This window comes from Nocardia sp. JCM 38205 (genome assembly GCF_058222935.1).
In genome coordinates this window covers 567,109-620,807 of record NZ_JBYHFL010000004.1, presented here as the reverse complement: position 1 = coordinate 620,807, position 53,699 = coordinate 567,109, and the positions used below count along the sequence as shown (strand labels likewise).

The 53,699-nt window shown below is 68.5% G+C and carries 61 protein-coding genes and 1 tRNA gene (2 of these 62 only partly in view); 23 read left to right on the top strand and 39 right to left on the bottom strand.

Annotated elements, in window-relative coordinates; all coding sequences use genetic code 11:
* Positions 1-779: the 3' portion of a Ppx/GppA phosphatase family protein gene (locus tag AC4HOU_RS18485; RefSeq protein ID WP_490724821.1), read on the top strand. The gene continues 169 nt to the left of window position 1, outside the view; only the last 779 of its 948 coding nucleotides appear in the window; its start codon lies off the left edge, out of view; the stop codon is at positions 777-779.
* A 6-nt stretch (positions 780-785) separates the two neighbouring features.
* Here AC4HOU_RS18485 and AC4HOU_RS18480 read toward each other — a convergent pair whose 3' ends face one another.
* Complete coding sequence (locus tag AC4HOU_RS18480; protein WP_195020013.1) at positions 786-1,139, bottom strand: hypothetical protein; 354 nt, start codon at positions 1,137-1,139, stop codon at positions 786-788.
* A gap of 100 nt (positions 1,140-1,239) precedes the next feature.
* Positions 1,240-1,689, bottom strand: a complete 450-nt coding sequence (locus AC4HOU_RS18475) for an SRPBCC family protein (RefSeq protein WP_163811430.1) — start codon at positions 1,687-1,689, stop codon at positions 1,240-1,242.
* Between the two features lie 207 nt (positions 1,690-1,896).
* On the opposite strand from AC4HOU_RS18475, the gene AC4HOU_RS18470 reads away from it, so the two are divergent.
* From AC4HOU_RS18470 to AC4HOU_RS18450, 5 genes are all read left to right on the top strand, one after another.
* Positions 1,897-3,363, top strand: coding sequence for a peptide MFS transporter (locus AC4HOU_RS18470; protein WP_163811432.1), 1,467 nt, complete (start codon positions 1,897-1,899; stop codon positions 3,361-3,363).
* 37 nt (positions 3,364-3,400) lie between these two features.
* The gene (locus AC4HOU_RS18465; RefSeq protein WP_490724820.1) at positions 3,401-4,879 is read left to right on the top strand and encodes an amino acid permease; all 1,479 of its coding nucleotides are present in this window, start codon (positions 3,401-3,403) and stop codon (positions 4,877-4,879) included.
* A gap of 4 nt (positions 4,880-4,883) precedes the next feature.
* Positions 4,884-5,429, top strand: a complete 546-nt coding sequence (locus AC4HOU_RS18460; RefSeq protein WP_138456220.1) for a hypothetical protein — start codon at positions 4,884-4,886, stop codon at positions 5,427-5,429.
* Positions 5,430-5,489: 60 nt separating this feature from the next.
* Positions 5,490-5,566 (top strand) — tRNA-Leu (locus AC4HOU_RS18455).
* A 141-nt stretch (positions 5,567-5,707) separates the two neighbouring features.
* Positions 5,708-5,974, top strand: coding sequence for a YdeI/OmpD-associated family protein (locus AC4HOU_RS18450; protein WP_163811436.1), 267 nt, complete (start codon positions 5,708-5,710; stop codon positions 5,972-5,974).
* Positions 5,975-6,036: 62 nt separating this feature from the next.
* On the opposite strand, the gene AC4HOU_RS18445 is transcribed toward AC4HOU_RS18450, so the two are convergent.
* On the bottom strand, positions 6,037-6,864 hold the full coding sequence (locus AC4HOU_RS18445; protein ID WP_163811437.1) for an SDR family NAD(P)-dependent oxidoreductase: 828 nt from the start codon (positions 6,862-6,864) through the stop codon (positions 6,037-6,039).
* 3 nt (positions 6,865-6,867) lie between these two features.
* Positions 6,868-8,088, bottom strand: coding sequence for an acyl-CoA dehydrogenase family protein (locus AC4HOU_RS18440; RefSeq protein ID WP_163811439.1), 1,221 nt, complete (start codon positions 8,086-8,088; stop codon positions 6,868-6,870).
* Between the two features lie 129 nt (positions 8,089-8,217).
* Between AC4HOU_RS18440 and AC4HOU_RS18435 the strand changes: the two genes are divergently transcribed.
* Positions 8,218-8,409: a hypothetical protein gene (locus AC4HOU_RS18435; protein ID WP_138450856.1), complete on the top strand. Its 192-nt coding sequence runs from the start codon at positions 8,218-8,220 to the stop codon at positions 8,407-8,409.
* Here the strand turns inward: AC4HOU_RS18435 and AC4HOU_RS18430 are convergent.
* The 4 genes from AC4HOU_RS18430 to AC4HOU_RS18415 form a co-directional block, all read right to left on the bottom strand.
* Positions 8,378-9,586 carry a DUF418 domain-containing protein gene (locus tag AC4HOU_RS18430; RefSeq protein WP_490724819.1) on the bottom strand — a complete coding sequence of 403 codons (1,209 nt, stop codon included), beginning with the start codon at positions 9,584-9,586 and terminating at the stop codon, positions 8,378-8,380. The two genes, AC4HOU_RS18435 and AC4HOU_RS18430, sit on opposite strands and share 32 nt — an antisense overlap.
* Positions 9,587-9,671: 85 nt before the next feature.
* On the bottom strand, positions 9,672-9,875 hold the full coding sequence (locus tag AC4HOU_RS18425; protein ID WP_163811442.1) for a hypothetical protein: 204 nt from the start codon (positions 9,873-9,875) through the stop codon (positions 9,672-9,674).
* A 34-nt stretch (positions 9,876-9,909) separates the two neighbouring features.
* A complete protein-coding gene (locus tag AC4HOU_RS18420) occupies positions 9,910-10,065 on the bottom strand; it encodes a hypothetical protein (protein ID WP_085996257.1) in 156 nt (51 codons plus the stop codon).
* A 186-nt stretch (positions 10,066-10,251) separates the two neighbouring features.
* Entirely contained in the window at positions 10,252-10,689 is a 438-nt protein-coding gene (locus AC4HOU_RS18415; protein ID WP_490724818.1) for a MarR family winged helix-turn-helix transcriptional regulator, read from the bottom strand.
* A 51-nt stretch (positions 10,690-10,740) separates the two neighbouring features.
* On the opposite strand from AC4HOU_RS18415, the gene AC4HOU_RS18410 reads away from it, so the two are divergent.
* The gene (locus AC4HOU_RS18410; RefSeq protein ID WP_490724817.1) at positions 10,741-11,358 is read left to right on the top strand and encodes a TIGR03086 family metal-binding protein; all 618 of its coding nucleotides are present in this window, start codon (positions 10,741-10,743) and stop codon (positions 11,356-11,358) included.
* 187 nt (positions 11,359-11,545) lie between these two features.
* Positions 11,546-11,989, top strand: a complete 444-nt coding sequence (locus AC4HOU_RS18405; protein ID WP_163811448.1) for a hypothetical protein — start codon at positions 11,546-11,548, stop codon at positions 11,987-11,989.
* Positions 11,990-12,077: 88 nt separating this feature from the next.
* On the opposite strand, the gene AC4HOU_RS18400 is transcribed toward AC4HOU_RS18405, so the two are convergent.
* From AC4HOU_RS18400 to AC4HOU_RS18385, 4 genes are all read right to left on the bottom strand, one after another.
* Positions 12,078-12,686 carry a DUF305 domain-containing protein gene (locus tag AC4HOU_RS18400; RefSeq protein WP_195020010.1) on the bottom strand — a complete coding sequence of 203 codons (609 nt, stop codon included), beginning with the start codon at positions 12,684-12,686 and terminating at the stop codon, positions 12,078-12,080.
* 82 nt (positions 12,687-12,768) lie between these two features.
* Positions 12,769-13,635 (bottom strand): hypothetical protein, encoded by an 867-nt coding sequence (locus tag AC4HOU_RS18395; RefSeq protein ID WP_490724816.1) that lies wholly within the window; start codon positions 13,633-13,635, stop codon positions 12,769-12,771.
* A 44-nt stretch (positions 13,636-13,679) separates the two neighbouring features.
* Positions 13,680-14,195 (bottom strand): Rv2240c family protein, encoded by a 516-nt coding sequence (locus AC4HOU_RS18390; protein ID WP_163811454.1) that lies wholly within the window; start codon positions 14,193-14,195, stop codon positions 13,680-13,682.
* A 149-nt stretch (positions 14,196-14,344) separates the two neighbouring features.
* Positions 14,345-15,754 (bottom strand): aminotransferase-like domain-containing protein, encoded by a 1,410-nt coding sequence (locus AC4HOU_RS18385; RefSeq protein WP_490724815.1) that lies wholly within the window; start codon positions 15,752-15,754, stop codon positions 14,345-14,347.
* Here AC4HOU_RS18385 and AC4HOU_RS18380 point away from each other — a divergent pair.
* Positions 15,753-16,679 (top strand): DMT family transporter, encoded by a 927-nt coding sequence (locus AC4HOU_RS18380; RefSeq protein WP_490724814.1) that lies wholly within the window; start codon positions 15,753-15,755, stop codon positions 16,677-16,679. The genes AC4HOU_RS18385 and AC4HOU_RS18380 overlap by 2 nt on opposite strands.
* Here the strand turns inward: AC4HOU_RS18380 and AC4HOU_RS18375 are convergent.
* Positions 16,676-17,278 (bottom strand): AMIN-like domain-containing (lipo)protein, encoded by a 603-nt coding sequence (locus tag AC4HOU_RS18375; RefSeq protein WP_490724813.1) that lies wholly within the window; start codon positions 17,276-17,278, stop codon positions 16,676-16,678. The genes AC4HOU_RS18380 and AC4HOU_RS18375 overlap by 4 nt on opposite strands.
* 123 nt (positions 17,279-17,401) lie before the next feature.
* Here AC4HOU_RS18375 and AC4HOU_RS18370 point away from each other — a divergent pair, with 123 nt between their 5' ends.
* Entirely contained in the window at positions 17,402-18,553 is a 1,152-nt protein-coding gene (locus tag AC4HOU_RS18370) for a class I SAM-dependent methyltransferase (protein ID WP_163811462.1), read from the top strand.
* Positions 18,554-18,708: 155 nt separating this feature from the next.
* Complete coding sequence (locus AC4HOU_RS18365; protein WP_104359988.1) at positions 18,709-19,566, top strand: Bax inhibitor-1/YccA family protein; 858 nt, start codon at positions 18,709-18,711, stop codon at positions 19,564-19,566.
* 273 nt (positions 19,567-19,839) lie between these two features.
* Here AC4HOU_RS18365 and AC4HOU_RS18360 read toward each other — a convergent pair whose 3' ends face one another.
* The 3 genes from AC4HOU_RS18360 to AC4HOU_RS18350 form a co-directional block, all read right to left on the bottom strand.
* Positions 19,840-21,060, bottom strand: coding sequence for an acetyl-CoA C-acetyltransferase (locus AC4HOU_RS18360; protein ID WP_163811464.1), 1,221 nt, complete (start codon positions 21,058-21,060; stop codon positions 19,840-19,842).
* Between the two features lie 83 nt (positions 21,061-21,143).
* Entirely contained in the window at positions 21,144-21,986 is an 843-nt protein-coding gene (locus tag AC4HOU_RS18355) for an SGNH/GDSL hydrolase family protein (RefSeq protein WP_163811466.1), read from the bottom strand.
* Between the two features lie 195 nt (positions 21,987-22,181).
* Entirely contained in the window at positions 22,182-22,646 is a 465-nt protein-coding gene (locus AC4HOU_RS18350) for a hypothetical protein (RefSeq protein ID WP_163811468.1), read from the bottom strand.
* A 122-nt stretch (positions 22,647-22,768) separates the two neighbouring features.
* Between AC4HOU_RS18350 and AC4HOU_RS18345 the strand changes: the two genes are divergently transcribed.
* Positions 22,769-24,160: a cystathionine beta-synthase gene (locus AC4HOU_RS18345; RefSeq protein ID WP_163811470.1), complete on the top strand. Its 1,392-nt coding sequence runs from the start codon at positions 22,769-22,771 to the stop codon at positions 24,158-24,160.
* A 152-nt stretch (positions 24,161-24,312) separates the two neighbouring features.
* A complete protein-coding gene (locus AC4HOU_RS18340; protein ID WP_228815148.1) occupies positions 24,313-25,263 on the top strand; it encodes a mechanosensitive ion channel family protein in 951 nt (316 codons plus the stop codon).
* A gap of 70 nt (positions 25,264-25,333) precedes the next feature.
* Here AC4HOU_RS18340 and AC4HOU_RS18335 read toward each other — a convergent pair whose 3' ends face one another.
* From AC4HOU_RS18335 to AC4HOU_RS18305, 7 genes are all read right to left on the bottom strand, one after another.
* The gene (locus tag AC4HOU_RS18335) at positions 25,334-25,723 is read right to left on the bottom strand and encodes a DUF6401 family natural product biosynthesis protein (RefSeq protein WP_195020003.1); all 390 of its coding nucleotides are present in this window, start codon (positions 25,721-25,723) and stop codon (positions 25,334-25,336) included.
* A gap of 306 nt (positions 25,724-26,029) precedes the next feature.
* Positions 26,030-26,749, bottom strand: coding sequence for an LppU/SCO3897 family protein (locus AC4HOU_RS18330; RefSeq protein WP_228815147.1), 720 nt, complete (start codon positions 26,747-26,749; stop codon positions 26,030-26,032).
* A gap of 8 nt (positions 26,750-26,757) precedes the next feature.
* Positions 26,758-27,378 (bottom strand): DUF8020 domain-containing protein, encoded by a 621-nt coding sequence (locus AC4HOU_RS18325; protein WP_163811479.1) that lies wholly within the window; start codon positions 27,376-27,378, stop codon positions 26,758-26,760.
* A 401-nt stretch (positions 27,379-27,779) separates the two neighbouring features.
* Positions 27,780-28,319 (bottom strand): hypothetical protein, encoded by a 540-nt coding sequence (locus AC4HOU_RS18320; protein ID WP_163811482.1) that lies wholly within the window; start codon positions 28,317-28,319, stop codon positions 27,780-27,782.
* Between the two features lie 200 nt (positions 28,320-28,519).
* Complete coding sequence (locus tag AC4HOU_RS18315; RefSeq protein ID WP_195020848.1) at positions 28,520-28,732, bottom strand: DUF397 domain-containing protein; 213 nt, start codon at positions 28,730-28,732, stop codon at positions 28,520-28,522.
* 135 nt (positions 28,733-28,867) lie between these two features.
* Positions 28,868-30,100, bottom strand: a complete 1,233-nt coding sequence (locus AC4HOU_RS18310) for an RNA polymerase sigma factor (protein ID WP_490724812.1) — start codon at positions 30,098-30,100, stop codon at positions 28,868-28,870.
* Positions 30,097-30,468: a YciI family protein gene (locus AC4HOU_RS18305; RefSeq protein ID WP_163811486.1), complete on the bottom strand. Its 372-nt coding sequence runs from the start codon at positions 30,466-30,468 to the stop codon at positions 30,097-30,099. The genes AC4HOU_RS18310 and AC4HOU_RS18305 overlap by 4 nt, the downstream gene beginning before the upstream one ends.
* A 194-nt stretch (positions 30,469-30,662) precedes the next feature.
* Here AC4HOU_RS18305 and AC4HOU_RS18300 point away from each other — a divergent pair, with 194 nt between their 5' ends.
* Positions 30,663-31,091 (top strand): DUF1579 domain-containing protein, encoded by a 429-nt coding sequence (locus AC4HOU_RS18300; RefSeq protein ID WP_163811488.1) that lies wholly within the window; start codon positions 30,663-30,665, stop codon positions 31,089-31,091.
* A 57-nt stretch (positions 31,092-31,148) separates the two neighbouring features.
* Here AC4HOU_RS18300 and AC4HOU_RS18295 read toward each other — a convergent pair whose 3' ends face one another.
* From AC4HOU_RS18295 to AC4HOU_RS18265, 7 genes are all read right to left on the bottom strand, one after another.
* A complete protein-coding gene (locus AC4HOU_RS18295; protein ID WP_163811490.1) occupies positions 31,149-31,796 on the bottom strand; it encodes a hypothetical protein in 648 nt (215 codons plus the stop codon).
* 156 nt (positions 31,797-31,952) lie between these two features.
* Complete coding sequence (locus AC4HOU_RS18290) at positions 31,953-32,717, bottom strand: ESX secretion-associated protein EspG (protein WP_195020000.1); 765 nt, start codon at positions 32,715-32,717, stop codon at positions 31,953-31,955.
* Positions 32,714-34,030: a hypothetical protein gene (locus tag AC4HOU_RS18285; protein WP_195019999.1), complete on the bottom strand. Its 1,317-nt coding sequence runs from the start codon at positions 34,028-34,030 to the stop codon at positions 32,714-32,716. Before AC4HOU_RS18285 ends, AC4HOU_RS18290 begins: the two co-directional genes overlap by 4 nt.
* Positions 34,031-34,036: 6 nt before the next feature.
* Entirely contained in the window at positions 34,037-34,522 is a 486-nt protein-coding gene (locus tag AC4HOU_RS18280; RefSeq protein ID WP_195019998.1) for a hypothetical protein, read from the bottom strand.
* A gap of 44 nt (positions 34,523-34,566) precedes the next feature.
* Positions 34,567-35,163: a DUF3558 domain-containing protein gene (locus tag AC4HOU_RS18275; protein ID WP_195019997.1), complete on the bottom strand. Its 597-nt coding sequence runs from the start codon at positions 35,161-35,163 to the stop codon at positions 34,567-34,569.
* A gap of 154 nt (positions 35,164-35,317) precedes the next feature.
* Positions 35,318-35,860 carry a DUF4254 domain-containing protein gene (locus AC4HOU_RS18270; RefSeq protein WP_163817842.1) on the bottom strand — a complete coding sequence of 181 codons (543 nt, stop codon included), beginning with the start codon at positions 35,858-35,860 and terminating at the stop codon, positions 35,318-35,320.
* Positions 35,861-36,073: 213 nt separating this feature from the next.
* A complete protein-coding gene (locus AC4HOU_RS18265; protein WP_163817840.1) occupies positions 36,074-37,249 on the bottom strand; it encodes an acyl-CoA dehydrogenase family protein in 1,176 nt (391 codons plus the stop codon).
* Positions 37,250-37,341: 92 nt separating this feature from the next.
* Between AC4HOU_RS18265 and AC4HOU_RS18260 the strand changes: the two genes are divergently transcribed.
* Positions 37,342-38,484, top strand: coding sequence for a cystathionine gamma-synthase (locus AC4HOU_RS18260; RefSeq protein WP_195006789.1), 1,143 nt, complete (start codon positions 37,342-37,344; stop codon positions 38,482-38,484).
* 94 nt (positions 38,485-38,578) lie between these two features.
* Here the strand turns inward: AC4HOU_RS18260 and greA are convergent, their stop codons facing one another.
* Complete coding sequence (greA, locus tag AC4HOU_RS18255; protein WP_036539687.1) at positions 38,579-39,073, bottom strand: transcription elongation factor GreA; 495 nt, start codon at positions 39,071-39,073, stop codon at positions 38,579-38,581.
* A gap of 291 nt (positions 39,074-39,364) precedes the next feature.
* Positions 39,365-39,838 (bottom strand): DUF4307 domain-containing protein, encoded by a 474-nt coding sequence (locus AC4HOU_RS18250; RefSeq protein WP_163817836.1) that lies wholly within the window; start codon positions 39,836-39,838, stop codon positions 39,365-39,367.
* Positions 39,839-39,988: 150 nt separating this feature from the next.
* On the opposite strand from AC4HOU_RS18250, the gene mca reads away from it, so the two are divergent.
* Together mca and AC4HOU_RS18240 are read left to right on the top strand one after the other, a co-directional pair.
* Complete coding sequence (gene mca, locus AC4HOU_RS18245; protein WP_280212768.1) at positions 39,989-40,873, top strand: mycothiol conjugate amidase Mca; 885 nt, start codon at positions 39,989-39,991, stop codon at positions 40,871-40,873.
* Positions 40,873-41,178 (top strand): hypothetical protein, encoded by a 306-nt coding sequence (locus tag AC4HOU_RS18240; RefSeq protein ID WP_178128455.1) that lies wholly within the window; start codon positions 40,873-40,875, stop codon positions 41,176-41,178. Before mca ends, AC4HOU_RS18240 begins: the two co-directional genes overlap by 1 nt.
* 495 nt (positions 41,179-41,673) lie before the next feature.
* On the opposite strand, the gene AC4HOU_RS18235 is transcribed toward AC4HOU_RS18240, so the two are convergent.
* The 3 genes from AC4HOU_RS18235 to AC4HOU_RS18225 are packed head-to-tail and all read right to left on the bottom strand — an operon-like array spanning position 41,674 to position 44,918.
* Positions 41,674-42,072 (bottom strand): NUDIX hydrolase, encoded by a 399-nt coding sequence (locus AC4HOU_RS18235; RefSeq protein ID WP_163817831.1) that lies wholly within the window; start codon positions 42,070-42,072, stop codon positions 41,674-41,676.
* 48 nt (positions 42,073-42,120) lie between these two features.
* On the bottom strand, positions 42,121-42,870 hold the full coding sequence (locus AC4HOU_RS18230; RefSeq protein ID WP_490724811.1) for a hypothetical protein: 750 nt from the start codon (positions 42,868-42,870) through the stop codon (positions 42,121-42,123).
* Entirely contained in the window at positions 42,762-44,918 is a 2,157-nt protein-coding gene (locus AC4HOU_RS18225; protein WP_490724810.1) for an ATP-binding protein, read from the bottom strand. The genes AC4HOU_RS18230 and AC4HOU_RS18225 overlap by 109 nt, the downstream gene beginning before the upstream one ends.
* Positions 44,919-45,145: 227 nt before the next feature.
* Here AC4HOU_RS18225 and AC4HOU_RS18220 point away from each other — a divergent pair, with 227 nt between their 5' ends.
* The 3 genes from AC4HOU_RS18220 (at position 45,146) to AC4HOU_RS18210 (ending at position 46,687) form a co-directional block, all read left to right on the top strand.
* Positions 45,146-45,784 (top strand): VOC family protein, encoded by a 639-nt coding sequence (locus AC4HOU_RS18220; RefSeq protein ID WP_195019995.1) that lies wholly within the window; start codon positions 45,146-45,148, stop codon positions 45,782-45,784.
* A gap of 34 nt (positions 45,785-45,818) precedes the next feature.
* Positions 45,819-46,175 (top strand): VOC family protein, encoded by a 357-nt coding sequence (locus AC4HOU_RS18215; RefSeq protein WP_195019994.1) that lies wholly within the window; start codon positions 45,819-45,821, stop codon positions 46,173-46,175.
* A 155-nt stretch (positions 46,176-46,330) separates the two neighbouring features.
* The gene (locus AC4HOU_RS18210; RefSeq protein WP_194992813.1) at positions 46,331-46,687 is read left to right on the top strand and encodes a DoxX family protein; all 357 of its coding nucleotides are present in this window, start codon (positions 46,331-46,333) and stop codon (positions 46,685-46,687) included.
* Positions 46,688-46,702: 15 nt separating this feature from the next.
* On the opposite strand, the gene AC4HOU_RS18205 is transcribed toward AC4HOU_RS18210, so the two are convergent.
* Positions 46,703-47,365, bottom strand: coding sequence for a hypothetical protein (locus AC4HOU_RS18205; protein WP_163815089.1), 663 nt, complete (start codon positions 47,363-47,365; stop codon positions 46,703-46,705).
* A gap of 1,294 nt (positions 47,366-48,659) precedes the next feature.
* Here AC4HOU_RS18205 and AC4HOU_RS18200 point away from each other — a divergent pair.
* Entirely contained in the window at positions 48,660-48,926 is a 267-nt protein-coding gene (locus tag AC4HOU_RS18200) for a hypothetical protein (RefSeq protein WP_195019993.1), read from the top strand.
* A 188-nt stretch (positions 48,927-49,114) separates the two neighbouring features.
* Positions 49,115-51,235 (top strand): thioredoxin domain-containing protein, encoded by a 2,121-nt coding sequence (locus AC4HOU_RS18195; protein ID WP_490724809.1) that lies wholly within the window; start codon positions 49,115-49,117, stop codon positions 51,233-51,235.
* 177 nt (positions 51,236-51,412) lie between these two features.
* On the opposite strand, the gene AC4HOU_RS18190 is transcribed toward AC4HOU_RS18195, so the two are convergent.
* The 3 genes from AC4HOU_RS18190 to AC4HOU_RS18180 all read right to left on the bottom strand — a co-directional run.
* On the bottom strand, positions 51,413-52,318 hold the full coding sequence (locus tag AC4HOU_RS18190) for a phosphatidylinositol mannoside acyltransferase (protein ID WP_195019991.1): 906 nt from the start codon (positions 52,316-52,318) through the stop codon (positions 51,413-51,415).
* Positions 52,315-52,482: a hypothetical protein gene (locus tag AC4HOU_RS18185; RefSeq protein ID WP_163815097.1), complete on the bottom strand. Its 168-nt coding sequence runs from the start codon at positions 52,480-52,482 to the stop codon at positions 52,315-52,317. Before AC4HOU_RS18185 ends, AC4HOU_RS18190 begins: the two co-directional genes overlap by 4 nt.
* Before the next feature lie 145 nt (positions 52,483-52,627).
* A protein-coding gene (locus AC4HOU_RS18180) for an adenylate/guanylate cyclase domain-containing protein (RefSeq protein ID WP_490724808.1) crosses the window boundary here: on the bottom strand, positions 52,628-53,699 show its 3' portion. Its footprint extends 512 nt past the window's final position; 1,072 of the gene's 1,584 nt are visible here — the last part of the coding sequence; the start codon falls outside the window, past its right edge; the stop codon is at positions 52,628-52,630.

Sequence of the window (53,699 nt, the reverse complement as noted above, 5' to 3'; positions counted from 1 at the left end):
GCACCCGCGTCGCGCTCGCCGACTACGTCGCGCTCATGCGTGAACACCAGGTGGCCCGGGTGCGCATGGTCGCCACCTCCGCCACTCGCGACGCCGCCAACCGCGCGGATTTCTTCGCCATGACCAGGGCCGAACTCGGCGCGGTGGTGCCGGGCGCGGAGGCCGAGGTCATCACCGGCGATGAGGAGGCGCGGCTGTCGTTCTCCGGCGCGGTGGGCGAATTGCCCGGTGACGCAGGACCGTTCGTCGTGGTCGACTTGGGCGGCGGCTCCACCGAACTCGTGGTCGGTGACAGCGATGGCGTGCACGCCGCCTACTCCGCCGACATCGGTTGCGTCCGGATCACCGAACGCTGCCTGCCCGGCAACCCGCCCGACGACGAACAGGTCAGCGCCGCACGCGCTTTCGCCGCCGAACGCCTCGCCGAGGCCTTCACGCATGTGCCTGTCGATTCGGCGCACACCTGGGTCGGCGTGGCGGGCACCATGACCACCATCGCCGCCGTCGCCCTCGATCTACCCGAATACGACTCCGAGCGCGTTCATCTCACCCGGTTGACGCTCGAGCAGTTGCATGACGTCTGCGACCGCCTCGTCGCGATGAGCCACGATGAGCGTGCGGCCCTCGGCCCGATGCATCCCGGCCGCGTCGACGTCATCGGCGGAGGTGCCGTCATCACCGAGGTGCTCTCCGAAGAACTCGCCCGTCGCGCGGGCATCTCCGAACTCGTCGTCAGCGAACACGACATCCTCGACGGCATCGCCCTGTCCATCGCCTGAGTGCCCTCAGGTGCCCCGGTTCTGCAGCATCTGCTGATAGTCGGTGATACCAGGGGTGTGCCACCAGATCGGCTGTGCACCCGGCCCGCAATCCTGGCTGAAGGTTCCGGAGGAATTGCCCGCGAGCCGGAAATGGGCCTCATACAGGATGCGCAGGTTGCTGCACAGCCCGACGAGTGTGCCGGTGCCCGCGCCGACGTCGGTGTTGGTGCAGGTGACGTCCAGCCGGGAACCCACCGGCGTCGCACCGCAGCTGACATGACCCGGCGGCGCGGCCTGCGCGGGCGGTGCGGTGAAAATGGCGGCCACGGCCGTGATCGCGAGCGCCCCGGCGCCCAGCGATGCTCGTGCGAAACGCATGTGATTCCCTCCCGGTGACGCGGCCATCCGCCGCGCATCGAGACTACCCAGAACTGCTGTGCGGAGGGAAGATCGAACTACTGAGCGCGTCAGCGCCGCGTCACGGCTGCGCTTCGGCCCGTCCGATGATCAGGTGCGCGAGCCGGTCCAGCGATTCCTGATTGCGCGCGGCGAAGAACAGGTTCTGCGCGATCCCCGGGATCAGGCTGCCCACGCCTCGGGACGCGCGCTCCGACATCCTGATCCGAGTGAGGTTCGGTTGCGGCTCGTCGAGGTCGAAGCGGATCCAGGCCGCGCCGATCAACCACAGGTGGGCGTCGAGTTCGAGCAGGTACGGCGGGTCGACGGCGGTGACCTTGGTGACGTCCTGCATGGTCAGCGGCCACAGGCCGACGCTGTGATGGATGCGAGTGCCCACGGCGGGCCAGCCACGGTCCACCACCCGGATATGCGAGGCGCCGACGACCCAGCTCGCGTACAACCAGCCATCGGCCAGGGCCGCGAAGGCCTGGTCGATCGGCACCGGCACCGTCACTTCGACTTCCGTCATCAGCGCACCGCCTTCGTCGTCGGGGCTGCCGGAGCGCCCGCACTCGCCACGGGTGTGATGTTCCCGGCCCGAGCCTAATCACCCTCGGCGAACCCGGCGCGCCGCGACGGATGCGGCACCAGCGCAAATCGCGCGAAGACGTCGCGGTTCGATGCATTTTCGGTGTGGATGCCTGTGCACAACGGCCGAACGTGGGATTGTCTGACCATGTCCGATGCAGTGAAGATCGAGCAATCGCCCGCCGAGCGGACGTTGTTCGGGCACCCGATCGGGTTGACGAACCTGTTCGGTGTCGAGATGTGGGAGCGGTTCTCCTTCTACGGCATGCTGACCATCCTCGGGTATTACCTGTACTACTCGGCCACCGAGGGCGGCCTCGGGATGGATCAGGACACCGCCGTGGGCATCGTCGGGGCGTATGGCGGCCTGGTGTATCTGTCCACCGTGCTCGGCGGCTGGGTAGCCGATCGGTTGCTGGGCATGGAACGCACCGTGTTCTACGGCGGCGTGGTGGTGATGGCCGGCCATATCGCCCTGGCCGTCCTGCCCGGGCTCGCGGGCGTCGGCGTCGGGCTGGTGCTGGTGGCACTGGGCAGCGGTGCGCTCAAGGCGAACGCCTCCTCGCTGCTCGGCACGCTGTACCCGCACGGCGATCCGCGCACCGACGGCGGTTTCACACTGTTCTATCTGGGCATCAATCTCGGCGCCTTCGTCGGTCCGCTGCTCACCGGGCTGCTGCAACGCGAGTGGGGCTTCCACGCCGGTTTCGGCGCCGCCGCCATCGGCATGGGGCTCGGTCTGGCCCAGTACGTGGTGTTCCGTCGCAATCTGGGCACGGCCGGGCGCAACGTGCCCGATCCGCTGCCGCCCAGCGCCATCGGCAAGGTGCTCGGCCTGGTCGCCGCGGCGGCCGTGATCGTCGCGGTGGCCGCGTTCACCGGGCTGGTGACCCTGGACAACCTCTCCGACGTCACCACCGGCGTCATCGCGGTCGCCTCGGTCGTCTACTTCGTGGTCATGCTCATCGACCGCAAGGTGAGCCCCGTCGAACGCAGCCGGGTACGCGCGTTCATCCCGCTGTTCATCGCCAACGCGGTGTTCTGGTCGCTGTTCCAGCAGATCTTCACCGTGCTGGCCGTGTATTCCGATGAGCGGATGGACTGGAACATCTTCGGCTGGACCGCCCCGTCGAGCTGGATCGGTTCGGTGGAGCCGGTGTGGATCATCGCGCTCTCGCCGCTGTTCGCGCTGATGTGGACCAAGCTCGGTTCCCGCGCGCCGAGCACCCCGCGCAAGTTCGCTCTCGGCGTGATCGGCATGGGCCTGGCGTTCTGGTTGTTCACGCCGATGTCGCAGAGCAGTGGCCGCGCGGTGCCCGCCCTGCTGGTGCTGTTCATCATGGGCGTGTTCGCCGTCTCCGAGCTGCTGATCTCGCCGATCGGCCTGGCCGTCACCACTCAGCTCGCGCCCGAGGTGTTCCGCGCGCAGATGATGGCGCTGTATTTCTTCTCGGTCGGTCTCGGTACTTCGATGTCGGGCACCCTCGCGCGCTACTACGATCCGGCAGACGAGTTCGCCTACTTCGGCATCATCGGCGCGGTCGCGATCCTCGCCGGTCTGGTTGTCGCCGGCCTCTCACCCTGGGTGAGCAGGCATATGGAAGGCGTCCACTGACCACCACCTGGGAGACCTCGAGACGAAGGAGATCGCCGTGGCGATACCGACCAGCCGCCGACAGCTGTGGCGCACCAAAAGCGTGGAGCAGTCGATCCGCGATACCGACGAACCCGATTCCAAGCTCCGCAAGGAGCTCACCGCGTGGGATCTCACGATCTTCGGCGTCGCCGTCGTCGTCGGCGCGGGCATCTTCACCCTCACCGCCCGCACCGCGGGCAATGTGGCGGGACCGTCGGTGTCGCTGGCGTTCGTCTTCGCCGCCATCGCGTGTGCGCTGACCGCCCTCTGCTATGCCGAGTTCGCCTCGACCGTCCCGGTGGCGGGCAGCGCATACACCTTCTCCTACGCCACCTTCGGTGAGCTGGCGGCCTGGATCATCGGCTGGGACCTGATCCTGGAATTCGCGCTGGCCGCGGCGGTGGTGTCGAAGGGGTGGTCGCAGTATCTGGGTGAGCTGATGGGTTCGCGCTCGCCGATCCTGCATATCGGTTCGGTCGATTTCGACTGGGGTGCGGTGTTGCTCATCGCGGTGCTCACCACGCTGATCGTGCTCGGCACCAAGCTGTCCTCGCGGGTGTCGGCGGTGGCCGTCGCGATCAAGCTCGGCGTCATCGCGCTGGTGCTGGTGATGGGCGTGACCTACTTCAGCGCCGACAACCTCACCCCCTACATCCCCGAATCCAAGCCGGGTGAAGGCGGCGAGGGCGTGCACCAGTCGCTGTTCTCCTTCGTGACCGGCGCGGGGAACAGCACCTTCGGCTGGTACGGCCTGCTCGCGGCGGCGAGCCTGGTGTTCTTCGCCTTCATCGGGTTCGACGTCGTCGCCACCGCGGCCGAGGAGACCAAGAACCCGCAGCGCGATATGCCGCGCGGCATCCTCGGCTCGCTGATGATCGTGACGGTGCTCTACGTCGCGGTGTCGCTGGTGCTCACCGGCATGGTGCCCTACACCGAGCTGGCCGGTGACGACGCGACGCTGGCCACGGCGTTCGCCATCCACGGCGACACCTGGGTGAAGAACATCATCTCCGTTGGTGCGCTCGCCGGCCTGACCACCGTCGTCATGGTGATGCTGCTCGGCCAGACCCGGGTGCTGTTCGCCATGTCGCGAGACGGGCTGATGCCGCGCAAGCTCGCCCACACCGGCAACCGCGGCACCCCGGTCCGGATCACCGTCATCGTCGGCGCGGTGTGTGCGGTGCTGGCCGGCTTCATCGAGTTCGGCACGCTCGAGGAGATGGTCAATATCGGCACGCTGTTCGCGTTCGTGCTGGTCTCCATCGGTGTGCTGGTGCTGCGTAAGACCCGCCCGGATCTGCCGCGCGGGTTCAAGGTGCCCTTCGTTCCGGTGCTGCCGATTCTGGCCGTGCTGGCCTGCTTGTGGCTGATGCTCAATCTGTCGGTGGAAACCTGGCTGCGTTTCATTGTCTGGATGGCGCTGGGTTTGGTGGTGTACTTCGCATACGGCAAGCGGCATTCGGTGCTCGGGAAGTCCGTCTCAGAACAGAGGTGACACGATGCGCAATCCGTGGCGACGCAGGCGCCGGGCGGAACCTCCCGCCCGCGCCGTCGACCATTCCGGCACCGACCTGGTCATCCGCTGGATCGACGCGGTGACCACCGGACTGGCCGACGCGCCTCCCGGGCCGCCGGAAGCGGGGCCTGCCCGGGTGTGCGACGGCATGTTCACCGCCGCCACCATCGCCGCGGTGCTCATCGAGCGGGTCTCCGACCGCACCGAATACCGCGTCGCCAACAACCGCTGCCTGGCGGCGTCGGTCGAATTCATGAAGGTGCTCGGCGAGGACACCCTGCGCCGCTACCGCATCCAGTCCGACGCCCAGCCCGTCGGCCTGGACGAGGTGAACGCCGACGCCGACGAGCTCGCCATCGCCCGCCATCTCGCCCTGCTCGGCGAGGCCCTCCAGATCGCCCTGTGCAAGGTCACCACCGATCCCGCCCTGTCCGCTGAAATCCGCGAAACCGCCAACGAATCCGGCCTGCTCGCCGCCGACGTCCTCGTCGAAACCTGCCAGACCATCCAGTCCGACCCCACCACCTGACACGCCTCTCCGCCCCGGGGGATTCCGGTACACCCGTACGAGTCGGTAGGGTGAGCCGACGCCCCTATAGCCCAATTGGCAGAGGCAGCGGACTTAAAATCCGCACAGTGTGGGTTCGAGTCCCACTGGGGGCACCAGTGTCGGTGCAGGGCGGATGCTGTCCAGCGCATCCTGCGTCGGGCCGACCGGCTGATTCGGTCCGCAACGAGTCCGGAGTGCCGCCGCCCACCATCCGTGAGGCGTTTCGGTAGCCGCGCGGATCGGCTTACAGTGGCGTTATGACTGATCAGCGGGTTCCCGGTGGGGTGGTGCACGAGTTGCCCGACGATCTGCGCACGGCGTTGATCGGTAACTCGGTGGCGCTGGCCGCCTGGCACGACATCACGCCGCTGGCCCGCAACGAATTCATCTGCTGGGTCGAGGACGCGGTGCAGGCCCAGACCCGGGAGCGCCGTATCCGGCGCACCCAGGAGGAACTGGAGGAAGGCCAGCGGCGGCCGTGCTGCTGGCCGGGGTGCAAGCACCGCGAGCGCACGGGCCGCTGATTCCGCATTGCCGAGGGGCGGGCGCACCTGGCTGAGGTTCAGCCCTGCCGGGCGGAGCCGGTTCAGGAGGATCGGGTGAGCTCGGTGCGTTCGGTGTAGACGCCGTGACCGACCTGTAGGTAGGACAGCCGGTCGGCCAATCGCGTGCTCACCCGACGGACGATGTCGTAGACGCGGGCGTCCTTCCCGATGACGACGCGCCCGCTGCCCTTCGCCGTCGCCTCGACCATCCGACGGGCCACCCGTTCCGGTTTCGCCGAGAAACCCTTCGCCAGCTTCTCGGGCGCACCCAGCTCCTGTGCCACCTTGCGTACGAGGTCGGTCCAGACCGATCCGGGCAGTACCGTGGTCACGGTGATATTCGTGCGACCCCGCAGATCCTGCGCCAAGCCGTAGCTGAACAGCGCGAGTGCGGCTTTGGACGCACCGTACACCGCGGAGCCGGGTACCGGCACGATCGCCGAGAGGCTCGAGGTGTTCATGATGACCGCTTCGGGACGTTGTCGCAGGTGCGGGAGGAAGGCGCGGGTCAGCCACACCGCGCCGAAGAAGTTCACCCGCATCAGGGTTTCGATCCGCGAGTCGCTGAGATCGGTCACGGTCTGGAGTTCTTGGGCGATTCCCGCGATATTGAACAGTCCGTCCACCGGGCCGTGGGTGGCGATCACGGTATCGGTGAACGCCGTCACCGCCGCATGGTCGGAGATGTCGAGCCGGTGGGCGGTGAAGCGCGCCGGATCCGCGATCAGTGCGGCGGTTTCGGCCAGCGCCCGCTCGTCGAGGTCGGCGCCGATCACCACCGCACCGCGGCCGACCAGCTCCATGGTCACGCAGCGCCCGATTCCGTTCCCGGCTCCGGTCACCACGAACGTACGTCCGGTGATCTGCATGCGTTACCCGCCCACCAGCCCTTTGGCGATATGCGTCACCTGGATCTCGTTGCTGCCCGCGTAGATCATCAGCGATTTGGCGTCGCGGGCGAGCTGCTCGACCTTGTATTCGGCCATGTAGCCGTTGCCGCCGAAGAGCTGCACGGCTTCCATCGCGACCTCGGTGGCGGCGCGGGAGGAGTAGAGCTTCATGGCGGAGGCTTCTGCGAGGGAGACCTTTTCGCCGGCGGCGGTGCGTTCGATGGCGTTGAAGACCATGTTCTGCACGTTGATGCGGGCGATCTCCATTTCCGCGAGTTTGAGCTGGATGAGCTGGAATTGGGCGATTTCCCGGCCCCAGAGCTTGCGGGACTTGGCGTATTCCACACAGAGCCGGTGGCATTCGTTGATGATGCCGAGGGCGAGGGAGGCGATGCCGATGCGTTCGGCGGCGAAGGATTCCTTGGCGCTGTCCTTGCCGTCGCCCTTGGCCGGGTTCTCGGTCTCGCCGAGCAGGCGGTCGGGGGTGATGCGCACGTTGTCGAAGAACAGCTCACCGGTGGGGGAGGAGTTCATGCCCATCTTCTTGAACGGCGGGCTCTGGGTGAAGCCTGGCATGCCCTTGTCGAGCACGAACGTCAGCACCTTGCGGTCGCGCCGGTCGGTGCCGTCCTGTTCGTCGAGCTTGGCGTAGACCACGGTGACGTCGGCGTAGGGGCCGTTGGTGATGAAGGTCTTCTGCCCGTTGAGGATGTAGTCCTCGCCGTCGCGGCGCACGTAGGACTTCATGCCGCCGAAGGCATCCGAGCCCGAATCGGGTTCGGTGATCGCCCAGGCACCCACCTTCTCCATGGTGACCAGTTCCGGCAGCCAGCGCTTCTTCTGGGCGAGGGTGCCGCGGCTGCGGATGGTGCCGACGGCGAGGCCGAGGCTCACCCCCATCGAGGCCACCAGCCCGAGGCTGACCCCGGCCAGTTCGCTGTTGAGGATGACGCCCATGCTGCCCGCGCCGCTGAACCCGCCGCCGGGCTTACCCGTGGTGCCCGCCTCCTCGCGGGCCAGCGATTTCGCCAGTCCCTCCCGCGCCATCTCGTCGAGGCCGAAGGTGGCATACAGCTTGCGGATGATGTCGTAGGGCGGCATCGCACCGCTTTCCAGCTGGTCGACGTGGGGTTTGAGCTCCTTGTCGATGAAGCCGCGCACCGCGTCGCGGAACATGAGGTCTTCGTCGGACCACTGGTACATCGCGTGAACTCCCGAGGGATCGCCGGAACAGTCCCCCAAATATAGAACACGTTCTAATTCAGCCCGCCGGGTGTGCGGTTTACCACCAACGGGTGCAGCCGGGTGAACGGAAGTTGGACAATGGTCTGTATGGCACCGATAACTCGCGTCGGCATCGTGCTGTCCGTCCTCGCGCTGGGGATCCTCGCGGCGTCGATCTTCCTGCAGATCATCAACGACCGATCCGCGGTGCTGGTGGCTGTCACCACCGCCGCATGGGTGGCGCTCGCGGCCTCGACGTCGGTCGGCGCTAAGCGCGCGTGGCAGCATCCGCGGTACTGAGGCTCTCGTGCCTGCGCCAGGCCGGCCACTGCCGGTAGGTCGCGGCGCGCAGCACCCATTCCACCGGGCCGTAGGAATGCCCGCGCAACCATCGCTCGCTCACCCATAGCTGAACCAGGTAGGTGACGACGGCGATGGCGAGCACAGCGAACGGCGGGACGCGATCGCCGAGCGCGAACCCGTACCCGGTGAAGATCACCGCCATCACCACCGATTGGCCGATGTAATTGCTTGCCGCCATGCGCCCGGCCGGTGCCAATCGGCGCACCCACGTCGCGCGGCTCGAGTGCGCCAACCAGACGATCGTCGCGATGTACAGCACGGTCAGCACGGGATTGAGCAATTCCTGGAGACCGAACAGGTAGTTCGGTACCTCGGCGTGCAGCGTGTGCAGGACCACCGTCGCGATCGAGACGGGCAGCCCGACGACGCCGCCGATCAGCAGCGCCCGCGGCGTCCATCGCCGTAACCGCTCGGCATCCTCGAACAAGCGCACCTTGCCGGCGGCCATGCCGATCAGGAACATGCCCATGCTGGTGCAGCCCTGCCCGAGGAAGGTGAAGATCAGGAATATCGGGCCGGTCTCCAGCTGGGTGGTGAAGACGTCGCCGGGACCACCGAGGAATCCGTTCCGAATCCCTGCCAGGTCGAAGAACTCGCCGAGCTTGCCGACTCCGCCGCCGCTGCCGGGCAGAAATGCGAGCGCGGCGAACATGCCGTACAGCAGCACGCCGGTGATCACGGCGGTGCGCGGCCGAATCCCGCGCAGCAGCACCAGAATCGCGCACAGCACGGCATAGAGGGTGAGGATGTCGCCGATCCACAACAGGCTCACATGCGCCAGGCCGATCAGCAGCAGCGCCGCGCACCGGCGCAGCAGTCGCGGGACGGGTGCGGCGCCGGCGCGGTCGGCGGCCGCGATCTGCAGCGTGAACGAATACCCGAACAGGAACGCGAACAGCACATAGAACTTGCCGAGGAAAAACCCGTAGATGATTCCGTAGGCGAGCCGGTCCCATGTGCCGTCGTATATCGGAACGGGGTCGGAATTCGGTCCGGCGAACGACAGCAGCATGGTCAGCACTGCCGCATTGGTAACCAGAATTCCGAACAGCGCGAAGCCGCGCAGCATATCCACTTCGCCGATGCGCCGCGCCAGCTGCGCCGTGTGGGTCATGCCGCAACGCTAGGTGGCCACGGGTCGTGCCCACATCGGCCGCCCGGATGATCTACACCGCGCGCGGATCAGCCGGGAGAATGACTCACGGGCTCGGTTGCGGGAGCTTGCAATCGTTGACCTTGGGGTTGACGCCGGCATAGTTCAACGGGCCGGCGATAACGGTCACCGCGACGGTCCCGACGCTCGCGCAATTCTGTTCCCGGTCGGTGAAATAGCCGCGTTGTACGGCCGCGATGGCGCCGATGAGCAACCATACGACTGCCACGATCGTCACTAGGCGTCGCATTCCGCCCTCCTCTGACTGGTGTGTCGGGCGTGAATCAGTAGTAGTGGCGCCTGCCCGCGACGGGTCGGCCGACGCTACCGAGTAGCAACAGCACCGCGCCGATGATCAGGATGACGACGCCGAGCATGGTGATCGCGGAAACGTCGAAAATCAGTCCGGCAATGAGGAGTACGGCTCCGATAATGATCATGAGGTGGATCCGATCAGGTGTAGCGATGACGGTGCAGGCCGGTTGGTGGACCTGCCGTCGTACTAAGTAGACGCCCGAAATGCCGTATTCGCAAGGGACGGAACGCCGTGAGGGTTCGCAGACCGTGCCGGATTGCGATCCGGTCACGTGCCGGGGTGCTTTTCGATGCGAACTGGCAAAGCGGGGTTACGGACCGCCCGTGCTCCCGGACCGACGTTCGGAGAGCTGTTGCAGGGCACGAAGAAAACCGCGGCGATCATCGGCCGAGAGGGAGGACAGGAGTTCGGCCTCCTGCTGCTGGATGGCGGCCTGCGTGCGGTCGCGAAGTTCCCGTCCGGCGGGGGTGAGCGATAGCAGGCGGGCGCGGCGATCGGCCGGGTCCGGGAGGCGGGTGATCAGGCCGCGTTCCTGGAGATCGTCGAGGGTGGGGATGATGCGGGTCTTGTCGGCGCCGATGGCCTGGGCGAGGGCCGATTGGGTGCGAACCGGAGATTCCTCGAGGCCGAGCAATACGCCGTAGGCCCACATGGTGAGGCCGTGTGATTCCAGGATCGGGCGTTCGATGGCCATCAAGGTGCGGCCGAGCGGCACGATCATCGCTGCTAGGTCGGGTCGGTCCGGCATGGGAAAAAGATACCTCTGGGCAAATGATAAGCGTGCACCTACGATATGTGCATGCCTACTGATATTCGCGAACAACATCGAGAGTCCGTCCGACTGTGTCGTGATGCCGTCGCACGAGTCGCGCCGCATCGGCTCGCCGACTCGACGCCCTGTGCGGAATGGGATCTCCGCGACCTGCTGCATCACATCGCCGTGCAGAACCGCGGATTCGCCGCCGCGGCCGCCGGCCACGGCAGCGAATACGACTGGTGGACCGGGGAATTCGCCGAGGATCCGATCGCCGACTGCCTGACCTCCTGCGATGAGGTCGTCACCGCTTTCGCCGCCGACGACGCGCTCGACCGCCACTGGTCCCTGCCCGACGTCACCACCGAGACCGCCATCCCCGGCAGTACCGCGATCAACTTCCACCTCTTGGACTCGGTGGTCCACGCATGGGACGTCGCCCGCGCGATCGGGGAGCACATCGAGATCAATCCGGAGCTGGCGGCGGTCGCGCTGCGGATCGCCGAAAAAGTGCCCACCGGCTCGAGTCGCCTCGAACCCGGCGCGGCGTTCGGTCCGGCCATGCCGACCGTGGCGCAGGAGTCGCGCCTGGATCGGATGTTGCGCTTGCTGGGCAGGTCACCGGCGTGGCCGGAGGTCGATGTGGCCGCACCGGCACCGTGACCGCACTGTGCTCGTCGCGGGTGGGCTTCGCGTGTGCCTGCCCGCCGGTGCCGTCGAGATTCAGCATGATCGGGCCGCACTCGCTCGTCATCGAGACGAACCGGTGATCAAAAACGAGCACATTATTGCGTTCAGGGGGCAATACTCGGGACGAATGGCCGATTCCCGCGCGAATAGGAGGACAGTGGTGAACATCGTGATCCGATCCGTCGCCGGTGCCCTGGCCGCGATCGCGCTGGCCCTCGGTTTCGTGATCGGCGGTTCCGGCCCCGCGGTGGCGCAGCCGACCACCGTCTTCCCGGTGCCCGTGGTGTTCAACTACTCCTACGATCTGTCGCCCTCGGTCGGCGTGGTGCATGTGGCGGCGACGCCGACCGGGGCGCCCGGCGAAACGGCCCTCTCGGTCGACGATCCCATTTTCTCGCTCATCCCGTTCTCACCGACCGTGCAGGTGAACTGGCGCAACTGGAACACCGGCGCGAACGGCACCATCGAACTGCCCACCACGACCAGCTCGACGGGCAAGCCGAAGCCGGTGGTCGTCACCACCGGCACCGGCCTGGTCACCGCCACCGTCTTCGCCACCAGCGGCAATATCGTCCCTGGTTTCGGCGCCTTCCAGACGCCCTAGGGCTGGATCGGCGGCGTTCGGTCAGTGCCCTCGCCGATGGCCGGTGGCGGGCGGTACTCGGCCCGCCACCGACCCTCGGCGACCGGCCTCAGTTCTGGCCGAGCATCTGCCGCATCTGATCGATCTCGGCCTGCTGGGCGGCGACGATGCTCGTGGCCAGAGCCTTGGTGTCGGGGTTGACGCCCTCGGCCAGCACCGTGTTCGCCATGTCGATGGCGCCGATGTGGTGCTCGATCATCATCTGCATCCACTGCCGGTCGAACTCGGCTCCGGTGGCGTTCTCCAGCGCCGTCATCTGCTCGGGGGTCATCATGCCCGGCATATCGTGCCCACCGTGACCGCCGTGCTCACCGGCGTTCGGCGCGGGCTGGCCGAAGCTCTCGAGCAGCGTGGTGATCTGCTGCATCTCCGGTGCCTGCGCCGCCTCGACCGCGGCGGCCAACGCCAGCAGCTGCGGGTTCTGGGTGCGGCTCGGCACCATCTTCGCCATGTCGACGGCCTGCGCGTGATGCGGGTACATCATCTGCAAGAACGTGACGTCGGCGGCGTTGAAGTCGGTGCGTGTGCTCGCGCTGGTGCTGGCCGCCGCGCTGGTCGTGGTCTCGGTGGCGGTGGTCGAATCGTCGCTGCATCCGGCGACGGTGAGGGCGGTCGCGGCGACGGCGGCGATCAGGAAACGGGTACGGGTGATGAACATGTCTGTGCTCCTGGGGAATTGCGAGGGAATGCGGGCAGGCCGAGTCGCGCCCCCGGCCTGGTGACCAGGGCGCGACGGCCCATCAGATCCGCAGAATCGACAATTCCGCGAGCGTCGGCATGGTCCACGGCGGTGGACGTTCGCGCCGAGCGGGACGGTGGCCGCGGAGGATTCCGGAGCCGTCCACGGGCTGAAACGCCAACCGGAACAACAGCACAAGCCCGATCGCCAGACCGAGCATCGAGAGGATGAACACGCAGCCGTGCATCCCACCGTGCACCCCGCAGTCACCGCAATCCTGCTCGTGCCCGCCGATGCGGTCGGCGGATAGCAGCGGGGCCACGAATGTGCCCGTGAACAGGTCACTTTCGGGCTGATCGGGCTGCGCGACCAGGGGGCCTCGAGGGTGATCGGCGAGCATGCGTACATCGCTGTCGGACCGAGCTGCACCCGTGAGCGGATTGCTTTCGGACCGATCAGGCTGCGCGAGTACGGAGCTTCGAGGGTGATCGGCCGGTTCGCGTACATCACCGCCGGACCGAACTGCACCCGTGGGCGGGTCGCTTCGGGACCGATGAGCATGCGTGAGCGACCCGTTGCCGGACCGATCCGCGTGCACATCACCGGCAGACGCGGCAGCCGATTGTGCACTGTGCGCGGGATTTTCGAACCCTGCTGCCGGGAAGCCCTGCGGCGCAGCGGCGGTCACGGCAGCGGGTGGGGCGGTGACGAGCGTGGGTGCAGCCGCACCTATCGCCGGCGTGGAGGCGTGCGCAGCGCGGCTCTCGTGCGGATGATCCGCGGCTCCGGCCGACGCACCGTGATCGGCCCACGCATGCCCGAAATCGAACACTCCGACGTGCATGCCGACGATCCCACTCAGCAGCGCGATCAGCGCGAACAGCCGGGCGAGCCCCGGCAGGCGCGAAGTCGGATGCTGGTCGGTCACGGGCCCCAGTCTAGTGGGGCGCGGACAATACCCCGGCGAGGTACTTACTCGTAGTCGTCGCAGGCGTCGACCGCGGCGTTCTTGGTGGTGTTGAAGGTGTCGATGTGGTCGTTCATGAGGTCGGTCGGCGCATTCGTCTTCAGCATGTCGGCCAGCTTCTTGCTGTCGTCGCGCCAGTCCCGCAACGCCTGGGCGACGCCGGAGGGGACGTTCTTGACCAGCTTGCGGTCGACGTCGTTCGCGCCGTCGCGCAGCGCCGTCTCGGCGTCGGCGGCCTTGGCGGCGGTGTCGGGCGCATCGTTGTTGCTGGCATCGATGTAGGCGTTGAACTTGCGCACGGCGTTGCCGTTGGCGTCGCTGAACGCATCGCAGGCGGTGGTCGCCGCGGATGTGGCGGCCGCCGACGACGACGCTGCCGCCATCGAGGTGTAGGTGGCCAGATCGGCCTGGTTGACCTGGGCAGTGCCGGAGACGCTGTTCGAACAGGCGCTCACCAGAACGAGTCCGCCCGCCAGCGCCACCGCGGCGGCGGCAAGGCTCATGCGCTCGTAGCGTCGCATCGGTCTTTCTCCCCTCGCGGATGCCGGCCGCCCCGTGTCTTCGCGGAGACAGACATTGCCGGCATCTGACCGTAAGTCCTCATGACCGTACTGGGTCGTTACCGCCGATGGCCAAGCGTGGCGCGAACGTTGGCGAACCGATACCCCGGCTAGCCCTGTCGCGCCAGCGCCCGCCCGATCACCCGTGCCCCGTCCGGGAAGGCGCCGGGATTCGGGCCGGAGTAGTTGAGCCGCAGATACGGTCCGGTCGGCTCGGCGGGGAACCATTCGTCGCCGGCCGCCACGCTGACGCCCTCCGTCTCACAGTCGCGTACCAGCCGGGCCAGGTCGGTGGCATCGGGCAACCGCACCCACAGGTTCAATCCGCCCTCGGGAACGGCCGTCACATGCGCGCCGGGCGCGTGTTCGCGCAATGCTTCCACGAGCAGGTCGCGGCGAACTGCGAGCTGCTGGCGCACCGTCCGCAGATGGCGCCGCCATGCCGGTTGCGTGACGACGTCGAGCGCGACCGACTGCAACAACCCGCTCACATACATCGATTCCGCCTGAGTATCGGCGAGGATGCGTTCACGCGCTGGTCCACGCGCGATGATCGCGGCGACCCGCACCGCGGGGGACACGCTTTTGGTGAGTGAACGCAGATAGACCACATGCCCGGCGTCGTCACGCGCGGCGACGGGCACCGAATCGGCGGTGATGCCGAAATCGTGCGCCCAATCGTCTTCGATCAGGAACGCCCCGTGCCCGCGCACGATCTCGAGCACCCGCTCTGCGACCTCCGGCGACCAGCGCGCACCGGTGGGGTTGGCGAAGTTGGGCTGAGCGTAGAAAGCGCGGGCTCCGGTGCGCCGGAAGGCGCGGTCCAGTTCCTCGGGGTCGGGGCCGTCGCTGCCGCTGGGCACCGGCACGACCGGGATGCCGGCCTGACCCGCGGCGAGCATGGCTCCCCAATACGTGGGCGATTCGATCAGCAGCGGCCCGCGCGCGCCGGCCAGCGCGCGGAAGGCGCTTCCGAGGCCGCTCTGGCTTCCCGGGGTGATGATGGCGTCATTGAGCGCGGGCGGTGTGACGCCGACCGGTACGGCCGCCCCGAGTTCGGCAGCGAACCACGCCTGGAGTTCCGCGAACCCGGCGACGGGCGGCCGCGACATCGTCGCCGTGCTGCGCGCCGCACGGGAGAGCGCGGCCCGGACCAGCCGATCGGGTAGCAGTTCCCGGTCCGGATAACCCGAATGCAGGGCGATTGCGTCACTGGGTGCGGTGCGCAACGCGGCGGCGAGCTGTGGTGCACGAGCGATCGGCGAGCCGAGCGCAGCCGTCTGCCAGCCGTAGTCATGCGGGCGGGCCACCCGCGCGCCCTGGACAAAAGTGCCTATACCCGGCCGTGTTTCGATCATGCCCTGCGCTGAGAGGGTTCGTAGCGCCTTCTGCACCGTCACCGGACTCGCGCCGTACTGCGCCACCAGCGCCCGCGTCGACGGCAGCTTCGCGCCCGGTGTCGCGGTGGCGATCCACGCGCGGAGGTCGGCGACAATGCGGGAGCTGCTATCGTTGAACATGAGAGTCCAGAGTAGCGCTATTGTCGATTCGCGCCCACCGCTACCGAGTGGGTCCGGCATCCGCTGGGGGCTTCTCGGCGTAGCCGCCTTCTCCTTCACCGTCCCCTTCACGCGAGTGGCCGTCGACGACGGCGGGATCTCGCCGCTGTTCGTGGGAGCGGGCCGGGCCGTCATCGCCGCACTCCTCGCCGCCATCGCATTGGTCGTCACCGAGCAGCCCTTGCCCCGCGGACGCCGGTGGATTCGGATCGCGGTCGTGGCAGGCGGCGTCGTGATCGGCTTCCCGCTGCTGACCTCTTACGCGCTCACCACCGCGCCCGCGGGCCACAGTGCGGTGGTGATCGCCGTGCTGCCCGCCGCGACCGCGGTCACGGCGATCTTACGCGGTCACGAACGACCGCCGCGGGCCTTCTGGTACGCGGCGGCGCTCGGCGCTGTCGCCGCCCTCGTCTTCGCCGCCCTGCAAGGCGGCGGATTCGGGGTACCGCACTGGTCGGATCTGCTGCTCTTCGGCGCGGTCGCGGCCGCCGCGATCGGCTATGCCGAAGGCGGGCTGCTGGCCAGGGAACTCGGCGCATGGCAGACGGTCTCGTGGGCCCTCGTGCTGGCCGCGCCGCTGATGATCCTGTTGACCGCACTTTCGATCGCACACGATCCACCGAGCGGCACGGTGACCGAATGGTCCGCTTTCGCCTACCTCGCGGTGGTGAGCATGTACCTGGGTTTCTTCGCCTGGTACCGCGGGCTCGCGATCGGCCCGATGTCGCAGGTCAGCCAGATTCAGCTGGTACAGCCGGTGCTGACGATCGGCTGGGCCGCGTTGCTGCTCGGTGAACAACTCACCTTGCCGACGGTGCTCGGCGGGCTCGTCGTCATCGGCTGCGCCGCACTGGCCGTACGGACACGGCTCGGACGGGCCGGCTAGGACGTGGCGATATCGATGACCAGCCTGGTCGGGTTGCTCAGTGTGCTCACCGAGAACGCGGGCCGCTCGCCGTTGACGCCGATGAACGACTGGGTGACGCCCTCGAAGACGATCGTGCGATACACCCCGGCAACGGCGGGCGCGGACGGCTCGATCACCGGGTCCGGCCCCGAGTAGGGCTCGACGCCGCTGTCGAACGGGTAGACCGAGCCGGTGATCCGCACTTCCAGGACGGATTGCCCCGCGACATCGATGGCGGTGCCGCTGCCGTCCTGCACCGCCTGGTCGACGTATTCGACGTCCCAGCCGGGCGTGCCGGTGCCGCCGAGCTCGTAGACGACCCGGTCGAACCCCTCGTGGTGGCCGACGCTGATGTCGGTGACGGTGAGCGCGGCGTCGCCGGAGGCCTGGGCACGCTTGGGTGCGGCGTCGGCCGGGGCGTCGGGGGCTTCCGGGGGAGCCACGGTGGTGGTGCGCTCCGCGGCCGAGGTGCCAGGGGAGTCGACGACGGTGGCGGGGGTCGGTTCGTCGTCGCCGCAGGCCGCCGCGAATCCGAGGACACCGAGGGCAACCAGGCCGACCACCAGCTTGTTACGCATGTGGCAAATGTTACCCATCATTGCCCGCTCGCACGGGGTATTCGGCCGGGGTGTTCGCCTGTCGAAACCGGCCCGAATCGGGGCAGATGTGCTTGCCGGGCAACGATCTAGCACACTTGACGGGTGCTGAATGTGGAGGATCTGCTGGGGCGGCTGCGCCGGTATCCGGATGTGGAGGCGCCGAACCTGTATGCCGTCGATGCCGCTGATCGGTTGATTCTCGATGTCGCGGCCGAGGCCTTGGCCGCCGCGGATAGCGGGGAAGTTGCCATTATCGGCGACAGCTACGGCGCCCTCACCCTCGGCGCCGCCGCCACACACGACCTGCGCGGTTTACGCGTGCACCAGGATCTGCTCACCGGCGAACTCGCCCTCGCCGCCAACGCCCGCGCCCTCGGCCTCGCCGACCGCTACACCGCGCACGCCCTCGACGCCGAACTGCTCAAAGGCGTGCGTGTGGTCCTGCTGCGCTTGCCGCGCGTCCTGGCGGGGCTCAGCGAGATCGCCGACACCATCGCCCGATTCGCCGAACCCGACGTCAAGGTGTTCGCCGGCGGTCGCGACAAATACCTCACCACCACGATGAACGAAGTCCTCGGCGAATCCTTCACCGAGGTGCGGGCCAGCCGCGGCCGCCAGAAATCGCGCATGCTGCTGGTCAGTGGCCCGAAACAGCTGGGCGAGCCGCCATTTCCGGTGCGCGAGCATCTCGGTGAACTCGATATCGATGTCGTCGCGCACGGTGCCGCTTTCTCCGGCGCTCGCCTCGATATCGGCACCCGTTTCCTGCTCGAGCACATGAAGACGATGAAGCCCGACGCACGCACCGCCATCGACCTCGGCTGTGGCACCGGCATCCTGGCCGTGGCGCTCGCCAAGGCCAGGCCCCGGCTGGAGGTGATCGGCACCGATCAGTCCGCCGCCGCGGTGGCCTCCGCCATGGCCACGGTCGCCGCCAACGACGTCGCCGACCGGGTGACGGTGGTGCGCGACGACGCGATGTCCAGCGCCCCGGACAACAGCGCCGACCTGGTGCTGTGTAATCCGCCGTTCCACGTCGGCGCCGCGGTGCACACCGGGTCGGCGATCAAGATGTTCAGCCAGACCGGGCGGGTGCTGCGGCCCGGTGGGGAACTCTGGACCGTCTACAACTCCCATCTCAATTACCGGGGTGTGGTGGAGCGGATGGTCGGGCGCACCGACGTCATCGGGCGCAACCGCAAATTCACCGTCACCAGGTCGGTGTGTGGCCTGCACGATGCCCAAGAACGGTAGAGTCCGATTTGTCGGTCTTTGCCGCAACGCCGAGTCGCCGTCCGGGAACTCGACGCCGGCGACGAACGTTGGACAGAACAAGTTGGAAATCGGGCGTAGCTCGATTCCGGCGGCCACGCATCGACGTGGGCCACGACTCCAGAAAGGGATAAACGGTGCGCGCCACAAGCAATCCGGTATTCAAGAACTTGCCGAAACAGGAAGGTGGCGGCTACGCCAACTTCGGTTCGGGCGTGGCCGGTGCGGGTCAGCTGGGCCAGCAGTTCGGTAACCAGTACGGCCAGCCCCCGCAGTACCAGCCCTACCAGCAGGCCCCCGCCACCCGGTCGATGACCATCGACGACGTGGTCACCAAGACGGGCATCACGCTGGGTGTGCTGGCGGTCTCGGCCCTGATCTCCTACATCCTCAGCAGCGCCAACAACGGCCTTGCGCCGCTGTTCGTCATCGGTGGCGGCCTGGTGGGCCTGGTGCTGGTGCTGGTCGCCAGCTTCGGCCGCAAGATGGACAACCCGGCCATCGTGCTCGGTTACGCCGTCGCCGAGGGTCTGTTCCTCGGTGCGCTGTCGCTGATGTTCACCGACATCTCCTTCGGCGGTGCCGGCGGTTCGGCGCTGATCGGGCAGGCGGTGCTCGGCACCTTCGGTGTGTTCGCGGGCATGCTGGTCGTCTACAAGACCGGCGCCATCCGGGTCACCCCGCGCTTCACCCGCATGATCGTCGGCGCGATGATCGGTGTGCTGGTGCTGATCGTGGGCAACCTGATCGCGAGCTTCTTCACCGATGGCGGCTTCGGCCTGCGTGATGGCGGCCCGATCGCCATCATCTTCAGCCTGGTCTGCATCGCGATCGCCGCGTTCAGCTTCCTGCTCGACTTCGACGCCGCCGACCAGCTGATCCGCGCTCAGGCGCCGGAGAAGGCCGCATGGGGCGTCGCCCTCGGCCTGACCGTCACCCTGGTCTGGCTCTACGTCGAGATCCTGCGCCTGCTGAGCTACTTCCAGAACGATTAGTAGGCGGGCGGCTCAGCCGCGCCGTCAACCCCGAAGGGGCGGTCGCCAACAAGGGCGACCGCCCCTTCGGCGTCTAGCCACGGGCTTCAGGACGGCCCACCTATGAGGACGGGCCCGAACCGATTCGGTCCGGGACCGTTCCACTGATCTCGCAAGATCCGGGTAACTCACCGGGTACGGGCTAACGCACCGGTCGCCTCACCGCCGGTCGCCGGCGCGACTCCCGCGGCACCCAAGTCTGGCCAAAAATCGCGGAGAGGCGGAACAGCGCTACTAGCTGAGGCGCTCGATGATCATGGCCATGCCCTGGCCGCCGCCGACGCACATGGTCTCCAGGCCGAACTGCTTGTCGTGGGTCTGGAGGTTGTTGATCAGGGTCGCGGTGATGCGGGCGCCGGTCATGCCGAACGGGTGGCCGAGGGCGATGGCGCCACCGGAGACGTTGAGCCGGTCCAGATCCATGTTCAGCTCGCGGGCCGAGCCGAGCACCTGCACCGCGAAGGCCTCGTTGATCTCGTAGAGGTCGATGTCGTCGATGGTCTTGCCGGCGATCTTCAGCGCCTTGCGGACGGCCTCGATCGGGCCGAGGCCCATGATCTCCGGCGACAGGCCGGACACGCCGGTGGAGACGATGCGGGCCAGCGGGGTCAGGCCCAGCTCCTTGGCCTTGGTGTCGCTCATGATCACCAGGGCGGCGGCGCCGTCGTTGAGCGGGCAGGCGTTACCGGCGGTGACGGTGCCGTCCGGGCGGAACACCGGCTTGAGCTGCGAGATCTTCTCGTAGGTGGTGCCGGCGCGCGGGCCGTCGTCGGTGGTGACGACGGTGCCGTCGGGCAGGGTGACCGGGGTGATCTCCCGCTCGAAGAAGCCGGCCTTGATGGCTTCCTCGGCCCGGTTCTGCGAGCGCACGCCCCAGTGGTCCTGGTCCTCCCGCGAGATACCGGTGAACTGAGCGACGTTCTCGGCGGTCTGGCCCATCGCGATGTAGACGTCGGGCAGCTCGCCGCTCTCGCGCGGATCGGTCCAGCCGTCGGAGCCGCCTTCGGCCCGCTTGACGGTGCGCGCCTCGGCCTCGGCGAACTTCTCGTTGTGGGTGTCGGGCCAGCCGTCGGAGGTGCCCTTCGGGAAGCGCGAGACGGTCTCCACACCGGCGGAGATGAACACATCGCCTTCACCGGCCTTGATGGCGTGCAGCGCCATGCGGGTGGTCTGTAGCGACGACGAACAGTACCGGTTGAGGGTCACACCGGGCAGGAAGTCGTAGCCGAGCTGGGTGGCCACCACCTTGGCCATGTTGAAGCCGGCTTCGCCGCCGGGCTGGCCGCAGCCGAGCATCAGATCGTCGATCTGGGTGGGGTCGAGGGCGGGGACCTTGTCGAGGGCGGCGCGGACCATCTGGGTGGCGAGGTCGTCCGGCCGCATGCTCACCAGAGAACCCTTGCCTGCGCGGCCGATGGGGGAGCGGGCGTACGAAACGATGACGGCCTCGGGCATGAGGACTCCTTATGTCTCGGAGTGCGCACGGTGGTCACCGACCAGGTGCGTGCGGCACTCGCGGGGTATGGATCACCTCGAATCTACGTCGCGCTGGTCGAGGGGGAAACACCCGGTGTGACCAGATCCCGCTCACTGAGAGCACTGAGCAGAACCGGCAGCAAATGCTCGGCCGCGAGGGCGTAGCCGGCGGCCGAGGGATGGAAGCCATCGGCGGAGAACATCTGTTCCGGGGCGGCGTGAAAATCCTTGCTGAGCAGATCGCCCATCGAGACCGGATGGCCGCCCGCGGTCAATGTGACGGCGGTCTGGGCTCTGGCCAGCCGGTGACTCCAGGTGTGCACCACGCTGCGCAGCGGTTGCGGGATGGCGGCCACGGTGCCCAGATCCGGGCAGGTGCCGACCACCACGACGCTGCCCGCCTCGCTCAGCCGCGCCACGGCCCGCTTCAACCGCCCCGCCGAGCGGGCCACCGAATGCTTTTTGGTGATGTCGTTGCCGCCGATCAGGATGACGGCGGCGTCCGGCGGTGGCCCGGCCACGAACATGGCGTCCACCTGGCCGGACAGGCCCTTGGAGGTGGCGCCGGAGATGGCTTTGGTGCTGAGCCGGATGCTGCGGCCGGTGGCCTCGGCCAGGCCGCGGGCCAGCCGCACGCCGGGCACTTCGGTCGCGTCGGTGCAGCCGACGCCGGCCGCGGTGGAGTCGCCGAAGATCATCAGGTGCAGATCGGCGTGCCGGTCCAGCCGCCACGGCTCGGGCGTCGCGCAGCCGGGCAGGTAGATGCCGTCGGCTTCCGGCGGTTTGGAGGTGTCGCGCCCGATCACGCCGCGCGCCACGCCCGCCTGCGCCATGAGATACCGGTACGCCGCCCATGACGCGGTACCCGCGCTCGACCCGGCGAGCACGGTCGCGGCGCCGGTCATCGCCGCGCTCCGCCATCGGATTCGAGGTTCGCCCACGACCTCGGATTTTACGTGCTCTCGCGGTGTCCGCAGCTCGCATCTGGGCCGGTCGGCCGGCGGCTGGGAGCAGCGTTGCATGCCGCCGGACACGGCGATGTGGGGCGAGGCGGGGAGTGGGGCGGCGCGGCCTCGGCCAGCGCGCCGCCCCGAATCAGATCAGCCCGGGACGTGGAATGAGCCGCGCGCCGGAATGCTGGCGTGGTTGGTGCTCACGGTGACCTCGATCTGCCCGGGCCCGGTGTCCTGGAACAGCGAGTACTGGATGCTGCCGTAGATGCCCGTCACGACGTTGTTCTCATAGGTGCCGGTGGCGCCGGTGGTGGTGTTGCGCCAGGCCACGGTGGTGCGCACCTCGCACAGCGGCGCCAGCGGGTACTGGCCGGGGCCGATGCCCGCGACCGGCGCGGCGCGCACGTTGACGACGGCGCGGCCCGGCCAGTCGGGGCTGGTATCGGCCCAGGTGTGGATGCTGGTCCAGCACAATCCGCCATAGGCCATGGTGGGGACATCCGGGAACGCGACGGTGGTGGTCGCGGCAGCGGGCGCACCGGAGGCGACGACCAGCGCGACCGTCGATCCGGCCAGCACCGCGGCGACCCGGGCAGTGTTCGGCAGCCTCATGGCCGCAGATATTAGGCGGCGGAGGCACTTTCCGCAGGAGAGCGCGCCGCGGCCCGGTGTGGCCGGTGTGGTGTGCGCTACCGGCCCGCACCTACCGGCAACGGTTCTGCAACGATGGAGTCATGCGCATCGCGGATCATGTCGTGGACCTCATCGGCAACACCCCGCTGGTCCGGCTGAACTCGGTCGTCGGGCCGAACGCCGGCGTGGTGGCCGCCAAGATCGAATACTTGAACCCGGGCGGCAGCTCCAAGGACCGGATCGCGGTCAAGATGATCGACGCCGCCGAAGCATCCGGGCAGCTACGCCCCGGTGGCACGATTGTCGAGCCGACCTCGGGTAACACCGGTGTGGGTCTGGCGCTGGTCGCGCAGCAGCGCGGCTACAAGTGCGTGTTCGTCTGCCCGGACAAGGTCAGCGAGGACAAGCGCAACGTGCTGCGTGCCTACGGCGCCGAGGTGGTGGTCTGCCCGACCGCCGTCCCGCCGGACCACCCGGACAGCTACTACAGCGTCTCCGACCGACTGGTCCGCGAGATCGACGGTGCGTGGAAGCCGGACCAGTACTCCAACCCCGGTGGCCCCGACAGCCACTACGAGACCACCGGTCCGGAGATCTGGCGCGACACCGAAGGCAAGGTCACCCACTTCGTCGCCGGTGTCGGCACCGGCGGCACCATCACCGGCACCGGCCGCTACCTCAAGGAGGTCTCCGGCGGGAAGGTGCAGATCATCGGCGCCGATCCGGAAGGCTCGGTGTACTCCGGCGGCACCGGCCGGCCGTATCTGGTGGAAGGCGTCGGCGAGGATTTCTGGCCCTCGGCCTACGACCCGAGCGTGCCGGACGAGATCATCGCCGTCTCCGACGCCGACTCCTTCGATATGACCCGCCGCCTCGCCCGCGAGGAAGGCCTGCTGGTGGGTGGTTCCTGCGGTATGGCCGTGGTCGCCGCCATCGAGGTGGCGCGCCGCGATCCCGACGCGCTGGTCGTGGTGCTACTGCCCGACGGCGGCCGCGGCTACATGTCCAAGATCTTCAACGACGAGTGGATGAGCTCCTACGGCTTCCTGCGCACCCGCCTCGACGGCACCACGGCCGAACCGCTGGTCGGCGACGTGCTGCGCGGCAAGTCCGGCGCACTGCCCGACCTGGTGCACACCCATCCGTCGGAAACCCTGCGCGACGCCATCGAGATCCTGCGCGAGTACGGCGTCTCCCAGATGCCCGTCGTCGGTGCAGAACCGCCCGTCATGGCGGGTGAGGTGGCGGGCAGCGTCTCCGAACGCGATCTGCTCTCGGCCGTCTTCGAGGGTCGAGCGCATCTCACCGATTCGGTGGCTCAGCACATGTCGCCGTCGTTCCCGCTGATCGGTTCCGGTGAGCCGATTTCGGCGGCCACCAAAGCGCTGTCGGATTCGGATGCGCTGATGGTGGTGGAGGATGGCAAACCGGTCGGCGTGATCACCCGCCACGATCTGCTCGGCTTCCTGAGCACCGGCGCCATCGGAAAGTAACGCTGCCGAACCCTTCGTTCGCCGCTCGAGCGCAAATTTTTGGCAAATTGGCGGTTCGTCGATTTCTCGTTGGGTAATTCCGCGATGGACGGGCCGCGGCAGCCGCCACGGCGCATCGGCGAGCGAAGGGAAAGGTTGTGCAAACTACAAGTTTGGCCATCGACTTTCAGCAGGGCCTATCCGATGCCTGGAGCTCGGTCGCGACGTTCGTGCCCAAGCTCGTCGGCTTCCTGATCATCCTGCTGATCGGTTGGCTGATCGCGAAGACTGTCGCGACCATCGTGAACAAGGTGCTCGAGCGGGTGGGCTTCGATCGGCTCGTCGAGCGCGGGGGTATCAATCAGATGCTGGCGCGCAGTAAATACGACGCGTCCGATCTGCTGGCGAAGCTCGCGTACTACGCGATTCTGCTGATCGCGCTTCAACTCGGCTTCGGCGTGTTCGGGCCGAATCCGGTCAGTGACATGCTCAACGGCATCGTCGCCTGGCTGCCCAAGGCGGCCGTCGCGATCCTGATCGTTGTCGTCGCCGCGGCCATCGCGCGGGCGGTGCGCGACATCGTCACCAATGTGCTGTCTGGCCTCAGCTTCGGCTCCATGCTCGGGCGGCTGGCCGCGATCTTCATCTGGGGCGTCGGCATCATCGCCGCGCTGAACCAGATCGGGGTGGCGACCTCGGTGACCACGCCCATCCTGATCACGGTGCTCGCCACGATCGGCGGCATCATGGTCGTCGGTGTCGGCGGCGGTCTGGTGCGGCCCATGCAGCAGCGCTGGGAAGGCTGGTTGAGCAACCTGGAGGACGAGATCCCCGCGGCCAAGGGGCGCGCCGAGGCCTACCAGCGTGGCCGGGAAGACGCGGCCCGGCAGCAGCAGGGCGCGGGCCGTCCGGCCGAGGCGGCGCAGCAGCCGCAGTGGGCGAACCAGCCCGCGGGCGGCGGCTCCCAGGAGTGGACCAACCAGCCCGGAACCCAGGGCCAGGCGGAGTGGGGTAACCAGCCGGGTCGTCAGCAGTGGGAGCAGGCCACCGACCCGGGCCGGCAGTGGCCGCAGGAGCCGCGCGGCGGGTACGGCGATTACGGCGAGGGCCGCCGCATGCGGTAGCGAGCCATCGCGCACGAGTCCCCCACCGGTCCCGAATCGGTGGGGGATTCTTCTGTTATGCCGGTGAGGGTCAGGCCAGGTGCGGGGCGGCGCACACGCACACCGCCGCCAGCCGCAGCACCATCCAGTCCGCCTCCGACCAGTCGGCATGGTCGACCGGGACGACGGGCGGGCCCGGCACGGTGTCCTCGTGGCCGAGCGGCACGGGTGCGCTCGCACGCACCTCGTCGAGGAGTCCGCGCGCATAGGCGGTCAGCAGCACCACGGGCGAGGTTCCGTGGTGCGGGTCTACGCCGAACTGGAGGATGTCGCGTACCGCGGCCGCATGCTGATCGAGCGCCGCCGAGAGCGCGGGCAGCTGTGCCGCTGCCGCGAGCGCCGGGGCCCCGTACATCGTGTGCAGGCGTTTGATACTGCGACGCGCCGACTGTTCGAGCAATACGGGGCCGAGCAAAAACACCTCGTCATGCTAACAATCAGCGCAGGCAGGGGGACTGTGGCGTTCATAGTGGCGTCGTCTCCGCGCGAGGGCAGCGCGACAGTGCCGATCACCAGCAGGCCGGCCAGGGCTGGTCGCGTCCGCCGATCGCGGGCTCCGCGAGCCGATGGATGAGCCGGTACCCACCTGACCGGTTTCCCCGATCGGGCGCCGCCGTCCGGCCCGGCCGCTACCCGCCGGGCAGGTCGGCGCCGGATTCGCGGTCGCCATCAGTGGCCCGGGGTCATGCCGGCCGGGGCTGGCTCGGCGCTGCTGGTGATCGGAGCCCTACAGATCCGCGAAGCAGATGACGAACTTGCGTTCGGAGTAGACGAAGCCGCGGTCGGCGTCGGGGCAGGTGTCGACGTTGGTGGTGTTCTGTTGGACCGCAACCACTTTCACGCCGTCGGGCGACGTGCAGGGGATGCGGGTGGGGGAGGGCTTCAACGTCATGCAGGATCCGACGGTCCAGTCGATGTCGAGGCAGAGTGTGGTCTTGTCGACGGAGTGGGAACGGTCCGCGTCGGAGGGGCAGGTGCTGGCCTCGGTGCCCTTGTCGACGACCTTGTAGGTGGAATCGGCGCTGCCGCAGGCGGTTTTGCCGACCTTCTTCGGGTCCGGGTCGAGCACGACGCAGTCGCCGACGTTCACCTGGACTGCCACGGCTTCCTTGGCGGTCTTGTTGTCCGCGACGGGGGAGGCCGAGGTCTGCGGGGTCGTCGTGGTCGGCGGCGGGACCGGCGCCAGGCCGGGTTGTTTCAGCGGGGTCTTCGGGGTGGGCGATGCCGTCGTCGTCGCGGTGGCGCTGACCTCTTGCTTCGCCTCGGCCACCGTGGATTCGAACGACGACGCCAGCACCGAGACACCGACGATCAAGATGCCCGCCGTCACGAAGGCGCCGATCGCGACGATGAGTGCGCTGTTGGTCAGGCGGCGCCGAGTACGGTTCGGCGCCGGCGTGCCCTGCTCGGCCGGTGTGCCCTGCTGGGCGGGGATCGGCTCGGTCATCGGCTCGGTCACGGCTGGCCGCTGAGGACGGCCATGATGGCATCGACGAACGGCTGACCGCCCATGATGGCGCCGCCGGCGAGCGCGCCGACGACCGCACCGATCGGGCCGGTGAGCAGGGTGAAGAAGCCCATGCCGATGACGGCGCCGATGAGGCCGCCGATCACCGCACCGGCGACGACGCCGACGACGTTCTTCTCCAGTTCGGCCACCAGCCGCGACATCGAGCTGATCTCGCGCATCTCGCCGATTTCCTTGGCCGACGGCTTGGTGGTGAGGGTGAGTTCACGGCCGTGGTCGGCGATCTCGTGCGCCACGCTCATCCGCGCGCCGGCGATCTCGTAGGCGAGCGGGATCTCGGCGACCACTTCGCCGCTGTCCGACTTCAGAACAGCCCGGTCGGCCTTGTCCTCCACGCCCTCGACCAGCTCGAACGTGCCGTCTTCGACCTTGGTGGTGATGGTGCGGCCGGAGCGGTCGGTGGTGGTCGTGTACTCGATCCCGTGTTCGGCCCCCTCCGCCCTTAGTTCCTCGGAGGCCTTCGCTGGTTCTGCGTGCACGGTGCCCGCGGAGATACCGAGAGCGGCGACGGCGAGGACGGTGGTGACGGCGAAACGGCCGAACTTCATTCCTGGAATCCCTTACTCAAACTCACGCGAGACCGGCGTATTGCCGGACGGCGTCGGAGTTTACGGCGCACACAACCTTTAGTCCCAGGTTTGGAAAGACCGCACTACCAGGGATTTTGTGAAAATCAATCATTCAAATTAATGCGGGCCGGCGGTGCCGCGATGCCGGTTTGTGCGCTACCTGCGGTGATCGAGAAAAGCGCAGAATTGGACGGTTGATCAACAAGTAATGTATCTCACAGCTGGGCGGCAGGTGGGGTGGAGTCACAGTGCGGGACCAAGGCTGTTGCCCCGGCCTGCCCCGACCGCATCGGCCCCGGCAGCGGCGATGGAGCGGCGAGCGTGGTTGCCGCCGTAGGGGAATGGCGGCAGCCGAGCTGCCGCTCGCCGGTCGGTCCGGCTCAGGCGCGCGTCGCGGCCCAGCGCACCAGATCGTCGACGGGCACGTTCCAGGAGCCGATGGCGGAGTTCGGGACGAAGGCCGGGATCTCCGGGATGTCGCCCAACTCTGGGACGGTGGCGACGAAGTGCAGATACCGGCCATCGTCGAGTCGGGTCGAGAAGGGCTGGTCCGGATGATCCGGTGGGGCTTCGAAGGTCAGCTCCGGCGCGTCGGCGAGCCACGGTTCCAGCAGATCTTCGACTTCGGCGAAAGTGGCTTGGGTGAGCCATTCCCGCTGCGGCGCGCACACGACGAATCGGTCGACCGCACTGAAGCACAGAACCGGCCAGTCCTCGATCGGGTTCGCTCGGCACTCTCCGGCCAGTTCGGTGAGGTCGAGTTCGTACAGCTCCGGATCCGGTTCGCCCGAGGCCACGCTGACCCAGCCGTTGTCGACGTCCTGCCCTTCGGCGCCGAAACTGCCGAGCGCCGAATCGACATACTCGGCGAACTTCGCGTACTCATCGGCCGTGAAGAATTCGCACCACTCGGGAACCATTCCACCTGCTCTCCATAGCTACCGCGCACTGACCGGCCGATGGTATGCCGACGATCCACACCTTGCCGCCCGTGGAAAATCGCGGGGCCCTCGACCTGCCGCCCCTACCGGTGTGCGCGAACTGCGCACAGGTTATGGCGATTTCGATAGCTCACACCTTGTGCGACGTGCCCGAATCCTGTGCGAAGCCGCAACTCGATCTACGCGAGAGGGGGAAACCTCTTGTGCTGGATGGCCGTGGTGAAGTGGTCCCAGTCGGTGGGGTTGAGGACGAGAGCGGGGCCGGTGGGGTTCTTGGAGTCGCATACGCCGACTGCCCACCGACCCGCGCGGCCTGCCCCGGCTACCGACCGAACGTCTCTACCTGCTGTGAGACGGCATCCCCTCCCAGCGCCCGGTCTGGCGGCGGCCAGTTGCGCCGACGGCCTCGGGCATACTGCCGACCGCTCGATCCGGAGGCGTCGTCCGGCCCGACCGGCTCGAATCGCGCGGCAGATGGTGTGGCCACGGCAGTGAGTTGAGTCGATCGGAGGTCGCCGGGGTGGTAGTCAGTCGAGGTGATCGGCCTTGCTGTGTAGGTAGCGCTTTTCGACCTGGTTATCGGTGAGTTCGGCGGCGCGGCGGAAGTATTCGGTGGCGGCGGCGTTCTCGCCGACCTGCTGTAAGAGGTGGGCTCGGACGGCGTGTTCACGCTGCCGGGTGAGCGGGTTGCTGTCGAGGTGGTGGCGCTGGTTGAGGTCGTCGAGCAAGGCCAGGCCCCTGGCCGGTCCGTGCGCGTGGGCGACGGCCACCACGCGGGCGAGCTGGACCGGCGGCGTCGGGGTGAGGCGCTCGAGCCACAGGTACAGCATCGCGATCTGGGCCCAGTCGGTGCGGCCCGGTTCGGCCGCGGCGTGCACCGCGGCGATCGCGGCCTGGATCTGGTAAGGGCCGGCCGGGGCTCGGTTCCACACGCTGTCGATGAGAGCTGTTCCCTCCGCGATCATTTCGCGATTCCACTGTGCGGGATCCTGCTGATCGAGGGGTATCAGTTCGCCGGCCTCGGTGCGGGCCGCGCGGCGGGATTCGGTGAGCAGCATCAGTGCGAGCAGGCCCGTCACCTCCGCGTCGGCGGGGACGGTGGCGTGCAGCATTCTGGTGAGCCGGATGGCCTCGGCGGTGAGGTCCAGGCGGGTGAGGTCGGCTCCGGCGGTGGCGGTGTAGCCCTCGTTGAAGATGAGATACAGCACCTGGAGAACCGCCGCCATTCGACTGTCGCGGTCCTCGCCGGTGGGGAGCGTGAAGCGGGCGCCGGCCTTCGCGAGTTGTTGTTTGGCGCGGCTGATCCGGGTGCCCATGGTGGCCTCGGTCGTGCCGTAGGCGTGCGCGATCTCGGCCGTGGTCAGCCCGCCGACCGCGCGCAAGGTGAGCGCCACCTGCGAGGTGTGCGCGAGTGCTGGATGGCAGCACAGCAAGAGCAAGGTGAGGCTGTCGTCCAGTCCGCCGGCCTGCGCGGCCCGGGCGGGCTCGGCCATGGCCAGTTCGGCGGCGCCGGCTTCCAGTTCCCGGCGCCTGCGGGCCTGATCGGAGCGCAGCAGATCCACCATGCGCCGGTAGGCGACGCGGATGAGCCAACTGCGCGGTTCGTCCGGAATGCCCTCGACCGGCCACTTTCCGGCTGCGGCCAGCAACGCTTCCTGCACGGCGTCCTCGGCGATATCGAAGCGGCCGAACCGGCGGACCAGCGCGCCGAGGACCTGCGGCGCTTCGGCGCGCAGCAGGTCCTCGAGCTCCGGGTTCACGCGGTGAAGTCCTCGCCCATGATCGGGCGGATCTCGATCGGCTCACCGAGCGCCTCGACGATGCGGGCGGTGATCTCCACGGCCCGTTCATGTCCGGCCACGTCGATCACGGCGAAGCTGGCCAGCACCTCCTTCAACTCCGCGAACGGCCCGTCGGTGGCGACCACGCCATCGGCGGTCTTGCGAACCGTGGTGCTGACCGCCGGGTGGCCGAGGCCCTCCGTACTGACCAGCTCGCCGGAGGCGAACAGCTCCTTCTCCAGCTGCTGGTAGGTGGCGAACGCGGCCAGCGCCTCCTCCGAGGCGGTGTCGGCGGTCGCGGCGTCCCATGCGGCGGCCGGGGTGTAGCCGAGCAGCAGATATTTCACGGGGTCCTCCGATGTGGTGGGTTCTCGTCACGGTAGCCGGTCCGCGACCGCGATCTGGGTCCGTTGCCACCTCGGAGCCGCGGCCCGAACCTCGACACGGTCGTCCTGTGATCCAGATCACAGTCTGATGATGTCGAGGACGGTCTGCCTGCACCGAGGTACCAGCGAACGACCCACACAGAAGGAGTACGACCATGAACGACACCCAGCAGCAGCCCACCCCCGAGCTCCAGGCCCTTGACCGCCTCGTCGGCACCTGGAAAGTCAGCGGCGGCGCCGAAGGAACCGTGCGCTACGAATGGATGCCCGGCCGGTTCTTCCTGCTCCAGCACGTCGACCTCACCCAGTACGGCGAACCCGTCACCGGTTTGGAGGTGATCGGCAACCTGCACCCGTTCGGCGAACCCACCGGCCCCGACGTGGTCTCCCGGTACTACGACTCGGTCGGCAACACCTTCGACTACGTCTACGAACTCGACGGTGACACCCTCACCATCTGGGGCGGCGCCAAAGGCAGCCCCGCCTACTACCGTGGCACCTTCGATGCCGAAGGCACCACGGTCACCGGCGAATGGGTCTACCCGGGCGGCGGGGGATACGCCTCGACCATGACCCGGATGTGATCCTGCTGCCCGAGTCGGTCACCGCCGGCTCGGGCACGGCCGGATTGTGGATGCCCGTTACGAGGGCTGCTGGCAATCCAGCCACTTACCGTCTTCTTTGGCGTAAGCGTTGGTTTCGGTCTTGGTCTCCGACTCCGCGCCTTCGTTCTTCCACGTGGAGGTGATGTCGGCGGTGGCGGTATCCCCGGTTACCTTGATGTTGTCGACTTTGTCGACAGTGACCGTGGTGGTTTCGCGCATGATGGCCAGATTCGCGGCCTTGTAGGCCGGTTCGTCGTAGCGGATGAACGCGTCGACCAGGTTATTGATGCTCTCATCGGAGGCCGCCGGGTATTCCGCCTTCAGGGCGGCGGCGAGCTGATCGGCAGGCTTGGCGGCGAACTCCTCGGCCGTTCCCGCCGAGCTGAGCGGCGGGAACATGGTGTCCGGCAGGTTCTTGACCTGGTCGCGGTACTTGGTGCAGGTGAGTTCGGCCATCCGGTCGAAATCGAAGGTCGCCATCGCGGGCTCCTGCTGCGCGATGAGGTCGCGGATCTGCTGCGCATCGCCGCCCTCGGCGGCGGCCGGAGCCGACACGGACGTCGAAGCCGCGGTCGTCGACTCCTCCGAGCTGCAGCCCACCGCCGCTACCGCGACGAACGCCAGCCCTACTGCAAGTGTGCGCTTCACTGAAGTCTTCCTGTCAATCATCGACGACAGCCACACGAACGTTCCAGGGAAAGGACCGTTCCGGCGCACGTCTGCTGAACGAGCGAAGATTAGCCCAGGCGCAGGTGGTTCGCTCAACCGAAATACCCAGGGCCGGAGGGCTCCCATGCAGGTCATGCGGGGTAGCTATGGCAACCGAAGCCGGGCGGCCGGCTACCAGACCGGTTCCTGGGCATCCTCACGTAGCCGCTTACGGGCGCGCACGATCCAGTTGGTGAACATCTCGGTGAACATCTGCGGGGCGGCCGGGCGGACGTTCAACTGTTCGCGGTTGCGCTGTTCCAGGTAGCGGCCGTCGCCGGTGAGGTCGAACCACTGGAAGGCGTACCAGGGGTCCGGGCGGGCGTGCAGTGGGCCGACGAGAAGTCCGGCATTGCCGCCGCCGTCGGCGGGTCGCAGCGCCAGCCGCTGATACTCCTCCCGGGGCGTGCGGTGCGCGAAACTGCGCTGCTCGCTGCGCTGTTCGAGATCCGCGAGATGGAAGGTGGCCGCGGGGTGGGTGCCCGGCGCGCAGGCGGGCAAGGCCGCGGTCAGGCGATTCGGCAGTTGTTCGGGGCGGAACAGGCGGCAGGTGATGGGGCCGTCGACTCCGTCGATCGCCGTTTGTGACAAGGTGGCCGCTTGATAGGTGGTACTTGCCCCGACAACGCGATACTCGCCCTCCCGGCCGCGTTTGGTTTTCGTTGTGCCGCCGAGGATTTCGATACGGAAATCGGATTCGGCGAGCGTGTGGAAGGCGAGCTGGATGCGTTCGAGTTCGTCGCCGTCGTAGCCCGTGCGCACCTTCTCGCGGTGTGCCGCGACTTCACCGAGGAAACGGAAGCGGCTGACATACCGCAGCGGGCGTGGGAAGCGGTCGTGCGCGTCGCTGTACCACAGGGCCGCGAAATCATCGGGGTCCCATCGCCATTCGCTCACCGCCGATCCTCCCCCTCCTGCGGTGCGGTGGTCTCGGCCGCCGGGATATCGCCGCCGATCACGCCGCCGGGAACGGTCTTGGGGACCTCGCCGAGCAGTTCGTCGGTGTTCTCGGCGGTGATCAGGTACTCCGGCGTCTTGTGCTCGTCCTCATCGGAGTTGCCGCCCCGGCCCGCACCGGCACCCATGCCGCCCATCGGCATACCCATCAAGCCGCGACCGGTGGCCGCCGACCTGGCAGCATTGGCCGCGGCCGCCGGACCTGCCCCAGCACCCGATCCGCCCGGCCCACCCGGAATGCTGCGCCCGGCGCCGGGCTTCTCGCTGCCGGAACCCGAGCCACCGGAACCGGAGCCGCCCCCGGACCCCGCGCCGCCCGCACGCCCCGCACCGCCCGTGCCTGCCGATCCACCCGTCCGGCCGCCCGGCACACCGGTTGGGGAGTAGCCGGCGGCATTGACGCCCGCCGGTGTGGTGGAGGCGAGCGACGGGTCCGTCACGCGGGAGGTCGTGCTCGTGGGCGTACTCGACGGGGCAGTGGTATTCGCCGCCATGGTCGTCGGATCCTGCTGCTCCTCGGTGGTTTCGCCGCCGGTTTCCTCGGTGCCTTTGGTCTCCTCGGTTTCCCCTTCGGAACCGCCCTGATCGCCAGTGCCGCCGCCGCCAGTGCCGCCGCCGGAGCCGTCGCCCGCGCCGTCGCCACCACCGGTATCGCCGCCACCACCTTCCCACTCGCGGTCATCGGTCGGCGGTTTCACCGGCGGGACCAGTGGTTGGGTGGGATCGTCCGGCTTGGGCAGGACCGGAATCTCTCGGTCGGTGTCGACGAACGGCTTCACATAGTGGGTGCCCATCACGGTGCGCGCGGTGGCTTCGGCATCGTCACGCTTGGACGCCGAATGCGAGCCGACATACGGCCAACTCGTCGGGTTCCACGCCGGGCGCTTCTCGACCACCTCGGGCAACTCGCGCTTGGTGGTGTTGATCGAATCGACTGCGCCGTAGACCCGGGCGGCCATCGCTTGCAGGGCGGGGGAGAGATCTTGGGCGCGAGTCGTGTAGTTGGACAAGGCCGTCCGGGCGGCTTCGGCGGCCGGGCCGTCCCATGCCGCCGAGCTCGACCGCTGGATGCGGGCCGCGAAAACCCTCACCCCATCGGTCCATTTGTTCTCGATCTCGGTGAATTTGTTGGCCGCGGCGAAAGCCTCTGTCGTGTTCAGCGGATTGAACGAATCATTGATCTGGGAGTGATCGAGATTGTCGGGATTCTCGCCGTCTTTGATACGCGGCTGCTCGGTAGGGATTTTGGACATCGTGGCCTACTTCGCCACGGGGGTGACGCCGGGCTGGGTGCGTGTCGGCGCAATCGGCCCCGGAGGTGGTAGTTCGGCCACGAGCTGGTTGTAGCGGGCAGCGAACGTCTCGTCGGTGTCGATGTAGCGCTGAGCGATCGCTTTATGGAGTTGCTGGATTTCGTCGACGATCTTGTAGTGCTCTTCGAGGATCGCGTGGATGCTGTTGTCGGAACCCTTGGCCTTTTCGCGGAATCGACTGACGAGGATGCTCGCCGATGACAGGGGGTCCTTGTCCTCGCCCAGCCCCCACACCTCCTGGTCGGAGATCGTTCGTGCGATTTCCTGAAGGTCGCGGATATGGGTCTTGAACGCATCGCAGTCGCGGTCGATATAGACGAACTCTTCCGCGTTCACCTGAATGTCGCCGTTCATCTGGACGGACAGCCTGCCCTCGGCGGCTTCTGTGATCAGGCCGGCCAACGTGTGTGGTGCCGTGTCGTTCTCGCTCATACCGTTCAGCTCCCCCAGTATATGTTTTCGTGTGTGCGGACCGACTATGCGTCGGATGGAATCAGCGGCACCACTTTCTCGGCCAGGCCGCGAGCGAGCTCGCAGGTGTCGATGTGGCCGGTCTCCCGGTTCGAGGCGGGGTTGTTCAGGCCGAACTCGATGCTTCCACCCTTCATCGCGACGTGGAGAGTGCACACCGATGTCGGTTCTGATTCGTCGCTCACGTGCGAAGCGATAGCCTCGCGGCCCGAGATCGTGTACTCGTCGCGGACGGTTCGATTCTTGTTGTCGCGGACCATGTTCACGGTGAGGTTCGTGACGCTGATCGTTGTGGAGTACGCATCTGGCTGCGACCAGCGGCAGCCTTGCCATTTGATGCCGTTCGAACCGGAGTTGTTCGCGGTAGAGCGGTTCCGCAGCCCCTCCGAGGCAAGTACTTCTTGCGGGATATCCGAGCACGGATCAAACCCGCTCGGCACATCCGCCGCGATCCCACCTTCGGCCGCGCTGGTGCCCGCCCCACTCGTACTCCCCGCCGACCCCACCGGCTGCGCTTCCCCCTCCGTCGACCCCCCGCACCCCGCCGCAACCAACACCACAGCCCCGATAGCGAGCAGGTACCGCCCTCGCACCAGTTTCATCACCGGCTCCTCCCGACCCTGGTCACGCGAATACGGGACCGGATTCGGATTCCGCCCCCTCGGCTGGCTGTGACCTTATCGAAATCCGATTTGCCCGGGCAAGGGTCGCGGCGGCGTTACCGGGAAACACGCGTGACGACGCGCCGATCGCCGGTTACGGCGTCGAGCCCGCCCGGTACCGCCCGTGCGGCCGGGTCTGGTCGGGGGCGCTGGTGATCAGGTCGGTCCAGGTGTCGGCCAGCAGGGCCAGGCGGTACCACGCGGCGTGCACGCGGTCGTCGGAGACGCGTTCGGCGGTGTGCAGCAGGTGGCTGGCGTGGACGTGGGCGGCGGCCATGCGGTCGACGGTGGCGCCGAGGGAGGCGGCGCGCAGTTGCCGGGTGGCGTAGCGGCCGGGGATGCGGGTGCGCACCCAGTTGTCGATGCGGGCGACGAGTTCGTGGCGGCGGCAATCGATTCCGGCCGTGGCGAGCGGGTTGCGTTGCCGGGCGCGGTGCAGATCTGCCAGTTCCTGTGCCCAGTCCAGTAGCGGATGTTCCTCGCGGCGGCCGGCGAAAGCCGCGACCAGGTCGCGCTGATCGGGTAGCGGGCGGGCGTCGACCGGGTCGGCGAGGGTGCCGCGTTCACGTGCCCGGAAACTCTGGCGGTAATCGGTGACCGTGGTGTGGACGGTAGTGCCGGACGACAGCGAGTTCATTGCGCACCTCCGCATTTCAGTGTCAGCGCACCCGCCGTTTCCTGCTGCGTCGGACCCGTCTTCGGGTGCACTCATAGGGTGCGCGATCGCCGGGGCCGATGGGTGACATCCAGATGGCCCTCGAATGACAAGCGGTAACAATGTTCGCAGCGCGCGCCCGGCCGCTGGGTGAGGTAGAGCGCCGGAGGGCCCGGCGCCTTACCGAATCGCCGTCTACCGGAACGCTTTGGCTCCGGTGAGCGCATTTCCGAGCACCAGCTGGTGAACCTCGGCCGTTCCTTCGTAGGTGAGCACCGATTCGAGATTGTTGGCGTGCCGCAGCACCGGGTAATCCAGCGTGATTCCGTTGGCGCCCAGAATCGTCCGGCATTCGCGGGCGATCGCGATGGCCTCGCGGGTGCTGTTGAGTTTGCCCGCGCTGATCTGTTCCGGAGCGATCTCGCCGCGATCCTTCAACCGGCCCAGATGCAGCGCCAACAGCTGCCCTTTACCGAATTCCAGCGCCATATCGGCGATCTTGGCCTGGGTGAGCTGGTAGGCGGCCAGTGGTTTGTCGAAAACCTCGCGGGTGCGGGCGTATTCGATGGTGGCGGTGAGGCAGTCGCGGGCCGCGCCGAGCGCGCCGAAGATGATGCCGAACCGGGCCTCGCTCAGGCAGGCCAGCGGCGCGGACAGTCCGCGCGCCTCGGGCAGCAGGGCGTCGGCGGGCAGGCGCACCTCGTCGAAATCGAGTTCGGCGGTCACCGAGGCGCGCAGCGAGAGCTTGCGATGCATTTCCCGCGCGGTGAAACCGGGCGTGCCCGCCGGGACGAGGAAGCCGTGTACGACCTGCTTGCCGTCGACGTCGACCTGCGCCCACACCACCGCCACATCGGCCACCGAGCCGTTGGTGATCCACATCTTCGAACCGTTGAGCACCCAGTCGTCGCCGTCGCGGCGGGCGCGGGTGCGCATGCCGCCGGGGTTGGAGCCGAAGTCGGGTTCGGTCAGCCCGAAACAGCCGAGCGCGCGGCCCGCCGCCATCTCCGGCAGCCACTGCTGCTTCTGCTCCTCGGAGCCGAACTTGTGGATCGCGGTCATCGCCAGCGAACCCTGCACCGACACCATCGAGCGCACGCCGGAATCGACGGCCTCCAATTCCTGGCAGGCCAGGCCATAGGTGGTGGCCGACATGCCCGCGCAGCCGTAACCCTCCAGGTGCATACCGAGCAGACCGAGTTTGCCCAGTTCGGGCGCGATATCGCGGGCCGGGAAGGTGCCCTCCTCGAACCAGTCGGCGATGTGCGGGCGCAGCCGTTCGGCCGCGAACGCCGCGACGGTGTCGCGGATCTCGCGTTCGGTATCGGACAGCAGCGCATCGATCGCGAACAGTTCTTCGACGGTCACCATGGGGACAGCGTAAACGGGCCTCGCGGGCGCCGACACGCCCAACGGGAGAACCGGCCGTCGGCCCGGAAAACGCTGCCTTTAGGCTGAGGCACATGAGTGAGCTGGGATTCTCCACCAGGGCCGTGCACGCCGGTTTCGATCCCGATCCCCAGACCGGCGCGGTGAACGTGCCCATCTACGCGAGCTCCACCTTCGCCCAGGACGGCGTCGGCGGCCTGCGGGACGGCTACGAATACGGCCGCACCGGCAACCCCACCCGCACCGCCCTGGAAGCCAACCTCGCCGCGCTGGAAGCCGGCCGCTACGGCCGCGCCTTCGCCTCCGGCATGGCCGCCACCGACTGCGCCCTGCGCGCCACGCTGCGTCCCGGCGACCACATCGTCATCCCGGATGACGCCTATGGCGGCACCTTCCGGCTCATCGACAAGGTGTTCAGCCAGTGGGGCATCGAGCATTCGCCCGCGCACGTGTTCAACGTCGACGAGATGCGCGCCGCGATCCGCCCCAACACCAAGCTGGTGTGGATCGAGACTCCCACCAACCCGCTGCTCAGCATCGGTGACATCCCGGCCCTCGCCGACGTGGCGCACGCGGCGGGCGCCAAGCTGGTGGTCGACAACACCTTCGCCACGCCGTACCTGCAGCAGCCGCTGCTGCTCGGCGCCGACATCGTGGTGCATTCGACCACCAAGTACCTGGGCGGGCACTCCGACGTCATCGGTGGCGCGCTGATCACCGACGACGCCGAACTCGACGCCGCGTTCGCGTTCTTGCAGAACGGTGCGGGCGCCGTCCCCGGCCCGTTCGACGCCTTCCTGACCATGCGCGGCACCAAGACCCTGGCCCTGCGGATGGACCGGCATTGCGACAATGCCGAAACCCTCGCCGAGTTCCTGACTCGGCACCCGAAGATCTCCCAGGTCATCTACCCCGGCCTGAACGAGCATCCCGGGCACGCGGTGGCCGACAAGCAGATGCGCCGCTTCGGCGGCATGATCTCGGTGCGGCTCAACGACGGCCCCGACGCGGCCCGCGATTTCTGCTCACGCACCAAGATCTTCACCCTGGCCGAATCGCTGGGCGGTGTGGAATCGCTGATCGAACACCCGGCGGCCATGACCCACGCCTCCACCGCGGGCTCGATGCTCGAGGTACCCGCGGATCTGGTGCGGCTGTCGGTGGGCATCGAGGACGTCAGCGACCTGCTCGCCGACATCGAGCAGGCGCTGAGCTGAGACCCGGCAGATGACGAAACGGCCGCACCCGAAGAATCGGATGCGGCCGTTCGCGTCTGTGGGCCCGGCCGGGCGACGCCGGCCGCGAGCCGGATCAGCTGTGGTAGGGCTCCGCGCTGATCAACGTCACCTTCATGGTGTTGCCGTTGGGCAGGGTGTATTCGCGGGTCTCGCCGACCTTCGCGTCGATGAGCGCGCCACCCAGCGGCGAGTTGGGGGAGTAGGTCTCCAGCTTGGAGTCGCTGAGGCCCTCTTCGCGGGTGGCGATGAGGAAGGTCTCGGTGTCGGATTCGTCGCCGTCGTAGTAGACCTTGACCACGGAACCCGGCAGCGCGACGCCGGACTTGGTGGGCGCGACGCCCACCTTGGCGTTGTTCAGCAGTTCCTGCAGCTGGCGGATGCGAGCTTCCTGCTGACCCTGCTCCTCGCGCGCGGCGTGGTATCCGCCGTTCTCCTTGAGGTCGCCCTCTTCACGGCGTTCGTTGATCTCGGCGGCGATGACCGGACGGTTGGCAATGAGCGCGTCGAGTTCGCTCTTGAGCCTGTCGTGCGACTCCGGGGTCAGCCAGGTCACTTGCGTCTCAGTCATCTCGATCACTCCCTAGTAGTTGTTCCCGGCGAGCCAGGATTCCCTGATACTGCGAGCACCTACCCGCACACGGGCATGCACAAGCAGACGGCTGGAGCGTTCCTGGGAAGTTCTTCGAACCTTCACAGACCTGATCCCGGATAATCTCGCCGATCCGGAACCGCGCCGGCCGCCAATGCAGCAAACACGGCTCCGTGCCCCGGAACCGTGCGTGAAGCCATTTTAGCATGGTTCATAAATGCGCAGGTCGGAGTTTATTTTCTGAACAGTTCGCGCCGTAACGGCGCTATTTCACCCCGCGCGCAGGTACTGCGGCACCTTGTCGGTGCAGCCGTAGACACTGGCCGAGGACGGCCGTTCCGAGGACCGGACGCGGGTGGTGAGCTCGATGGTGCCGTAGTCCTCGGCGGCGTTCGGGTCGGCTCCCACGATCAGCACTTCGCGGCGGCCGACCTCGGCATTGTCCCTGGACATCGCGCGGACGAAGCAGACGACGGGCTGGGTGGCGTCGTCGCGGGTGACTTTGATCCGCACCTCGACGGTCGAATCGTCGATGACGGTGTAGCCGAGCTGTTCGGCCTGGATATCGTCCGGACCGTATTTCGACCAGCCGAGGTAGGCCACCACGACCCCGGCCACCAGCACGATCAGGCCCAAGCCGAGCGCGATCAGGTTGCGCCTGGTGCGTTGCCCCGCCGGGCGGGCGCCGTAGCGGTCGGCATTGCGGGCCGCGACGTCGGCGGCGCGGCTGGGGTCCGGGGGCATGCGGTGTCCTTCGGCCCCCGTTGCGGGCGTGTGAGGGCGCTCGCGGGGGGTAGGTCGGAACAGAATCGGTCGGAATGGAACTATAGAGAACGAAGACCTGACGGGATTCTCCCGACCCACCCGCGATGCGAGAGCGACGGTGAACGTGAAGTGAGTGGCCTTCGCCTCATGGCGGTGCACGCCCACCCCGACGACGAATCGAGTAAGGGCGCCGCGACCACCGCTAGGTATGCCGATGAAGGCAACGATGTCCTCGTCGTCACGCTGACCGGCGGCGAACGCGGCAGCATCCTGAATCCGGCGATGGATACCCCCGGTGTGCTGGACCGGATCGACGAGATCCGCCGCGAGGAGATGGCGGCCGCGGCCGCCGCCCTCGGTGTGCAGCAGACCTGGCTGGGTTTCGTCGACTCCGGCCTGCCCGAGGGCGATCCGCTGCCGCCGCTGCCCGAGGGCTGCTTCGCGCTGGTCCCGCTGGAGGAGGCCACCGAGGCGCTGGTGCGGGTGGTGCGCGAGTTCAAGCCACACGTCATGACCACCTACGACGAGACCGGCGGCTATCCGCATCCGGATCACATCATGTGCCACAAGGTGTCGGTGGCCGCGTTCGAGGCGGCGGGCGATCCGGAGAAGTTCCCGGACGCGGGTGAGCCGTGGACGCCGCTCAAGCTGTACTACGACCACGGGTTCAGCATCCGCAGGCTGGAAGTGTTCGCCGAGGAGTACGAGCGCATGGGTGAGCCGTTCCCGATGCGCGAGTGGCTGGACCGGATGCGCAAGTACGCCGTCGAGCGCGGCGACGTGATGACGCGGGTCACCACCCAGGTGGAGTGCGCGAAGTACTTCCCGCAGCGTGACGACGCCCTGCGCGCCCACGCCACCCAGATCGACCCCAACGGCGCGTTCTTCGCCATTCCGCTGGAGATCCAGCAGCGGCTGTGGCCGACCGAGGAGTTCGAGCTGGCCCAGACCCGCGTGCGCACCGCCCTGCCCGAGAACGATCTGTTCGCCGGTATCGAGGATGAGCACCGGTGATGCTCGCTCTACTCGCCCAGACCCCGGGCACACCGACCGGCCCCGAATTCGGCAAGGCCTCGCCGTTCGGCCTGATCATCGTGCTGATCCTGCTGGTCGGCACGTTCCTGCTGGTGCGTTCGATGAACAAGCATCTGAAGAACCTGCCCGAGCAGTTCGAGCCCGAACATCCGGAGCCGGACCAAGCCGCCGATGAGGGGACCGAGCCGGGGATCGCCTTGCGCGCGGAGGCGGAGGACGACGCGGACAAGCGCGCCGATTCCGATGGCCGTGCCGATGCCGGCGGACGTGCTGAAACCGGCTGAGTTCTGAGCTTTCACATCGGGCCCGAGACCGTGGGTGGTCTCGGGCCCGACTGCTGTGCGTGGAGGGGTCGCCAGACGACGCTGGTTGCGGAACTGATCGGCTGAGTTCGCAAGACGGATGCGGAGATCCGGCCGGTGCACGGCGAGGACATATCCGCTTCGTATATCGATCCCGCAGATCGTGATTCGCGGTGCGGAAGTTTGGACGCCCGGGATGAGTTCGGTGATGGCGCATCGCTTCACCCTGGTGAACTGAGATAGCTCGGGGTGGGGGCGCCGCTGCGCTCGTTCCGGGCGCACTGTGCAGTCTACCGGCCGAGTTTTCCCACCGCACCGGGTTTTTCGGTTGCTACGGGTTTGTTGTGCGGCCGAGATCCAACGGCGACGGTGATTGCCCGAGGTCCGAGAGATCGGGAAGCAAACTGGTAGTGGGCTTTACACGTGTGCCCGGTGCCAGAACTCGCGGTGCCGGAAGTGTCCGCTCGGCAACCGCATTCACCAATCAATGAGACCGAGCTCGTGCAGGTGCCGGAACACCATCATCGAACCGGGTGCGACGTGATCCATGGCCGCGTACTCGCTGACGGTGAAGTAACGCAGCTCGGCGATCTCGCTGGTCGGCGTCGGTTCGCCGGTGAGATCGGCGGTGAAGCAGTTCATCTGCAGCGGGGTGCCCGGCGCGTGCCCATAGGCCTCGGCGTGGAACACACCCAGCTCGCTGACATCTGTCACCCCGACGCCGAGCTCCTCGCGGATCTCGCGGTGCAGCGCCTCCACCGGAGTCTCACCGGGATCGATCTTGCCGCCCGCCATGTAGAAAACCTCTTTCCCCACCGAGCGCGTCTGGATGAGGCGGCGGTCACGGATGTGGGCGAGTGCGGCGGTACGGATCACGGTTCCACTGTAGGAAGCCGATCAACCGGATTTTCTGGGGGTTCGCTCCTACCCGCGGACCGGGACCATCGGGGTGAGTCCGAGGCCGGCGATCGCGGCGGAGCCCGCGGCGGCGTGATCTCCGCCGGCCAGGACTCGGGATCGCGCCGCCTGGTAACCGCAGCCTGCCGCCTCGAATGTGGCGGCCGAGGCGAGCGTCCGCTGCGGGTCTCCGGCGAGCAGGGCATCGGCTCGCTCCACGAGAGCTTCCGCAATGGGGTTGCCCGCCACGATGTTTCGGGCCTCGGCGATGTGCTCGTTCGCCTCGGGGTTGCCCGCGAGGACGGCGGCTTCCGCGCGCAACGCGACGTACCAGTGCAGCCAGATCCAGGTGACCCAGCGCCACACCTCATCCGGGCCGGCGGCCATGCGCTGCAACGCCTGCGCGGGCTGCCCGTGGTGGAGCAGGGCGAGCGCGTCGAAGACGGCGCCGTAGCCGTGCGTCCGGACGGGCGTGGTGTCGGCTCGGCGCGCGTACTCGGCCCATTCGGCGTGCGCGTTCTGGTCGTCGCGCAGATCGTGGACCATCGCCACACCGGCCATCGCGGGGCCGAGCAGGGAGCGGGCGGGGCTGCCTGCCCGCTGCCAGGAGTCGAGAAAACGGACGCTGTGGGTGCGGACCCGCTCGACCTCGCCCGACAGCGCGTCGGTCACCAGCAACCAGCTCGTGGCACGATGGCCGACCTCGGCCAGCAGCGGATGATCGGCGAGCTGCCGCGCCCAGCGGCGGGCGCCGGGCAGATCGCCTGCGCCCAGCACGCTTCGGTGGCTTCGCCCAGCGCTTCGATCAGCTCGTGGGTGGCGGCCGGGGTGCGCGGCGCGGATTCCAGGACCGTCATGCGGCGCAGGGTGGTGGCCGCGGCGCCGAAGGTGTCACCGGCCCAGCTCTGCACGCCGGCGAGAGTGTCGAGTGCTGCCGAGGCGGCGAGTGGATCGCCGGTGCGCTGGGCGAGGTCGACGGCGCGTTCGGCATGGGCGAGGGTTTCCGGCACCACCTCGCCTTCCGGGTGCTGCCCGGTGAGGTTGTCGGTGAGCGTTCGCCCGGCCTCGGCCAAGGCGACGGCTGCCTGAGCCCGTGGGTCGTCGCCGGCCAATTCCCGCGCCTCGGTGATGAGCGCCAGTGCTTCCGCCGGCGGCAGCACCCGGACGAATTTGCCTGCGAACCGGTAAGAGTCGGCCGCCGCGGTGGCCAGATCACAGGCGGCGCCCGCGGAGTCGCCCGATCGGCGGGCGGCGTCGGCGGCCTCGCGATGCAGGCGGTCCATGTCTTCGCCGCGAAGCTGGCATCCGGCCGCGCCCGCCGCCTGCCGCAGCATCGCCGCCGCCACGGCGGGATCGTCGGCGAGGGCGGCGGCCTGCTCGTAGCGCATCTGGGATTCGCCGATCAGGTTGCGGGTGAAGCACAGTCGAGCCATCCGCTCGGCGAGCTCGCGGGCCTCGGTGCGCTGGTCCGCCCGGTCGGCGGCCCAGGCCATGGCGGCCCGGAAATCGTCGGCCACCCGGTCGAAGCGGGCGCGCCAATCGGTGCCGACCACCTCGAGCGCCTCGGCTTCGGCCAGGCACCAGCGCAGATGGCGGGTCCGGGTGTCGAGCAGTTCATCGGCCTGCGTCAGACGTTCCATGCCGTACTGGCGGATGGTTTCCAGCGCACGAAATTCGGTGCCGTTCGCGGAGGCCGTCACGACCAGCAGGCTCTGCTCGGCCAGCCGGGCCAAGCCATCGGCGGCGACACCGAGGTCCAATCCGGCGACCCGGGCGGCCGCCTGCACACCGAACGACTTCATGAACACCGAGATTCGGCGCAGCAGCACTCGGTCATCCGGGTCGAGCAGGTCGTGGCTCCAGTCCAGCGCGGCGCGCACCGAACGGTGCCGGTCCTCGGCGCGGGAGCCGCCCGAGAGCATGCGCAGCTGGTCGGAGAGTCCGGCTTCGAGACCGTCCAGGCCGAGGGTGGTCCAGCGGGCGGCGGCCAGCTCGATCGCCAGTGCCACACCGTCCAGCCGCTCGCAGAACGCGCAAACCTGGTCGCGCAGTGCGTTGTTCGGCGGCCAGCCGCTGGCCGCCGCCCGATCCATGAACAGCTCCACCGCATCCGAATCGCCCGCACCGGCCAGCGACATCGGCGCCACCGGATACACCCGCTCGAACGGAACCATCAGCCGGGCGCGGCTCGTCGCCAGCACCGTCATCCGGGGGCATGCCGCGAGGAGGCGCTCGATGAACGGCGCGACCCCGTCCAGGACGTGCTCGCAATTATCGAGAATCAGCAGCGCCTGCCGGTCGGCGAGCGCGGCGAGCACCGACTCGTCCATGCCGCGGCCGGGCTGCTCGCCGAGACCGAGCGCGAACGCGACCGTTCCGGCGACCACGCAGATATCGGGGCTGGTGATCGGCACCAGATCGACGAACCACACACCGTCGGGAAAGGCGGCGGCCGCATCGGCGGCGACGGCCAGCGCGAGCCGGGTCTTACCCACCCCGCCGGGGCCGACGGCGCTCACCTGCCGGTGCTCGGTGATCAGCTCGCTCAGCTCGGCGCGCTCACGGGTCCGGCCGATGAACGAGGTCAGCGGCGTGGGCAGGGCCGGGGCCGGCTGCGGCTGCGCGGCGGCCGCCGGCGGCGCGGCGTGCTGGGCCAGCGCTCGCCGATCCGGCACCTCCAGCTTGCGCAGCAGCGAGGACACATGGCTTTCCACCGTGCGCACCGAGATGAACAAGCGCGCACCGATCTCGGCATTGCTCAGATGCTGCCCCACCAGCGAGAGCACCTCGGCTTCGCGCGCCGAGATCTCCATCGTCGCCGCCATGACTCCCATCCTGCTCGTGATCGCGTGATCATACTTCGCGGTCCGATACGGGCTCGGTACGCAGACGTCCGTGCAGCCACGCAGACGCTGCGTGCGCGCGATCCGTGGTCGGTTCCGTGGTCGCCACGGATGTGGTGGGTGCCCCTCCGGCGAGAAGCTGTGCACACAGCCGGTTCAACGCAACAGGCACACCGGGCCCGCCGGGCCCCACGACCACAGGAGTGATCATGACCAGCACCGCCGCCATCCAGTCCGTCATCCTCGAAGCCACCGACGCCGCGGCCACCGAAGCCTTCTACGACGCCGCGTTCGGTCTCGGCGACAAGTTGCGGGTGCGCAGCTCGCAGGCCCCGACCAGCGGGTTCCGTGGTTACGTGTTGTCGCTGGTGGTCTCGCAGCCGAGCACGGTGGACAGCCTCATCGGCTCGGCCGTCGACGCAGGCGCGACCATCGTGAAGTCCGCCAAGAAGAGCTTCTGGGGCTACGGCGGCGTCGTCCAGGCACCGGACGGTTCGATCTGGAAGATCGCGACCTCGGCGAAGAAGGACACCGGGCCCGCCACCAGGGAGATCGACGAATTCGTGGTGCTGCTCGGCGTCGACAACGTCAAGGCGACCAAACAGTTCTACGTCGAGCAGGGGCTGAGCGTGGGCAAGAGCTTCGGCAGCAAGTACGTCGAGTTCGAGGCGCCGTCGTCAGCGGTGAAGCTGGCGCTCTACGGCCGCAAGGCCGCCGCCAAGGACGCCGGTGTGCCGGCCGAGGGCAGCGGCTCGCACCGCATCGCCTTCGCCGCGGACATCGCGCCCTGCACCGATCCGGACGGGTTCGTGTGGGAGGCGGCGGCCAGCCTCAGCCCGTCTGCCTGACCCATCCAGCACGTTTCGAGTTCGAGGAGTGACCATGACCAGCTCGACCACCCAGGGCATCAAGACCGTTCTGCACCCGGTGACGGACCTGGAAGCCGCCAAGCAGCTCTACACCGCCCTGCTCGGCGTCGCGCCGCAGACCGACTCGCCCTACTACGTGGGGTTCGACGCCGAGGGTCAGCACATCGGGCTGGTACCCGACGGCGGACCCCAGAAGATGACCTCGCCCGTGGCGTACTGGCACGTGGACGATATCGACACCAAGCTCGGCGAGCTCGTCGCAGCGGGGGCGACGATCAAGGAGCCGGCGCGCGAGGTGGGTGGGGGACGGGTGGTCGCCAGCGTCACCGACGTCGACGGCAACGTCCTCGGGCTCATCCAGGACCGCTGAATACTTGCTCACCGCCGGACGACGAGGGGTTCGCCCGGCGGTGAGCACGCGGGTCCGCTGTCGAAGGTGACGAGAGCAACGTCCGGGGACCCATCACATTGCCGTGGTGTGTTTCGTCCATCCAGCGACCACAGCCGCATCCCGCAGGAGGAACGATGTCCATCGCAACGGCCAGCACTCTGATCGTCACCGCCCTCGCCACCTTCGTGGCCGCCGCCTCCGATCTCGCGAGAAACCGGTGGACGCTCGACAATATGACCAAGTACGGAGTGCCGCACTCGTGGATCATCCCGCTGGGTCTGGTGAAACTCGCCGGGGCGCTCGGACTGCTCGCGGGCCTGGCGATCCCCGCGCTCGGCGCAGCCGCCGCGGCGGGCCTGGTGTTGTACTTCATCGGAGCGGTGGCCACGCTCGCCCGCGCACGCGGTTATTCCGATCTGGTGTACCCGGGTTGCTATCTCGTGCTCGCCACCGCATCGTTGGTGCTGACGCTCGTCGCGACCGGCAGCTAGCCGCCTACCAGCAGGTCAGGACGGGACCTCGGTGGTCTCCGGTCGCACCATTGTGACCAGGATGTCGTGCAGGGCCTTGGCCTGCCTGCCCGCGTGGCGGTCGTGCAACACGACGTCTGTGAAGGCATCGATCAAGGCCTGGGCCGGATTCAACGGACTGAACGCGAGATCCGGTCCGCCGCGCAGCGACTCGGTGACCAGGAGCCGCTGGGCTTCCTGGCGGGCGCGAAAGTCGCCTGCGGCGTCGAGCGCGCAGCCGTACGCCCGGACCACTGCCGTATACACCGTGCGATCGGCAATGCGCCGCCTACGCAGCCACTTTCGGGAACGAGGGGCCGCCGCCGGCCGCGGCACCAGCGCGGTGCTGTCGACGATCAGCCAGAGCGGCGAGGGGTCCGTACGCGGCAGCGCGGCCGCACCGAGCGTGCGCGGCGGGGCGGTACCGGCCGGGTGGCGAATCTCGATGCCCTGCAAGGTGATCGGGTACCGGGCGAGCATATCGCCGACCGCTTCGGCGAACTCGCGCAGGCTAGAGGGATCGAGCGGTGCATCGTCGAAGCCGATCAGCGTCAGCCCACGCTGCGCCGCCAGCTCGGCAAGAGGATTCCGCAGGCCGGAGCCGGACGGATCGGGAGTCGGGGGTGGTGGGCTCGTCGCTGGGTGGGCGGTCCGTTGCATGGCAGCCGGGTGCGCGGCTGGCGGTTGGGCGGGATTCGCCTGCGCCACAGGGGGTGCAGCGCTCGCCGGGTGGTTATCTGCACCGGGTGAGTCCGCCGGGCGCGCAGCCGGCGCCGGGGCGGCCGCTACCTGCGGTCTTCCCACCGTGGGCACGCGAAGGGATCGCAGCGCTACCGGCAGGGCGTCGAGCGCGGACGGGCTGGACGCTGCCCGCCCTGAGCTGGTGGACCTCGGGTGGGGCGCCGTGCCCGGAGCGTCACCGCTGCCGATTGGGTGGTCTCCGCTGGGTGGAGCGCCTTGGCTCCGGGGCGATCCGACTGGATCCGCAGGTGTCCTCAGGGTGCGGGTGTGGCCGTTCTGGTCATCCGCGGCAGCGCCCGGCGCGAAAGGCGGGGCCGGCGGTGGTGGCGCGGGCTGGGAGGCGTCGTCGGGCGCGGTCGGCCCGGCGTCGGTGGCTACAGCGTTGGGGTCGTGTGGCTCGGAAGGCGGCGGCTGATCGCGTTGTGGAATGCTGCCGTCCGGTTGGGTGGCAGCGGGTCGGTCGTTGCCCGGTTGGGCGGCAGTGGGTCGGTCGTTGTCCGATTGGGCGGCAGTGGGTCGGCTGCTGTCCGGTTGGGTAGTAGCGGGTCGAGAATTGGCCAGTGAAGCATCGGTGGGCGTAGGTGCCGGTCGCGCCACTGGAGCCGGGTGGGACTCGGCCTGCGGTCTTCCCACGGTGGGCACGCGGAGGGAACGCAGGGGCTCCGGCAGGGCATCGAGCCCGGACGTTGTCCGCCCGGCGCGCGGGGACGTGGGTTGTGGCCCCCTATTCGATTCCCCTTCGCTCGGCGACGCGCCGATCTCGCCGGGGGTGATCCCACGGTCGGTGGTCGATTCGCTGTGCGGGACGGGTGTCGGCTGCCTCCGAGGGCCGGCGGAGTTCTGGCCGCCTGCGGAAGTGCCGGGCGCGATGGCAGATATCGGAGGCGGCGGTGCGGGCCGGCGCTCGCGGTGGAGCGCTGGGTCGTCCGACCCGTCGGCAGGGGCGGCGGTACTGCGTGCCCGGCGCTCGGCTGCGATGGCTGCTGGGGCATCGGTATTCTGCGGCCGCGGTCCATTGGTGCGGGTGCTGCCGGGATGCCGTCCCGCGCCGGGGTCGGGGCTAGGCGATGCGACGGTGGCTTGCGGCGCGGGTGTGGCGGCCTCGACGGTCGAGGGGAGCGAGGCAGCCGCGCGCGTGCTGTCCGCCCGGAGTGCGGGCGGAGCTGCTGTCCGATATCCGTCGCGTCCGGCTTCTGGCGCCGCGGATCTTCGCTTGGACCAGGGGGTTGGACCCGGCGCACGGCCCGCCGGTTGCCCGATCGTGGGCGCGGCGGCGCCCACGATCGGATCCGCCGTCGAGGCACCGGCGACCTCGACGACGCTCGCCGACTGCGCTTCGGCGGCGGCGATGGCGGCCTTCAGCTCGGCGACGGTGTCGGTGGCTTCGGCGATCACGCGTTCCAAGCGGGCCACCGTGGCGCGCATTTCGGCGAGGTCGATGGGTGACGGCCGGCTCATCGCGCTGTCCTGCTCGCCATGACCGCCTATCGGGTGAGGCCGGTGTGCTGACCGGTAACCACATCCGATCGCCGCGGGCGCGGCGACGGACTATGACGTATCCAGTTTCCCACTCGGGGCGCAGGGATTCCCGCAGATGGGGAGCGCCCGCTTGCGTCCGGTAGGGAGTGGACCGTGTTTTGCGGGGTTCAGGTGTGGAAGGCTGGCACTGTGAATCGATTGGCCACCGCGACTTCGCCGTATCTGCGTCAGCACGCCGACAATCCGGTGCACTGGCGGGAATGGGATGCCGAGGCGCTGGCGGAGGCGGCGGCGCGGGATGTGCCGATCCTGCTGTCCATCGGGTACGCCTCCTGCCACTGGTGCCATGTGATGGCGCACGAGTCGTTCGCCGATCCGGAGACGGCGGCGCTGATGAACGACAACTACGTCTGCATCAAGGTCGATCGCGAGGAGCGGCCCGACCTGGACGCCGTCTACATGAACGCCACGGTCGCCATGACGGGCCAGGGTGGTTGGCCGATGACCTGCTTCCTCACCCCGGCCGGCGAACCGTTCTACTGCGGCACCTACTACCCGAAGGTGCCGCGCGGCGGGATGCCGTCGTTCCAGCAGTTGCTCACCGCGGTCGCCGACACCTGGCGCAACCGGCGCGACGAGGTGAATCTGGCCTCCTCGCAAGTGGTGGAGGCGCTGCGCGGGCAGGCGAGCGGGCTGCCCGACACCGAGCTGACCATCACGACCGAACTGCTCGATCACGCGGTCGCGGCGGTGCTGCGCGACGTCGACGAGCAGCACGGCGGCTTCGGCGGCGCACCGAAATTCCCGCCGTCGGCCCTGATGGAAGGGCTGCTGCGCGGCTGGGAACGCACCGGCGACGACACGATCCTCGACGTGCTGCGCCGCACCGGCGCGGCGATGGCGCGCGGCGGCATCTATGACCAGATCCGCGGCGGATTCGCGCGGTATTCGGTCGACGCCGCCTGGGTGGTACCGCATTTCGAGAAGATGCTCTACGACAACGCCCAGCTGCTGCGCGCCTACGCCCACCTGGCTCGACGGGTGCCCGACGACGATCTGCCGCATCGCGTCACCGGTGAGATCGTGGAATTCCTGTGCGACGACCTCGGCACCGAGCACGGCGGTTTCGCCTCCGCCCTCGACGCCGACACCCACATCGCGCCCGGAGAGCCGGGCATCGAGGGGGCGACGTACGTGTGGTCGCCCGCCGAGCTGGTCGCCGCGCTCGGCCCCATCGACGGCGCGTGGGCGGCCGAGGTCTTCGGCGTCACCACCGCTGGCACCTTCGAACAGGGCACCTCGGTGCTCACCCGCTACACCGACCCGGACGACACCGCCCGATTCGAGCGGATCCGCTCGGCCCTGCGTACCGAACGAGCCCGCAGGCCGCAACCGGATCGCGACGACAAGGTGGTCACCGCTTGGAACGGCATCGCGATCACCGCGCTCGTCGAAGCCGCCACCGCGCAAGACCGGGACGACTGGCTGGCAGCTGCGGTGCGCTGCGCCCGGTATTTGCTGGCCGAACACGTCGTCGGCGACCGGGTGCTGCGTGCCTCGCTCGGCGGTCAGGCAGGCGCGGCGCCCGGCGTGCTGGAGGATTACGCCTGGCTGGCCACCGGCCTGCTCGCGCTGCACCAGGCCACCGGTGAGCGCGAATGGCTCGAGCATGCGCAGCGGCTGCTCGACGCGGCCATCGAGCATTTCGCCGATCCCGAAGCTCCCGGCAGCTGGTTCGACACCGCCGATGACGCCGAAACACTCGTCGCCCGCCCGCGCGACCCGATCGACGGCGCCACGCCGGCCGGCGCCTCCTCGCTGGCGGAGGCGCTGCTCACCGCATCGGCCTGTAGCGCCACCGACCGGGCCGTCCGCTACCGCGACCTCGCCGACCGCACCCTCGAGCGCGGGACAGTGGTGCTGGCGAAGGCCCCGCGCTCGGCCGGCCAGTGGCTGACCGTGGCCGAGGCGGCGTTGCACGGGCCGATCGCGATCGCCATCGCAACCAACGACCGCGCCCTCGATCAGCGCGCCGAGCAGTCGGAAGCGGTGAGTACCCGCACCGTAGTTCGCGACGGCGGTGCGGGGGCATCCGCCCAGTCGGACCTCGCTGCCGCCGAGCTGCTGAGAGCTGCCCGTTCCACCGCACCCGGCGGTGCGATCATCCTTGCCGCCGAACCGGATTCGGTACCGCTGCTCGCCGATCGCCCCACCGTGGGTGGCGCGGCCGCGGCATACGTCTGCCGCGGGTCGGTCTGCGATCTACCGGTCACCACCGCCGAGGCGCTTCGGGAGTCGTTGAGCCGCTGATGGTCCGGCCCGGGCGGCGGGGGCCGGAACCCGTCGGCCGTGGGCGATGCGGTCGCGGGCGGGCGTCCCTCCGGGGCGTCGATTGGGTGTCGGGATTTCGCCGCCGTGGTGATGAGCGTGATGGTCAGCGGCCGAAGCTGTGCCCGGTGGTCGAGGCTGTGCGCCGGTGCCGTGCGGTCACCGTGCCTGGGTTCGCCGCTGTTGCTCCCGCGCCTGATGATCGGCCGTCCACAACGGTTGCAGCATGTGCCAATCCGCCGGGTGCTCGGCGATTGCGGTGGCGAAGGAGTCGGCCAGCGCCTGAGTGGTCGACTGCACCCCGCCGGTGGTGTCGAGCGGTGCGCCGACGCTGAACCCCCAGCCGTCGGTGGTGAACCAGCAGTGCACCGGTAGCAGCGGCGCGCCGGTGTCGATTGCGAGGCGGGCCGGGCCCGCGGGCATCTGGGCCGGTTCGCCGAAGAAGGTGACCGGCACACCCCTGCCGGACAGGTCGCGCTCGCCGAGCAGGCACACCACGCGCCCCTGCCGGATCCGCTCGGTCAGCTGCGCGAACGGCGGCGTCGCACCGCCGGTGAGCGGGATGATCTCGAAACCGAGACCCTCACGGAAGCGCACGAACCTTCGGAACAGCGATTCCGGCTTCAGCCGCTCGGCGACCACGGTCGGCGCACCGATCCGCTGCACCACCCACAGCCCCGCCAGATCCCAGTTGCCGCTGTGCGGTAGCGCCAGCACCGCGCCGCTACCGCTGTCGACCGCGGCGCGCACGTGCTCGAGCCCGGTGGCCGAGGATTCGATGATGTCGGCCACCGCAACCGGATCCATGGACGGTAGCCGGAAGGCTTCGCACCAATAGCGCGCGTAGGAGCGCATGCTCGCGCGCATCAGTTCGTCGGGCACCTGCTCCGGCGCGGTGCCGAGCACCCGAGCCAGGTTGCGCCGCAACTGATCAGGGCCGCCGTCGCGGACCGCGCGATCGGCGGCACGGTCGAACATGCCGCGCGCCCACCGTTGCGGCAGCGCCCGCACCAGCCCCCAGCCCGCCGCGTACCCGAGGTCCACGGCCGTGGCTTTGAGATTCATCGATCACCGCCGGCTGTGCCGCCGGCCTCATCGCTGGGTGCGGAGCCGGAACCCGCGCTGCTGAACACCGGCGGGACGGCGGCGCTGTCCTCGGCCGAGGCGGAGGTGGGGGTGGTTTCGTCGAGATGACTGAACAGGCTCGACGGCGAAGATTTTCGATTCATCCCTGAAGTGTCCTCTCGGTAGGTGAACCGTGGGCGTCCGGCTGTCGTTTCGCCCCGTTTTCCGGCCCGATTGGGCGGGTCCGGCGGCCTGAACACACGGGCCGGGTCCGCGTCTCGGGCCTGTCGGCCGGGCCCGGCTCCCGTTTCAGCCGGGGCCGACGGCCGGCCGCCGGTCGGGGTCGGGCGTGCGGCGCGGCGGGTCGACGGGGGCTGCGGCATCGTCTGCGCCCGGGCCGGGGACAGGCGTTTGGTCCTGCGGCAGATCGGTCCACGAGGGTGTCGGGTCGCTCATACCGCGCAGCGGCAGTTCACCATAGGGCTCCCATTTGGCGCGCTCGTGCGGCGCGGCCGCCTCGATGACCGACTCGCTCACCAGGATTCGCCGATGCACGGCCTTGGCGGCGGTGGTGAGTCGTGCGGCCTCGTTGACGGCGTCCCCGATGACGGTGAACTCGAGCCGGGTGTCGGTGCCCACGTCACCGGCGAACACCTGGCCGCGTCCCACTCCGATGCCGATATCGAGTTCGCCGGTGGCCAGCACCTCGTCGCGGATGCGGCGGGCCGCGCGCAGCGCCGGGGTGGCGTTGTCGCGCAGCGCGATCGGCGCACCGAAGATGCACAGCGCGGCATCGCCCTCGAACTTGTTGACCAGTCCGTTGTTGTCCTCGGTCGCCGCGACCACGATGGACAGCAGCCGGTTGAGCTTGGCCACGAACTCCTGCGGCGGCAGGCCGGTGGAGATCTCCACCGAGCCGGTCACGTCGACGAACAACGCCGACACCACGCGCACATCGCCGGTCAGATCCACCCCGCCGGCCAGCGCCCGCTCGGCCACCTCGTCGCCGACGTGCCTGCCGAACACATCGCGCATCCTGGTCCGCTCCCGCAGCGCGGCGGCCAGTTGATTCACCGAATGCTCCAGCCTGCCGATTTCGCTGGCGCTGTTCACCGACACCCGGACGTCGAGATCGCCGTGGGTGATCCGGTCCAGGGCCAGCCGCAGCTTGCGCATCGGGGCGGCCACCGCGCGGGCCAGCGTCGCGGTGGCGAGCGCGCCGACGATGATGCCGAGCGCGGCCACATAGATGCCGGTGCGAATGCGATCGGACGGCCCGGACACCGGATCGGCGAGCACCACGATCAACATCGACAGCGGCATCGCCCCCGACACCGCCCAGGTGAGCACCACCCGGACGAAGACCGTCGAACTCCAGTGC

What these genes read in the sequence shown, in the direction of transcription:
- AC4HOU_RS18460 (WP_138456220.1), top strand. Translation starts at nt 4,884, where the DNA reads ATGCGCAATCCGTGGCGACGCAGGCGCCGGGCGGAACCTCCCGCCCGC.
- AC4HOU_RS18480 (WP_195020013.1), bottom strand. Translation starts at nt 1,139, where the DNA reads ATGCGTTTCGCACGAGCATCGCTGGGCGCCGGGGCGCTCGCGATCACG.
- AC4HOU_RS18240 (WP_178128455.1), top strand. Translation starts at nt 40,873, where the DNA reads ATGCTCGCTCTACTCGCCCAGACCCCGGGCACACCGACCGGCCCCGAA.
- AC4HOU_RS18420 (WP_085996257.1), bottom strand. Translation starts at nt 10,065, where the DNA reads ATGATCATTATCGGAGCCGTACTCCTCATTGCCGGACTGATTTTCGAC.
- AC4HOU_RS18360 (WP_163811464.1), bottom strand. Translation starts at nt 21,060, where the DNA reads ATGCCCGAGGCCGTCATCGTTTCGTACGCCCGCTCCCCCATCGGCCGC.
- AC4HOU_RS18375 (WP_490724813.1), bottom strand. Translation starts at nt 17,278, where the DNA reads ATGCGTAACAAGCTGGTGGTCGGCCTGGTTGCCCTCGGTGTCCTCGGA.
- AC4HOU_RS18350 (WP_163811468.1), bottom strand. Translation starts at nt 22,646, where the DNA reads ATGAGGCTGCCGAACACTGCCCGGGTCGCCGCGGTGCTGGCCGGATCG.
- AC4HOU_RS18345 (WP_163811470.1), top strand. Translation starts at nt 22,769, where the DNA reads ATGCGCATCGCGGATCATGTCGTGGACCTCATCGGCAACACCCCGCTG.
- AC4HOU_RS18285 (WP_195019999.1), bottom strand. Translation starts at nt 34,030, where the DNA reads ATGTCCAAAATCCCTACCGAGCAGCCGCGTATCAAAGACGGCGAGAAT.
- AC4HOU_RS18325 (WP_163811479.1), bottom strand. Translation starts at nt 27,378, where the DNA reads ATGAAGTTCGGCCGTTTCGCCGTCACCACCGTCCTCGCCGTCGCCGCT.
- AC4HOU_RS18440 (WP_163811439.1), bottom strand. Translation starts at nt 8,088, where the DNA reads ATGTACCAGTGGTCCGACGAAGACCTCATGTTCCGCGACGCGGTGCGC.
- AC4HOU_RS18185 (WP_163815097.1), bottom strand. Translation starts at nt 52,482, where the DNA reads ATGAATCGAAAATCTTCGCCGTCGAGCCTGTTCAGTCATCTCGACGAA.
- AC4HOU_RS18470 (WP_163811432.1), top strand. Translation starts at nt 1,897, where the DNA reads ATGTCCGATGCAGTGAAGATCGAGCAATCGCCCGCCGAGCGGACGTTG.
- AC4HOU_RS18385 (WP_490724815.1), bottom strand. Translation starts at nt 15,754, where the DNA reads ATGTTCAACGATAGCAGCTCCCGCATTGTCGCCGACCTCCGCGCGTGG.
- AC4HOU_RS18330 (WP_228815147.1), bottom strand. Translation starts at nt 26,749, where the DNA reads ATGACCGAGCCGATCCCCGCCCAGCAGGGCACACCGGCCGAGCAGGGC.
- AC4HOU_RS18435 (WP_138450856.1), top strand. Translation starts at nt 8,218, where the DNA reads ATGGCACCGATAACTCGCGTCGGCATCGTGCTGTCCGTCCTCGCGCTG.
- AC4HOU_RS18215 (WP_195019994.1), top strand. Translation starts at nt 45,819, where the DNA reads ATGACCAGCTCGACCACCCAGGGCATCAAGACCGTTCTGCACCCGGTG.
- AC4HOU_RS18250 (WP_163817836.1), bottom strand. Translation starts at nt 39,838, where the DNA reads ATGCCCCCGGACCCCAGCCGCGCCGCCGACGTCGCGGCCCGCAATGCC.
- AC4HOU_RS18260 (WP_195006789.1), top strand. Translation starts at nt 37,342, where the DNA reads ATGAGTGAGCTGGGATTCTCCACCAGGGCCGTGCACGCCGGTTTCGAT.
- AC4HOU_RS18320 (WP_163811482.1), bottom strand. Translation starts at nt 28,319, where the DNA reads ATGGTTCCCGAGTGGTGCGAATTCTTCACGGCCGATGAGTACGCGAAG.
- AC4HOU_RS18380 (WP_490724814.1), top strand. Translation starts at nt 15,753, where the DNA reads ATGAGAGTCCAGAGTAGCGCTATTGTCGATTCGCGCCCACCGCTACCG.
- greA (WP_036539687.1), bottom strand. Translation starts at nt 39,073, where the DNA reads ATGACTGAGACGCAAGTGACCTGGCTGACCCCGGAGTCGCACGACAGG.
- AC4HOU_RS18390 (WP_163811454.1), bottom strand. Translation starts at nt 14,195, where the DNA reads ATGCGACGCTACGAGCGCATGAGCCTTGCCGCCGCCGCGGTGGCGCTG.
- AC4HOU_RS18430 (WP_490724819.1), bottom strand. Translation starts at nt 9,586, where the DNA reads ATGACCCACACGGCGCAGCTGGCGCGGCGCATCGGCGAAGTGGATATG.
- AC4HOU_RS18210 (WP_194992813.1), top strand. Translation starts at nt 46,331, where the DNA reads ATGTCCATCGCAACGGCCAGCACTCTGATCGTCACCGCCCTCGCCACC.
- AC4HOU_RS18275 (WP_195019997.1), bottom strand. Translation starts at nt 35,163, where the DNA reads ATGAAACTGGTGCGAGGGCGGTACCTGCTCGCTATCGGGGCTGTGGTG.
- AC4HOU_RS18415 (WP_490724818.1), bottom strand. Translation starts at nt 10,689, where the DNA reads ATGCCGGACCGACCCGACCTAGCAGCGATGATCGTGCCGCTCGGCCGC.
- AC4HOU_RS18355 (WP_163811466.1), bottom strand. Translation starts at nt 21,986, where the DNA reads ATGACCGGCGCCGCGACCGTGCTCGCCGGGTCGAGCGCGGGTACCGCG.
- AC4HOU_RS18410 (WP_490724817.1), top strand. Translation starts at nt 10,741, where the DNA reads ATGCCTACTGATATTCGCGAACAACATCGAGAGTCCGTCCGACTGTGT.
- AC4HOU_RS18280 (WP_195019998.1), bottom strand. Translation starts at nt 34,522, where the DNA reads ATGAGCGAGAACGACACGGCACCACACACGTTGGCCGGCCTGATCACA.
- AC4HOU_RS18190 (WP_195019991.1), bottom strand. Translation starts at nt 52,318, where the DNA reads ATGAATCTCAAAGCCACGGCCGTGGACCTCGGGTACGCGGCGGGCTGG.
- AC4HOU_RS18475 (WP_163811430.1), bottom strand. Translation starts at nt 1,689, where the DNA reads ATGACGGAAGTCGAAGTGACGGTGCCGGTGCCGATCGACCAGGCCTTC.
- AC4HOU_RS18205 (WP_163815089.1), bottom strand. Translation starts at nt 47,365, where the DNA reads ATGCAACGGACCGCCCACCCAGCGACGAGCCCACCACCCCCGACTCCC.
- AC4HOU_RS18220 (WP_195019995.1), top strand. Translation starts at nt 45,146, where the DNA reads ATGACCAGCACCGCCGCCATCCAGTCCGTCATCCTCGAAGCCACCGAC.
- AC4HOU_RS18270 (WP_163817842.1), bottom strand. Translation starts at nt 35,860, where the DNA reads ATGAACTCGCTGTCGTCCGGCACTACCGTCCACACCACGGTCACCGAT.
- AC4HOU_RS18225 (WP_490724810.1), bottom strand. Translation starts at nt 44,918, where the DNA reads ATGGCGGCGACGATGGAGATCTCGGCGCGCGAAGCCGAGGTGCTCTCG.
- AC4HOU_RS18445 (WP_163811437.1), bottom strand. Translation starts at nt 6,864, where the DNA reads ATGCAGATCACCGGACGTACGTTCGTGGTGACCGGAGCCGGGAACGGA.
- AC4HOU_RS18265 (WP_163817840.1), bottom strand. Translation starts at nt 37,249, where the DNA reads ATGGTGACCGTCGAAGAACTGTTCGCGATCGATGCGCTGCTGTCCGAT.
- AC4HOU_RS18450 (WP_163811436.1), top strand. Translation starts at nt 5,708, where the DNA reads ATGACTGATCAGCGGGTTCCCGGTGGGGTGGTGCACGAGTTGCCCGAC.
- AC4HOU_RS18425 (WP_163811442.1), bottom strand. Translation starts at nt 9,875, where the DNA reads ATGCGACGCCTAGTGACGATCGTGGCAGTCGTATGGTTGCTCATCGGC.
- AC4HOU_RS18400 (WP_195020010.1), bottom strand. Translation starts at nt 12,686, where the DNA reads ATGTTCATCACCCGTACCCGTTTCCTGATCGCCGCCGTCGCCGCGACC.
- AC4HOU_RS18300 (WP_163811488.1), top strand. Translation starts at nt 30,663, where the DNA reads ATGAACGACACCCAGCAGCAGCCCACCCCCGAGCTCCAGGCCCTTGAC.